A 57,671-nucleotide genomic window follows, 5' to 3' on the forward strand; every position below is an offset into this window, starting at 1 on the left:
TGAAGCAGCTGGTATTAAAAAGTGGGCACTGGCTGAAAAATCAGGAATTAGTCATACAGAAATTCATAGAATTGAAAATGGTGATAGAGCTAACCCATCAATCAAGAATATTAAGGCAATATGTAAAGCATTAAATATTCCCGTGGAGGAAGCTTTAAAAGCAGGAGGATATATTAGTGCTGCCACTGATATGGATTCTTATCTTGAAGAACTATTTAATGAATCTAATCCTAAAACCATTGCAGAAAAAATAAGATCTTTAAGAAAATCCAAAGGACTCAGTATTTCAGAATTAGCAAATTTATCCAATCTATCACCTCAAATAATTGAATCCATGGAGTCTGGCGATAACCTTTGTGATTATAATGATTTTGCTTCCATTACTAGAGTTTTTGGTATCCCCGCTCTACGGGTATTATCAGAAACAGAGTCTGCGGAAGATCTAGTAAATTCTACTAAGAGTAGTGGAGATGAATTGCTTGAAGGCTTATCTAAGTCTGAAGAATTAGTAAAAACACTATTTAGAGCAAAAGATGCTCCAAAAGAAACAATGGATAAAATGGCCGAATTCATTAATATCGTTTTAAAGCAAAGCGGAATATCTGATGACAACAAATAACAAAAGGAGGTGAACGTGTTGGCAGCTAAACGCATTCCAAATAAGCCCAGATATGATTACGTAAAACGCACAGCACGTAAAATTTTATTGTCAAACAATATAAATTCACTTCCGACTGATATTGATTTGATTTTTAAAGCTAACAATATCATTTTATTTTCTGAATCTGAAGCTGAACAAATTGCTATGAGCGATTTACCCCATGAATTTAAGAACAACAAAGATATTCAAGCTATTACACAAAAGAGAATTATTCAAGGAAAATCAATATATATATCTATTGTAAAAGATCGTAATAGGGTTCCGGGTAATGTTCGTTTTTCCAAAGCACATGAATTAGGACATATATTCTTGAAACACTTTGAGGAGTTCGATCTTCCGTCCTCGCTAAACATTAGTAATTCTCACGAATATTGGGTTCTAGAGCGTGAAGCTGAAATGTTTGCTGCAGAATTACTTGCCCCTACAGCAATTCTCCGCGCATGCAATTGCTTTGACAAAGAAAGTATAAAATCACTTTGTAATTTATCTGAAGAAGCTTCAGAATATGTAATATGTGATATTAGACGCGATTATCATCTCATGGAGCGTGAAAAAGCTGCACTTGAATGCCAGTTTGATGACTTCATTAGAAATAAAAAATACTTACTTCTCACATCACCTGCATTTTGTGGCAATTGTGGAGCACCATTAAAACCTGCAGATCGATACTGCATAATGTGTGGATTTAAAACGACCAATAACGTAAACATAGATAAGGTATTTTTATACCCAACAACTATTCCGTTAAAAAGCACTGGACGTGTCTACTATTGCTTGAGATGTGGAGAAATTGACTTACCCTTATCTTCAAAAATATGTAATGTCTGTTCGGCTCCATTATACAATCTTTGTACAAACTGTAACAGTAAACTATCTGGAAATGATAGATTCTGCGGTTCTTGTGGAGGGGTATCATCTTTTTTCCAAAGCCGCTTACTGGAGAGTTGGGCTGAAGTACAAAATAGTTTGAATAGCGTACACAAGAATCAAATACTCAACTATAGAAAAATTAATTTTTGGGATTATATCATAGAAAAACTATTAGACAAAAATAAACTTGATGTCCATAGGGCTTTATTTGGGTCATGTGGTTATGATGATTGCGGTAAATTGATTATTGCATTTGAATCAGAAAGTAATAATTTGATTGATAAGGATGTTATTCTTGATGAAATAAATGCTATTTGTTTGCCATATTTTGATACTACATATGACGATATAGATATTATACTTACTTAAACAGCTCAATAATAAAATTTCTGATAGGACAAGGTAGCTCCTTGTCTCTATCTCGTAGGAGGAGGGTTTTTATGATTTTTAATAGTATATTTTCTAAAAAGTATACTTCGTGGGTGGAGTTAGAGGCTGCAATTGAATCAATTGAAATTCCTAAAGAGAAAGGTACTGCTTTTGAACAGTTTGTCTTTGCCTATTTCACATATTTTAAGGATTTGTATCTTATCTCAGAGCTATATATGGAAAACTCAATTCCAATTGAATTGAGAAAAAAAGTAAAACTAGAGAAACGAGATAGTGGTGTAGACGGCTTAATAGTTAAAGAAGATGGAAAAACTGTAGCCTACCAGGCGAAATTCAGAAGCGGCCAATTATCCCCTTCTTATGATGAACTAACTTCATTTTGGGCTGAGTCTGAGCATGCCGATGAGCGATGCATTTTTGCAAACTGCTATGAGCTTCCCCAACAAGCTTACAAAAAGAAAGATCAATTTTTTGTATTAAGAAATGAATTAAGTAGCCTAGAACCAGATTTCTTCGAATGGTTGTACTCTTATGCGACAACTGGTGTAAGCGAAACACGTATTCAAAGGTATACACCTATGCCTCACCAAGTTAAAATGATATCCGATGTTCTTGAGGGATTCGCAACAGAAGAAAGAGGGAAAATGCTTGCCGCTTGTGGCACTGGTAAGACCCTTACTGCATTATGGATAAAAGAAGGTTTATTGGCAAAAAATGTACTATTTGTTGCTCCGAACCTTGCTCTCATAAAACAAACTCTTGAAGCTTGGATGCCACAGGCAAAAGCTCCATTCACCTACCTTTGTGTATGTAGTGATGCGACAGTAGCCGAGAATGCAAAACATCTAGAAAATGATGATTTCCAGGCAGATGCTTCATATATCGGTGTTCCGGTTACTACCGATCCAGAGAAAATCCTTAATTTTATAAAATTCGAATCACCGAAAGACAAGGTTATATTTTCAACATACCAATCGTTAGATGCCATAGTTGGAGCATTAGAAAAAATTGATAGATTTACTTTTGATATTGCCTTCTTCGATGAGGCTCATAGGACTGCCGGTAATAAAGATACTCAAATGTTCATTATGGGTATGAATGATGCTTTTATCCCTTCCGAAAAACGGTTATTCATGACAGCTACAGAAAGATTTGTTAATCCTCGTATAGTAGGGAGAGCACGTGAATATAATTATGAAGTCTTTTCTATGGATAACTATGAACAGTATGGCCCGACATTTACCTCACTTCCTTTCAGATCTGCTATTGAACAAGGAATAATCAGCGATTACAAAATAGTTCTTTGTTGCATGAAAGAAGGAGAACTAAAAAGTATAATTGATAATAATCTTGTTCTAAACATTGGCGATAGGGAAGTGGATTCGCAGAATCTATTCAAACAAGTTCTTCTCGCAAAAACCATGAATGATATTGGAATTAGTAAAGCTATTTCCTATCATCGCGATATTGAATCTGCAAAACGCTTTATTTCATCTGCAAATGGGACTAACTTAAACGAAGTAGTATCTGGTATTTCTGGAGATATAGTCGTTTCAGATGTATATTGTGACCATATAAATGGAAGCATGTCTGCTGGAGCTAGAAAAGCAATTTTTGACGATTTTATAACATCTCCATTTGGTGTAATTTCTAATGCTAGATGTCTCACAGAAGGTGTTGATGTACCGATAATTGATGCTGTATACTTTGCTGACCCCAAAAACTCAGTTATCGATATTATTCAAGCTGTGGGGCGTTCATTAAGAAAAGTAAAAGATAACCCAGACAAAATTTCGTATATAATAATTCCGGTTATTATCGCTGATGAGGTTTCTAGTTTTGAAGATATTGATCCCGAGAATTTCAGCACACTGCATACTGTTGTACAAGCATTAAGAGACCAAGATCGAATTCTTGCAGACTATATTGACAAACTAAATCTAAAACTAGCAACAGGCGAGAGGCCTAGGGGTGAAGACGATGGCGACTCCCCAATAATCATAGAGGCAACAGAGCAACTAGGAATTGACGATATAGCTGGGAAAATTCTCTTACGAGTTGCTGAAGTAAATAGAGACCCAGCAAATATATCCCGGGAATTTATTTTTGAACCTAAGTCTCGTACATCAGGAGTAGAAAGAGGAGATTTTACTACTATCGGAGACTATAATCTTGAATCATATTGGAAATCATGTGTAATAGCTACTTTGCAAAAATATGAATCTTTTGATGTAGGGCTTCCACGTACTGCTATAGCGATTGATCATAACAATGTTTCACATGCTGTGAAGATCGGTGCTATAATCGAAAAAGAACGTAAATTCTATGTAACTGATATTGGCCGTAAGTTATTTGCATGTTCTTCTTTTGAAGAAGCTGCACCGATATTTGAAGAACAATTATTAAAGTTTAACAAATTAGCGGCAATCACTAGGTTTCCACATTTTCCGTACCGTTATGCTTTAAGGGTATTAGCACAAGTAGGTAAAATATCGAAATTTGAATTTGCCTATGCATTATTTATAGCTAAAAATATTGGAGTGCGCGGGGTTAGTGAAGCCTGTGAAAGGATATCATACCTTAGAGATACTTATCCTCGTATTGAAAGTTTAAGTGAAGCTAACAAAGAAATAGTTTTGGCTGCTCTTAACGAAAAGTTCGATACAACACTTAAGCTCATTGACATTTGGTCATCTAGAACAACCCTTTACAACCAGTTTAATTACCTTAAGAAGCACCTTGCAATATGGCCCGGAGTAACTATCTCAGGAACTCCAGAAATAACGCTTGCCCCTAATGGAGCGGATAAAATTAAAGAGCTTCTGGAAAAAACAAACGAGATAGAAACATGCCCTATGGATAAGCTTATAACGAACTTTATTACTTTCAAAAGTTGGCTTTAAACAAACTGCCGCAGATGATTTTCTCACCTGCGGCAGTTTGTTATTCTTTCACCAATTCTACTATGCTCTCCCTTAATACATTTTTTAAATAAGGAAAACGCTGCAATTGTTGAGCCGATGTTCGGCACTTTCTGCATTCTATGATACTTTCCACTCGAAATCCAACTTGCTCAGATAAATAAGCTAACAACAAATCCGTTGGAACTATAACACCAACATAAGCAGATTGATCAATAACTATATATGTTTTTTTGCCTTTTTCAAGGCAAAGACCGCACTGCCTAATTATTTCCTGCATGTCAGAAAAATACCCCTTAATCATATTAGGAACCTTTCTGGTTCGCGAGTCCCTTTTTCCAGTCTCTGCTTCTTTTATAGGAATCGCCTTTTCAATTTCTTCTGCGATAATATTTATATATTTATCTGACTCTTTTTGCTCTTTTACACCAACAAATGACCTTACCGCTTGCTTTCTAAAATCGTTAATCCCTTGAATATTAGTAGCAAAATCGCCAAAAACAAGTTCTAATTTATATGATTCGAAATAATCAAATGAATTCGGGTATGGTGGTGAAAAAATAATTGTCCCGGCCTTTAAATTCTTTGATTCGTAATTCTGTTTAAATATTTGATATAAGTTTTTAGCACTATCAGCAATACATTCTCCTTTGCCTTTTAAATTACTTGATGTAGATTCTAAATCGTTCAGAATTTCAATTGCTTTATTAATAAAAACATCTCTTACATCTGAGACCTTTGTGTTAACTGTTTTTAAACCATTACCATCTCTCCGACGGTTAGAAGAACTCTCAATAATACAAAGGAAAGCAGTTTTCAAAATCAATTGCACTCTCGTGTCACCTATGTTGTCTATATAATCTTTCAAACTGCAAAGCGTCTCAAAATTTCTTTGAGTGAAATACTTTTTTATGTCATCATATTTATTTGTCCTAGATGTTTTAAATTCTGGTAAATCCCTCACTAAACTTTTACATAATTGCAACTCATTTTGCGTGTATTGCTGCATTTTAACATTAGCTATAAACGCTGATAATGGATTTACGTCTATGCCAAATCCATAGTATCCATTAAGAACAGCAACCACAGGAGTTGTTCCAGATCCACTGAATGGATCAATTATTACTTCACCTTTAGCAGCACCAGAATCTCTAATTAACTCCTTTATTAAATTACCTGAAAACCCTTCTCGATAGCGAAACCATTGATGAAATGGTACGTCAGCGTTCTCGGAAAAATTTACAGAATTACTATATTTATATGATAAGTCTTTAATTTCATATCGACACTCTAATTGTAAAATAAACTGCTGTAATTCTTTACTTTCATATATCTGCCTTTCATTAAGAAGTTCTTTCATAGCATTACTGCTCCTTTTTGACCCATTTTTCATTAATGTAATTTAGCTTTTTCTTTAACAAATTATCTACATAGTCATCGGAATATGTTTCAACTTTAAGCATTTCCTCCTCGTTGTCAATATGTTCTACAATATATGCCATAAGCACGCAGACAAGCTTGGAGAATATTTTTTGATACAGCTCAGTGGTAGAATACCTTTTGCGTTTCTTATATAGCTGTTCAATCTGCATATCAATATTTTTCTCAATTACCTGCTGCAACGTATACCCATTAAGAACTGAAATTGCAGGGTTCTTTCCTTTAACAAACGAATATATGAAATCACCATGGATATTTCCTGCGTATCTTAAATGCGCAGTATTTTTATAAGATTTAATAAAATCTTGGAAGATTACTCCATCATCCGGAAGATAAAAGCCAGCCCTTGCAACAGCCTTCATCATTGCAATCCAAACCTTAATATTCTTATTGTTGAATGTAAAGACCATATAACCGCCGTCTTTCAAAACTCTATTACACTCTGCGTAGATTTTATATAGTAACTCCTCATAATCCGTTTCAGTCTTGGCCCCTGATACTTTTACCTTTCTATTGACAACTGCTTCTTCATCCTTAAAAATATAAGCATTTAATCCACTAAAGGATTCGTACCATGCATTCCAAACAGCTGATAATTCAGCATATTGTACGTTACTCCCATAAGGCGGGTCTGTTATTACTACATCGATAGATTTATCGGGTATTGGAAGATCACTTGAACTTCTGTTTAATACTAGATAGCCACCTTTTTTTCGTAATTCATCGAAAGAATGCGCCTCTTTACACCCTTCAGGTAAATTCTGCTTTGAATATTTAACTCCAGCAAGTATACTTTTTGCTCTTTTGAAAATGATATCTACAACGTTGGTTTCTACATATTGATTCGGAAGCCAATATGCGTGTTTGTCCATTGAAGTAGGGTTACCGTTTTCCCAATTATCTGTAACCCTTGTCATATTATTTGTATACCTCAATGCTGAGCTAAATAGAAAATATAGCATCTCAAATATATCCTTTGGTAATTCTGATTTTTTAGAAATAATATCGTTAAAAATAGAACAGTTTATAGCATAGTTTCTATCTGTAAAAAGATCCTTATATTCAGTAACACCTCGTTCTTTTAGCTTATCTTCATGTTGTCTATCCCAATCCATGGGTATCTCAAAATTAGGACTATATTTTAGCTTATTTACTGTATCTAATAACTCGTTATAATTGCAAATTTGCGTTTTTGAATCTATTGCCCTTGTTTTGATTTCATTGGTTGCATTCGATCTATAGCGCACACGTATCGGAAGACTACCATTTGGTATACCTTCAATCCTTCTAACTCCACTGTGACCCTCGCAAGATTTATTCGAACACTGATAAATGCCATTCTTTATTTTATTATCTTCTGTTAGAACTATTTCTTGACCACAATGAGGGCAAAGAACAATATACACCCATTCAGTCCATTCACAAATGCCACTATCATCACCAAAGTCAACAAAATACCATCTTTCATATTTCTCCCGAATCTGGCTACAGAAGTCTTCGTAAACTTTCTTTAATAGATCAATATCCCCATTGAACATCTGCATCCTTGTGATAAAAGTTGCTAATGGATTTATATCTACACCTATTACTTTTCTCTCTAAAGACGCCCCTTCAAAAACTGTTACTCCACCACCACAAAAGCAATCCAATATAATATCATTCTTATTTGAATAATGTCTAATTAAATTATTAAAAACATTATAAGGTCTTCTGGCAAAGTATTTATGCATTCTATATTGAGGAGTATGTCCTTTAGCTTCAATTGATTTCTTTATTGGTTTTACCTTTTTCATGATGTTCTTCCTTTCCCTCGTCCATTTTCTTTGCCCGAATTTCTTCTAATAAATCTTCCCTTTCCAGTAAGTAATCATATATGTCGACTGGAATTTCCCTCCGCTCACTAGCAGCTAAGTCAAAAAACTCAACCTTTTCTTCTTCACTTAACTGCAGTGCTTCTGCCAACGCATATTGAGTTTTCTTATCTGGAGGATTCTTTTTCTTTTTTATAATTTCACCAAGATAAACAGCCGAAATATTAGCTAAAGAAGCAAGCTTACTGTTAGTAAGATTTATAGCATCTCGTTTACTTACTAAAAATGAACTGAATGATTTATATTTCACCGATTAACCCCCATTCTATAATCTTTATGCTTTATGCTTTATGCATTTAGCTAATTGCTTATTATAACATTTTTTCTGCAAAAACGCAATGAGTTTCTTCGATTCCTGATATCTATCCTGTCTCCTCAACCCCTACAAAAATAAGCGTTATCTAACCTGTCAACTCAACCCTATCACTTTCAGGGCAGTGGATATGTTACCGCAAACAATAAAAATAAGGGTTTCCTGACATTATCACCTCTGGCAAAGTAGCCGAGAGAAAAGCTCAATGTCTGGAAACCCTTTATTTACAGGCATTTGCAATTCTTCTATTTCTCAACCCTTGACATCAATACCACACACTCAACGTGCACCGTATGAGGAAACATATCAACTGGCTGACATTCCAATACCTTGAATCCATTTTCACTTAGCATTTTTAAATCTCTAGCCAGTGTTGATGGATTGCAGGATATGTATATCACTTTTTCTGGTTTCATTTTAGTAATTGTTTCAATGACTTTAGGTTCACATCCTTTTCTTGGAGGATCTACCACTACTACATCTGCTTTTATTCCTTTCTCATATAGCTTAGGAAATATGTCCTCAGCATTACCACAGTGAAATTCTACGTTCCCTATTCCATTGATTCTTGCATTTTCTTTTGCATCCTTGACAGCTTGACTTACTGACTCAATTCCATATACTTTTTTGGCTTTCTTAGCTAAGAAAAGGGATATGGTTCCTATTCCACAATATATATCAAAAACTACTTCGTCTCCTTTTAAGTCTGCATATTCTAATGCTTTGTTATACAGTACTTCCGTCTGAATAGGGTTTACTTGAAAAAAAGATTCTGCTGATATATTAAACTTCAACTCTCCTATATAATCTACTATCTTATCTTTTCCATAAATCACATATGACTTGGTTCCCATGACTAGATTCGTTTTTTTAGTGTTTATGTTTTGTATTACACTTCTAAGCTCTGGTATCTTATTCTTTAACATTTTAACCAGTTCACTTGAATAGGGTAGTATGTTTCCATTAGTAACTAGAACAACCATAGTATCTCTTGTTTTAAAGGAATTCTTCACTATTATATGTCTTAAAAGGCCGTTGCCAGCTCTGTTATCATATGGTTCTATTTTAAACTCATCAATGTATTCTCTTATGACTTCTATTACTTTATCTACTACATCATGCTGAATATTGCAGGTATGCAAGTTTACAATATTATGGCTTCCCTTTTTATAAAAACCAATAATTGCTTCACCATTCTCTATGCCTACTGGTATTTGAACCTTATTTCTATATCTATTTGGATTATCCATTCCTATGATATGATGAATAACTACATCATCTAGCCCACCTATTTTCCTTAAATCATTCTTTACTTTGTTTGTCTTGAATTCTAATTGCATCTTATAGTCTAAGCCTTGAAGTGGGCATCCACCACAATACTCGGAAATGTCACACTTGCTATCCACTCTATATTTAGAAGGCACTATTATTTTAATGGTTTTTCCCAGGGAATATTTCTTTTTTATTTCTGTAATTTTAACAGCTACCTTATCTCCTATTAATCCACCTTCGGTAAATATTGTATATCCTTCAAGCTTAATTACGCCTTTGCCTTCATGGCTTATATCTATTATTTCTCCTTCAATTATATCATTCTTGTTAACTGGAATCTCCATTTAATCTCTCCTTAAATAATATATACATCTGTAAGTCTTCCATCAAAAACACTGTCTTATTTTATTCCTAATATATAAATATTAAGGGAATATATTATATTTTGCAACATTTTGACTTGTTTTATATGTTTATATATACCTAATTTTAGTATAAAATGATATTATAGACATAGAACATGAACGAGGGGAGGAAATATTGTGTTAAAGGCTATTGGCAATCTACTCTTAATACTGCTTATATGCGTTGGGGCTTCTGGCATTTCCATATTTTATAGTCCTGTTTTAGAACAAAGTATATCATTAGATGATAATAGCGAAGAATTAGTTTTAATGGCTTCAAGTGATGTAGATGAAGCACTTTTAAATCCAAGTAGTATTTATATAAAATACAAAACAAATAAAAATGTACTATTAAACTTTAATGAAGACTTTCAGTTCATTGCAAAAATTTATAAGGGAAATAAGATATATAAAACTCACGACATTCATCATAATGGACCAGCTCAAATAGAATTTACCAAGGATACCCCCTACACTGTAGAAATTGATATTTCCAAGAGCAATTTAGATTTACCTAATGGAGAGTATAAAATTGAAATCATACCTAATGTATTAGACAACTCTCTTAACGTAGAATCTCTTACATTAGATGTAAAGTATCTAAGCGACGTTCCCTACATACCTGCCATAAGCACCATTCCTGATGGAAAAATGGCTCTAAACCTATACTTTATAGATAATAATAGTTCTGTTAGGCAGCTAATTGGCGTTACAAGGTTTATTGATAGTAATAGTAGACCATTAGTTTCTATTGTAGACGAACTAAGAAAAGGACCAACTTTTGAATCAGGTCTTAATATGAACCCAATTGTTGGAAAATATAATTATGTAACTATTAAGGGTACTACGGCATATGTCGACTTGCCATCAAAAGAAAGCATCTATACAGAAGAAAGTGTAAGAAGTGAGGCTGCTATGAATGCTTTCATAAAATCTCTTGGCAGTTATCCTGGAGTTGACAACATTAGATTTCTAGTAGATTATAATAGAGCTAGTACTTTTTTTAATAATCAGGATGTAACTATATCTTATTCTATAAGCAGTGTAAATAAAGCATTTCTAGCTTTTGATTCTCCTAACAGGTACTTCTTAGTTGAATGTGATGTAGATGATATCACTGAAGAAACACCAATTAAAGATAAAGTAGATATGATTTTTAAATCCTTGCAAAATAGCAAATTTGATTATCTATCATCTACAATACCATCAGAAGTAGAACTTTTAAACTCAAGATTGGAAAATGATGTTTTAACTGTCAATTTCAACTCAAAGTTTTTAGATGCATATAATGACAACAATAATCTAAATAGAATGATGCTTGATTCTATTTTGTTCTCACTAACCAGCCTAAAAGAAGTCAATAAGATTAAAATTCAAGTAGATGGAGAGTCAATAAATAGCTTTGCTGGGGTTGATTTGTCTTCTGAAATAGTAAGACCCCTATTCTTAAACCCAGAAAATTAATGGGCAGTGGATAATTAAAGCTACTAGTTTATGATTCTAGTAGCTTTTTTTCCTTCCTATTTTACTACTGCTCTGACTTGGTTTACTAAATCTCTAACTCTATTTTCAATGATTTCTAAGTCCTTATCTCTTGGATTTCCTTTAAACTCTACTGGCTCTAAGAAGTCCCATTTCATACAGTACTTACACATAATTTCATCCAGCTCTTTTTGTGCTCCACCTGACCAGCCGTAGGAGCCTAGCCTAAAGGCTTTCCTGCCTAACACCTTCTTCTTCCCTAACTCTTCTAGAATTGCAGCCATTGGAGGGAACATCTTATATTCATAGGTAGGCATAGCAAGAATTATTCCTGTTGAAGTCCAAGCAGATGCTAGAATTGTTCCCCATGATGTCTCTGGAACACGGTGTACATGGAACTCTATTTTCTCCTGTTCTAACACTTTAATCACATGTTGTATTGCCTTTTCCGTCATTCCATACATTGAACCCCATATTATCGTTATTTCTTCTTTTGCTGGTCCTTTCTGATATGAAGAATATCTTAAATAGTCTTCAACTATTTTTTTAGGATTCTTTCTCCATACTATTCCATGTCCAGGTGCTATAATTTTAATAGGCAAGACTGAACACTTTTCAATTGCCTTTTTAACTGGCAATGAGAATGCAGCAACAATATTTGAGTAGTATCTTACAGCTTCTTTTTCATAAAAATCAATCTCATCATCTGTAAGCATATCATCATAATTTGAATCCGTAGCTTTTCCAAAGGAACCAAAGGCATCACAGGAAAATAAAGTTCCTGTTAAAGTATCAAAGGTTACAATTGTGTCAGGCCAATGTACATTAGGTATTTCATAAAACTCTAGGATATGGTTTTCCCCTAAATCTAGAGTATCACCATCCTTGACACATATAACATTTTCAGAATGCTCATAAAATGCTTCTAAAAGTTCTGCTGATTTCTGGCTACACAATACCTTAAAATTTGGATTTATTTTCTTAAAATCTTCTATCCATCCTGAATGATCTGGTTCCATGTGGTTTATTATAAGGTATTCTATAGATTCAGGCGCAATATCTAGCTTATCTAGCAAAGCAAATAAGCTTTCTGGTACACCATCCCAACCACAAACTCCATCAACAATCGCTGTCTTTTCTCCTTTAATTATATAAGAGTTAAGTGCAACTCCATTTGGTATTTCCCATAATCCCTCAAATAATATATTGTCTACATTTACTGAAAGCTGATAGATACCCTCAGCAACTCTTGTAACATTCAAATTTCCCCCTCCTAACATCAATACGCTTATTATAGATGCTAACATAATTACTTTAAATTTAACTAAGTAATTATTTCTATCTATAATTATATATTACTCAATATCTTAATAATAACAATATTTTCACAAATTCTCTAGTACATTTTTCTTTTACCCCTGATGTGCTTTATTAATCATAAATAGTTAGCAAGTAGACCATATATATACTTGAATCGGTACGCTTCGCATACCGATTCAAATATCTGATTAATAACTTTCTAAACTTATTTTCTTAATTATTTATTGTCCAATATAATATTCTAGATTTAATAAGATCAAATAAATACAATATAATTACGAGAACCATAGCCATAAATAAAAAGCCTACAGCAACTAAATCAAAACGTCCAAAATCCGAATAATACTGTATGAAATACCCCATACCTGAAGTGGCTCCAAACATTTCAGCTACAGCAAGTAACGTAAATGAAAACTTAAGAGCTATAGTGCAGCCTGCTAAAATAGAAGGTGAGGCTGCAGGCAGAATAATTCTAAATAGCCTTTCAGCTTTAGTTATCTCAAGAGTTGAAGCATTTTCAAGGTACCTCTTATCAATTGTCATAACTGCAGATATTGTAGTCCCTAAAATAATCCAAAAACAACCTAAAAATATGATAAACATTGATGCTGCCCTAAAAGAAGGTAAAATATTTATTGCATATGGTGTAAGTAGAGTTACAGGAATAGCACTAAAAGCATTAATAAATGGAGTTAAATTTTTTCGTGCAAGATTCCTAGTGCCTAAAAATGCTCCAAGGGATATCCCTACAACAAGTGCCAATAAAAAAGAAATAACTAATAAGGACATTGAACTTTTAAATCCCTCTATGAGCTGTGGTAAATATTCTTTGAAAAGTGGTGGTATAGTTGTTATGCTTTTAAATAGAAAAGGATCTAAAACTCCAAACACATCCGTAAGCAATACATATGTTATAATAATTCCAATAAAAATAATTATAATACCAAGTCTCTTTTTAATAAAATTGATTATCTTCATTTTACAAAACTCCTTACTATAACTGTTTTTGTATTAACTTAAGGTAAGATACTTTTATAATTTTACATTATAGATTATGGAGATGGTCTGTTATATTATAATTTACTACGTTTAGGAAACCCTAGTTATTTGCTTTAAACTGCTCCATCTTATCTTTAAAAAATTGGCTATCAGGATAATCTTTTATAAGGGATTCTAGAGCTCTTTTATAGATTTCAGTATTCAAATGATTATCTAAGTCAATTTCTCCCACTTTTAAATATCCAAAATTGGCCATTTTGTTCCACATTATCTTAACACTATTTGAGTATGGGTCAGTATCATATTTCATATGTGGGCTTAATACAAAACTATCAGCAGTTTCTTTTTCAATATCTAGATTTTCAACTACTAAATCTGAAACCTCTTGCATATTATCTTGCATATATTCTTCTGCTCTCAAATATGAACGCAATAGTCTGTAAAGAGTTTCTTCATTCTCAGCAACGTAAGAATTTGTTGCAAGCATACGGCAACATGAATGATCATTCCATAGTTCATCTGGCCACATTTTAACTTCAAGTCCTAATTCTCTTGCCTGAATCTGATACCCAGTTGCTGTTGCCCCAAAATCAACTTCACCTTTTGATATAGCTTGTAATACATCTGTGTTTTTCTTATATTCTATAAACTCTATCATATCAGGATCATCTGGCTCTCCTATAACTGTTGTGCCTCCATAGGTAAACGAATATCCAGCATCATATAAAATCCCCTTTAATACTATGTCAGGTGTTCCTCCTCTAGTAATACCTATTCTCTTGCCTTTAAAACTAGATAAATCTTTGTATTCCATTTCTGGTTTCCCGTATACAGGTGTTTCCCCTATTATCATATAGCCTGCAAACATGTTAAAATCTTGTCCATTTGCAATCTGAGTCAAAGGTCCCCCTGTACCGTATGTTGATAGAACATCTACTTGACCAGCTGTAAGTGCTGAAGCAGCATCAGAAAGATTTGAAAGCCAAACCATCTCTACCTCTATACCTTCTTCAGCATTAAAACCATGTTTTTCAGCTATAAATTGAAATACTTGTCCAGAAGTAGGCTGTGCTGCTACTCGAACTTTTAAGACATCAGTGTTATTAGATGCAGGAGAATTATTAGAAGTATTATTAGGCGCAGTACCAGTGGTATTGTTGCTACCACATGCAGTAAGAACCAAAATTAAAGAAAAAGCAAGTATCATCATACGTATTGTTTTAGCAAATTTCATAATAGATTCCTCCAATATTTTAAATTAATAATACAACATATTTATAACCACCATATAAAATGGTATATCAAATTTCCCTGATATATTTGTTCATAGCATTTTTATTAAGTTATTCCTTTGTAGCCCTTATTTCAGCATCCTCATGTATGAGCTTGATAAGATAGTTTCTTAAATCTATAATTTCAGGTTCACGGTGCAAATTACTCCTTGTTGGCTTAATCTTGCCTTCGAAGGAATGTGAATACATAATGTTTGCTGGTGATTGACTTAAAACTGATATATGTGTAGCTAGTAGAAGCGCCTCATCAACTTCATGAGTTACAAAAAATATAGTTTTCCTATTTTCTTTCTCTTGCTGCCATAGACGCAAAATCAAATCCTGAAGCTTAGCTTTCGTAACAGCATCTAGTGAACCGAAAGGTTCATCCATTAAAAGTATGGGAGGGTCAATTGCGAATGCTCTAGCTATACCACAGCGCTGTTTTTGACCACCAGAAAGCTCTCCAGGCAACTTATTATATAAGGATTCATCCATATCAACATTTTTCATCCAATATAAAGCTCTTTCTTTTTGTTCAGCCTTATTCATTTCAGGGAAACGATGTTTAATAGCAATTGTAATATTTTCTCCTGTAGTCATCCACGGAAAAAGACCATAATCTTGAAATACAACACCTCTTTGAAGACTTGGACCTTGTATGGGGCTTCCATCAATAAGTATTTGTCCTCTAGTAGGCTTTTCGAGACCCGCCAACAACCTTAATAGTGTACTTTTCCCACATCCTGATTGTCCTAAGAGACAAACAAAATCACCTTTTTTAACTTCCATATTAATATCACCTAAAACCATCCCTTGTTTGTCATTATAGGAAAAGCCTAGGTTTTTTATTGATACATCTAGCATCCAAATTATCCTTTCTATTTTTTTAATTTTAATCATCCAATTTTAAATAATCAAAGTCTGTGAAACATATTTAATAATATTCTCCACAATATTTATTTTTCAGAAACACATAGTCCTTTAGGAAGCTCACCTATTTTGGCATCTCTACCATATTTCCTTGCTGCATAAATAAAGGCATCTAAATTTTCTTTTGGTGTTCCTATTGGTACTTGGCATCCAGTAGCTAATATATAACCTTTTGGTGAAGTAGCCCCCTTCCTAATGCAATCTTTTACACTCTCTATTACATCATCAATGGTGCCTTGTCTCAAAACTTCTACTGGCGGAACATTTCCAAGTATAGGGAATGTGTCTCCTAATACTTCACATACTTCTCCAAGATCTTCACAATCATCTACACTAAATGATGAAATTTCAAGTTCTTTTAAATCTTCCCAGATTCCTTTCGTATGACCGCAAATATGTAAAGAAGGTTTTAATCCTGTAATTTCCTTAAGTCCTTTTACAAGTCTCTTTAGCTCTGGAAATGCAAATTCTTCAAATTGACTTCTGCTTATTATATCTGTGCATGCAACAGGGTCTGATATAGAAGCAGTTGCTGCTCCAAATTCCTTTGTGAATACTTCAACCCATCTTAAAGAATTATCTACACCTAGAGCAATTAACTCTTTTAACTTCTCTGGATTTTTTCTCGTATCTCTAAGAACTTTTTCAATCGGTCTAATTGCAATTGCAGTAGACAAGGGACCTACTACACCTGTACTCAATTGCATATCAGGAAACCTCTTCCTAAGCTTATCTGCTTGTTCCAACATTGGAGTTAAAATTTTATTATTATATGGATCTGGATCTATCATTTTGTCCCAATCTTCATAATCCTGTAGTATAAACTCTTCAATATTATCAATCCCATGCTCCGGATAGTGAAGAGTTGAACCCATAGCTGCACCCATAGATCTTAAACTCAATCTTACATTAACTCCTTCAATACCAAGCTCCTCCCTAGCTCTTTCAATTATCTCTGCATATATATCAAAATCTGCATTCATCTGACTAGTCGTATATCCATGGATTTCAGCTAAAGCAAAATAAACTAAATGTAAACTGTAGGGCATATGGTCTACTCTTTCTCCTGCAAAGTACTTTTTGACTCTTTCCCCTGGACTCATTTCAGACTTTATATTTTTCATTTCTTCTTTTAATTCCTTATAATCCATATTATCTCTCCTCGCTTATCTCCATTTTACGCGCCGAAGTTAATCCTTTCCTTTGCAAAGTACTACTAAAGAAATAAAGTTATGTATTGATATATTAGCCTTGTTTCCTATTTTTGGGATTTCCCTTCTTTAAATCTAACAAAATCGATGGAATTTGATAATAAATTATCATTGACAGCCAGGTTAATTATATATTCATCCCTTTTTATTGTCTAATTAAATTTTCCAATAGTTAATAAATTATTATTGAAAAAGTTTATGAAAACGTTTTCATGAGTAAGGTTTTGCTTTAAGTTTAGATTCAAATAATAAGTTCTACTGTATTAAATTGATATAGAAAATTTTCGGTTTAAAGTTATTTCAGTCTCTTCTTCATTGAATCTACTTTCATATAAAATTGTATATAGCTTGTTATATTATTTGTATTAGTGACACATACATATGAATTAGTTTCTCTAAAGATCTAAGGCTATATAAAATAAAAGTCTCCATTGAGCAAAATAAATAAAGCTTTTCTTGAAACTCATTGACAAAAAATTTTTGATTATAGAAATTATGAGGTGATTTTTTATTAGATGCAAAAAAAAGACACGCCTTTAGCGTGCCAAGACTAGAACCAGTATACCCCATATTATTTTAATCATAGTATTTATTATTAACACTTATATACTAATTTATACATAATTATCCTAAAATATTCACAACTTTCTTCAACATCTTCCTTATTGGTAAATCATAAGGACACCTAGTCTCACATTGACCACATTCTATACAGTCACTTGCTTTATTAGTAAAGCTTGTGTACCTTTCCTTTGCCCAGTCCTTGAGATTATATCTTGAATAGTATCCTTCCATTAAAAATTGAACAGGTATATCAATTCCCTGTGGACATGGCGCACAGTAGCCGCATCTTCTACAGAACTCTGTCCCTAAGTCTTTAGCTTCTGCTAAAATAATTTCTCTTTCAGCATCACTTAGTCTTTTGTACTCATTCCCAACTTTAGCATTTTCTTTAATTTGCTCTATACTATCCATTCCTGGTATTGCAGAAGATATATTTGAATTTTCCAGTACAAATCTTAATGAAAGCGCTGCATTAATAATTGCTCCTCCTGCTAAAGGCTTCATCACTATTACGCCCATTCCTAATTTATTTGCTCTTTCAAATAACTCTTCTGCTTGTCTTTCTACTGGATTGTAAGGAAATTGAATAGTTTCAAAATAACCTGATTCAATTGCTTTTTCAAGTATATTTAAATCATGACTAGTTATACCTATATGCTTTATCTTACCCTCAGCTTTTGACTCTTCAAGTGCCTTTAATGCCCCATCTTCACCTATTATGTTATCATACTCTGCTTCTGTTCTGACATTGTGTAATTGGTACAGGTCTATGCATTTAGTTTTCAGGTTATTTAAACTTGTTTCAATTTCATTTTTCATACCTTCATAGTCTCTAGCCATTGACTTAGTTGCTAATACAAACTTATCTCTTCCAACTTTCTCCAATCCATATCCAATTAATTCTTCACTTACTGTATAGCCTCTAGCTGTATCTATAAAATTGATTCCTTGAATACTTAATTCCTTTATTAAATCTATAGCTTTTTCTTTATCTAATTTTTGTATAGGAATACCTCCAAAGCCAATTACTGATACTTCTAAACCTGTTTTTCCTAAAAATCTTTTTTCCACTGTTTCTCCCCCTTAGAAATATACGAATTTTATTCAATACTTTGATTTAATAAATTCCATACCTGTGGCATTTTCTTTTTAAAATTCACAGGCTTAAGTTCCTTATTAACAAAGGCATGCTTTGTATACCCTTCAGCTAGTAAAACATTGTCAGATTTTCTTATTATTTCGTATCTGAATTCAAGTCTAACACCTTTTAAGGAAGTGAGTCTGGTTTGAATAATTAGCTCATCATCATATTTTGCTGATTGCATGTATTTACAACCAACATCTATTACTGGAAGTAAAATATTCTCTGCTTCCAAATCTTTATAGTCCATATTAAGCTGCCTGAAAAATTCTGTTCTTCCAATTTCAAACCAAGTAAAATAATTTGCGTGATATATGACTCCCATTTGGTCAGTCTCTGCGTATCTTGTTCGAATAATTGTTTTACCAATCATATTATTTTTCCTCCAAAGTTTGATTCAATTCCTTAGAATATTATATCAATTCAACCCAAAAAATAAAAGTCAGGCGTCCTTGAACGCCCTTAAAATACTTGCTTTATACTATAATACTGTTGTTTCTCCTCTATATACTAATCCTCTTATACTATCTACTGTAATAACTTCCCCATCCTTTAATATTTTTGTTGCATCAGTTGCTCCTACAATTACTGGCTTCCCAATATTTAACCCTACTATTGCAGCATGTGAAGTAAGTCCTCCATGCTCTGTAATAATAGCACTAGCTCTCTCCATATAGGAAACCATGTCTCTATCTGTGCCAATTGATACAATTATATTGCCATCGACAAATTTATTTTCTAAATCCTTTAAATTATTTGCTATACATACCTGACCTGTTGCTGAACTGTTTCCTATTCCTGTTCCCTTCACTAGAATCTCCCCTACTATATGAACTTTTATTAAGTTAGTACTACCAGCTACTCCAACTGGTATTCCAGCAGTGATTACTATTAAATCTCCTTGTTTTATATAGCCTTTTTTTATAGCACTTTTTACTGAAGAATCAATCAATTCATCTGTTGAATCTACTCCCTTAGCATATATTGCATATACTCCCCATACAAGCATAAGCTTCCTCATAACATCTTTTCTTGGAGTCACAGCTACAATAGGTGAACAAGGTCTAAACTTAGAGACTGCCCTGGCAGTATATCCTGATGAAGTAGCTGTTACAATTGCTGCTGCGCCTAAATCTTCAGCAGTAGCACAAGTAGCATGACTAATTGCATTAGTAACTGTTATATTCTTTCCTATTGACTTATTACGTAGCAATTCATTATAATCTAGAGAATGCTCTGTTCTAAGTGCTATATTAGCCATGGTCTTCACAGCTTCAACAGGATATTTTCCTGCTGCTGTTTCTCCTGAAAGCATAATAGCATCTGTACCATCAAAAATTGCATTTGCAACATCAGTGACCTCAGCCCTTGTAGGTCTTGGATTTCTCATCATAGAATCAAGCATCTGGGTAGCTGTTATAACTGGTTTTCCTGCTTCATTACATTTATTAATTATGCTTTTCTGAACAAGGGGTATATCTTCAGTAGGAATCTCAACTCCAAGGTCCCCTCTTGCAACCATAATCCCATCTGAAACCTGAATGATTTCTTCAATATTATCTACGCCTTCTTGGTTCTCTATTTTTGATATTATTTGGATATCATTAGCTCTATGTTCCTCAAGAATTTTTCTTATTTCTATAACATCTGATGCTTTTCTAATAAAAGATGCAGCAATAAAATCTATGTCATTTTCTATACCAAATAAAATATCTTCTATATCTTTCTGTGTTATTGCTGGTAGATTTATTTTAATTCCTGGTACGTTCACACCTTTGTGATTCTTCACTGGTCCTGGATTGATTACTGTACATTTTATATCAGTTTCATTAGTTATTTCTAATACCTTAAGTTCAATAAGTCCATCATCTATTAATATACTATCTCCAACATTAACATCCTTAGGTAAACCCCTATATGTAACACTACAAATACTACTATTTCCCAAAATATCTCTAGTAGTAATAATAAATTCTTGACCTTCAACAAGCTCAGCTATACCATTTTCAAAGTTTCCTGTTCTAATTTCAGGTCCTTTAGTGTCTAGCATAATGGCTACTGGTACATCTAACCTTTCTCTAACTGCCTTAATAGTATCAATTCGTTTTTTGTGCTCCTCATGTGTACCGTGAGAAAAATTCAATCTAGCTACATTTAGACCATTTAGAACTAATTTTTCAAATACTTGTTCGTTCTCAGAAGCGGGTCCTATTGTACATACAATTTTTGTTTTTTTCATGTAATCTTCACCCCTATATGGATAGAATTTTTGTCAAATTATAAGTCTCTGAATCAAAATCTCTTTTTACTGAAAGAGCATCATCTATATCCATATCAAATATTTGATTGCCCTTAATTCCTAGAACTCTTGAAGTCTTACCCTCTATAAGAAGCTGAACTGCCCTTGCTCCCATTTTACTTGCAATTATTCTGTCAAATGCTGTAGGACTTCCTCCTCTTTGTAGATGTCCTAGTATAGTAACCCTAGTATCTATGCCAGTGTATTTCTGAATTTCATCTCCTAATTCATATGCATTACCTACACCCTCTGCAAGTAAAATTATGCTATGTAATTTTCCTCTGTTTTTTCCTTGTATAAGTCTTTTACAAACATCCTCTATATCAAATCCTTCCTCAGGGACTATTATACTCTCAGCGCCTCCTGCTAATCCTGCATTTAATGCTATATTTCCAGAATGTCTACCCATTACTTCGATAATATTTGCCCTACCATGAGAAGTAGATGTGTCTCTAATTTTACTTATAGCATCTATTACAGTATTTATGGCAGTATCAAAACCTATAGTAAAATCTGTATATCCTAAGTCATTATCAATAGTTCCTGGTATGCCTATAGTGGGAAATCCTAGTTTATTAAGCTCTCTAGCTCCTTTTATTGAACCATCGCCGCCTATGACTATTAATCCATCTATTTTAAATACCTTCAAAACAGTCATAGCCTTCTCTCTTCCTGCCTCAGTAGTAAACTCTTCGCTTCTTGCAGTTCTAAGCATAGTTCCACCTCTATGGATAATATCTGCTACTGAAGAAAGATTCATTTCATATATATCTCCATTTATTAGTCCATTATACCCTTGTTTGACTCCCATAATCTTTATATTATTGTAAATACCTGCTCTAACAACTGCCCTAATAGCAGCATTCATACCAGGTGCATCTCCTCCGCTTGTTAGTACACCAATAGTTTTCATAAAAATCCTCCTTTAAGCCACTATGGTCATTAAATGTCCCAGGCTATTTAAAAATTTATTGTTTTTAATTAAATACGAGTTTTAAAATTGCCTTAGTATCCTAAACCTAAATCTATTAGAACAGTCTGAGCATCGTCTGCCTCAAACTCTGGGACTAGGATTTTGTAAACTATATTGTCTCCCTCTTTCGCAAATGGCTTTACCTTAACTAGAAACCCTTCAGCTTTAAGTTTCTCTCCTAATTCTTTAGCTGCTTCAGCACCTTCTACCATGTATATTGCTGTCCACATATTTGACCTCCAAAGCTTCTATTTCTATAGTTATTTGATGAATATTATTATAAATGGATACTATAAGCATATTATACCATAAATTAATAATTTTCCACTATAGTTTATAATTTTATAGATTAGCAAACTTTTACACAATCTTTCCCTAGCAAGCTTTCAAGTTTATTTAAAAGTTCACTATTTTCAACATCTACCCATAAATCTCTATCTGCCATAAAAGTACTTTTATTCTTTTCAATATATACATAAACAGGCACTGCTCCATTATACTGAGATAATACCATTTTTATATCCTCAAGAAAATTAATAGGTTTTGAACTAGGTATTTTTATATACATCTTTTCTTTTTTAGTCTTAACAAGAGGTTTAATAGTTTCAACTATTATCTTAGGGTCCTCTTCCTCATTAATGCTTAACCTTCCGTCTACTATTACAATACTGTCTTCATATATAAACTTATTGTATTTTTCAAAAGTTGCAGGGAATATAATAAGCTCTACTGTACCATATAAATCTTCTAAGGTTGCAAATGCCATCATATTATTATTTTTAGTAATTTTATTCTGTTTTTTTACTATTATTCCTCCTATGATAACTTTGTTTCCGTCACCTACTGAGCCTGTACTTAAACCTATATTATCTACTGCTTCACTTATATCAAAGGTTGTCACATTTGAAATTCTTTTTAGTTCTTCTGTGAAGGATGAAAGGGGATGTCCGCTAATGTATACTCCTATCATTTCCTTTTCCATTGATAATAAAGTCCTTTCAGGAAATTCTTTAATATTTGGCAATATATCTAGACTTATATCTGGATTATCTTCAGGGCTTATAACTTCAAATAATGAAAACTGCCCCTCCACATTTCTTTTCCTGTCTTGATTCATGCCTTCTAATATTCTTTCATATATGGCTAAAAGCTGTGCTCTATTAGCTCCTAGAGAATCAAAGGTTCCGCATTTAATCATGCTCTCAATCATTCTTTTATTTATTACATTTAAATCCACTCTCTGGCAAAAGTCTACAAAGCTAAGAAACTTCCCGCCTCTTTTTCTTGTTTTTACTATGGAATCGATTGCAGAAGCACCTACATTTTTAATAGCTGCTAAGCCAAATCTAATAGCTCCATCTTTTACTGTGAATTTTGAATAGCTCTCATTAATATCAGGAGGAAGTATTTTTATACCAAGTCTTTTACACTCTTGGATGTAGAGTGAAACTTGGTTTGTATTTCCCATAATACTTGTGATTAACGCAGCCATAAATTCAACAGGATAATAATACTTCAGCCAAGCTGTTTCATATGCTACCACTGCATATGCAGCAGAGTGAGATTTGTTAAATGCATAGTTTGCAAAATCTATCATCAAGTCATATATTTTATTAGCAGTCTCTTCATCTACTCCATTTCTTATGGCTCCAGGTATCTCTATTTCCCCTTTATCATTGACTTTACCATAAATAAAGTGTTTCCTCTCTTGTTCCATTACATCCATCTTTTTCTTTCCCATTGCTCTTCGTACTAAGTCTGAGCGTCCCATAGAAAAGCCGCCTATATCTCTTACTATTTGCATTACCTGTTCCTGATATACCATACAACCGTAAGTGACATTAAGGATAGGTTCTAGCTTAGGATGTAAATATTCAATAGACTCAGGATTGTTTTTATTTTCTATATATCTAGGTATCTGATTCATAGGCCCAGGTCTATATAATGAGTTTGCAGCTACTATATTCTCAAAGCCAGTTGGCTTAAGTTCTTTTAAAAATTGTCTCATTCCTGAGCTTTCAAATTGGAATATACCTAGAGTTTCTCCCTTAGCAAACATATTATAAATATTTGGGTCATTATAGTTAGAATTTGAGAAATCTACTTTTACCCCGTGATTTTCCTCTATAAGTCTTACTGCATCTCTTATAACAGTAAGTGTTCTAAGACCTAAGAAATCCATTTTTAGTAGACCTAGTTCTTCAAGCTCAGTCATTGTAAATTGTGTAATTATACTGTCATTATTTCTTGCCAGTGGAACATACTCTGTAATAGGAAGCTTGGAGATAACTACTCCCGCAGCATGGGTGGAAGTATGTCTAGGTAAGCCTTCAACAGCCTTTGCTAGGTCTATAAGTTCTTTTACAGAGTCATTATCTTCATATAATTCATACAACTTTTTATTTATTTCTAATGCTTTATCTATCGTCATCCCAATTGCCATTGGTATTTGCTTGGCTATAAAATCCACTTCGCCGTAAGGCATATTAATTGCTCTACCTACGTCTCTTATGGCACCTCTTGCAGCCATAGTACCAAAGGTTGCAATTTGCGCCACCTTATCAGCCCCATATTTAGATATTACATAATCTATTACTTCTTCTCTTCTTTCATAGCAAAAATCAATATCTATATCTGGCATAGATATTCTTTCTGGATTTAAAAATCTTTCAAATATTAAACCGTGCTTTATTGGGTCAATGTCTATAATTCCTAATGTATAGGAGACTAGGCTTCCTGCTGCAGAACCACGACCTGGCCCTACCATAATTCCATTATCCTTTGCATATTTTATGAAATCCCAGACAATAAGGAAATAGTCCACATAGCCCATATTTTCAATAGTCTCTATTTCATACTCAAGTCTGTCTATTAACTCTTGAGTTATATTCTTATATCTCATCTTTAAGCCATCATAGCAAAGTTTTCTTAGATACTCTTGATTTGTTAACCCTTCAGGTGCACTAAAGCCTGGTAAATGTAGGGTATCAAAGTCTAACTTCACATTGCATCTTTCTGCTATCTTTACTGTATTTGATATAGCATCATCAAAGCTGCCAAACAATGCATACATTTCTTCATATGATTTTAAATAGAATTCAGAAGAAGGAAACTTCATTCTATCTTCATCGTCTAATGTCTTTCCAGTTTGTATGCATAGAAGTACATCATGAAATTTTGAATCTTCCTTATTTATATAGTGGACATCATTTGTAGCTACTAGTGGAATATTTTCTTCTCTACTAAGTCTTAATAGCTGTTGATTAATTAACTTTTGCTCCCTTATGCCATGGTCCTGAAGCTCTAGAAAAAAATTGTTTTGCCCAAAAATATCATTATATATTAAGGCAGTTTGCTTTGCTTTATCATAATTTCCATCGTTAATATATTGCTGTACTTCTCCTGCTAAACATGAACTTAACGCAATTATTCCCTTGCTATATTTTCTAAGTACTCCATAATCTACTCTTGGTTTATAGTAAAATCCATTAACAAAACCTTCTGATACTATTTTAATTAAGTTAGAATATCCCTCCATATCTTCAGCAAGAAGAACAAGGTGATACTGACTTTTATCCCTATTAGGATCCTTTTCAGTATATTTCCCCTTTGATATGTATACCTCACAGCCTAATATAGGCTTGATCCCTTTCTTAACAGCAGTTTTATAAAAGTCTACTATTCCGTACATTACCCCATGGTCTGTTATGGCTATGCTATCCATTCCTAATTCTTTGACTCTATCTATGAGCTTATTTGTCCTAGAAGCACCATCTAAAAGACTATATTGGGTATGGACATGAAGATGTACAAATTTGCTTTTTAGATTATTACTCATATTCTCACTTCCTTTGGAAATAAAGCTTTTGACATAAGTAGTGAAGCATTCATAAAATCGGGTTAGGTCATTTTCCTCAGTCTCGCTACACAAATTTATTTGTTCGCTGATGCTCACATAAATTTGGTGCTCATTGCGTTTGACCTACCATCGATTTTCTGAAAAAGACATTCAGAAAATCGGGTTAGGTCATAAAAAAAGATAGTGTATTCCACTACCTTCATTATATCAAAACACATATTTAGTTACAATTTTGTATATTTAAAATAATTCAATATCATCTACAACTCCAGCTACTTTAATAGAATCTTCTGACTCAAATAAATCTATTAAGTATAGAGCCTTTAACTTCTCTCCTATATTATTATATAGCATTCTCACTGTAGGTCTTGATATATAGTTCTTTTTATTGGAAGCTACATATCCTTTAAAGCCCCTATTCAGTATCATACCCAATCTACTGGATGTCTGACAATATTGCTTATGAAATTCTCAACAATTTTATCATCAAACTGACTTCCTGATACAGAAGCAATGTAATCTAAAGCTTCATCCGCACTTATTTTATTTCTATATACTCTGTTGCTAGTTAAAGCATCATACACATCAGCAATTGAAACTATTCTAGCAAATTCATGAATATCATCACCTTTTATGTTGTGAGGATATCCATTACCATCATATCTTTCATGATGAGACAATGCAATTATTTTCGAATCAAAGCTTAAATTCTTAACACTATCTAGAATCTCATATCCAAGTATAGTATGTTTTTTTATATGTTCAAATTCACTTTTAGTAAGACTAGAAGGCTTGTTTAGTATATCTAAACAAAGCTTAGTTTTCCCTATATCATGAAGCAATGCTCCTATACCTAAGTCTATCAGTTTTTCCTTATCATATCCTAAATTTAAAGCTGTTATCATAGATAATATAGACACATTTACACTATGTCCATATGTATAGTTATCTATTGCCCTTATTTCGCAAAGATTTACTAAAACATCTTCTATTTCTAGTAAAATATCGACTATGCCAGTAATGATACCTCTTATCCTCTCTACTTCACTTTCGTCAAAGCAGCAAATATTATTCATTATTCTATTTATGACCGAGTAAGAGTCCATCCTTAGCTCTTTTCTAACAGTATCATGAATTATCTCTTTATCACCTAAATCGTCCCTTACGTATATGCAATTTATTCCTAACTCTAAAAGCTTATCCAAATAGTTTTTTTTGATTACAACACCTTCATCAAGTAATATAAAATCTCTACTCGTATATATAGGCCGAGCATTTATCATTCCTTCTTTAATCATGTTTAATGGCAAAAATATCATAGTTTAGTGTCTCCCCTTAAAAATTAGATCTCTTAATTTAACATTATACATGATTATATACAATAAATCGACTTTTTCACGTCAATTCCTGCCAAATTAGGAATATTAGCCTATAAATTGTTACTTTTCTGTCAAATATTAAGGAATTCTCCTGTTATTGTTGATCTAATCTGTTTTCAATTAAGTCCATTATATCTTTTATAGCTGCCTCTTCGTCAACTCCATCTACTATTATCTTTATCTCTTCATTAGGGTATACACCTAACGCCATTATGCCCATAATACTCTTTGCATTAACCTTTTTCCCGTCTTTTTCTACGAAAATATCACTTCTATATTTAGTACAAGTTCTTACAAATAATGCTGCAGGTCTTGCATGAAGTCCTACGCTATTTTTGATTTTTGCTATTTTTGTAATCATTTATAGTTTCCTCCTCTCTCTTAATTGCTCTGCGATTTCTTCAAGTTTTCTTAGTCTATGATTCACCCCAGATTTCCCGATACTTGGAGTGAGCATCATTCCCAGTTCTTTTAGACTGGCATCACGGTGTGAAAGCCTTAACCGTGCTATATCAACTAAGTTTTCAGGTAGGTTCTCTATTCCTATTGTTTTATCTATATATTCAATGTTGTGTATCTGTCTTAGGGATGCATTTATAGTTTTTTCTAAATTAGCAGTTTCACAGTTCACTAACCTATTTACATTATTTCTCACTTCTTTGAGTATTCTTATATCTTCAAGCTTAAGTAGAGCAGAATGTGCTTCCATAATATTTAAAAGATCCACAATCTGTTCCCCTTCTTTAAGATACACTACATAACACTCTTTACGCAATACTATTTTTGAGTTAAGGTTAAATGTATTTATTAACTTAGATAAGTCCTTGCTGTGCTGCTCATTATGAGTAACAAATTCAAGATGATAAGTCTTTTCAGGATTGCTAATAGATCCTCCTCCTAAAAAAGCTCCTCTTATATATGACCTTTTGCAACATCTATTCTCTACTAATTTCTTAGGTATACCATAGTTTATAACATATTGTTTCTTGTTATCTTTTTTTAATACTCCTGAATCTAAAAGAATTTTTTCTACATCATTTGAGTTGCTTACAATTATTAAGTAACTATTATTCTTTTTTAATTGTTTATTCTTTCTTACCATCACTTCAGTGTTCACACTATATAATGACTTAAGTAAAGAAAATATTCTCCTAGCAATAGCTGCATTTTCTGTTGTAAATTTAAGACTTACTTTGCTTAAGCCACTAACTTGAACTGAACCACTCATTCTAATAAGTGCAGCTAATTCTGCCAATATACAGCAGTTGTTTTCTGTTTGTATCCTAGATAATTCGTTTTTAGTTTTTGATGAAAAAGACATATGCCACACCTACCATTAAAGAATTCTATTACATACTTTGTATAGCCTTGATAATTATTTTTTTCTCGTCTTCATACTTTGCTATTTGACTTGCTCTATTAATGTGAACAAATAATGCATCTACAAAGCCTTCTTGTCTTTGTGGAATGCATTCCATACTTCTTGCCTCCATTAGAAACCAGTGTACTGTCTTACTGACTATCTCAGCTTCTTCTCTTGTATTCCTAAAGGTATAGTGTATTTTTCCTAAATACTTTATAATGTTGGCTTTTACTCCTCCCTCTTCTAGTACCTCTCTAATGGCTGTTTCTGCAATATCTTCATTAATTTCTACTTTCCCTTTAGGTAAAACCCAGTCTCCATTATATTTTCTTAGCAATAATATAGCATTACCAAAGACTACAACCCCTCCTGCGCTTATTTCATTTCTCATGTGAAACACCCCTATGCTAAAAATCCGTATCTAATATTTAAATATATATACAATTAAATTATCACATAAGTCAAAATCTTTCAACCATCCAAGAGTCATTAAATATTGTCTTATTTACTATTCAAATTATTTGATGTAGAATTAAATTAGATTAGATTATATATAATATTTTCCAAGGAGGTTTAGCAAATGGTTGATATGCAATATTGTATTAATAAGCTCGTTAAGATTCTAAAGACTCCAAGCCCTACAGGCAATACTAGGACAGTTATGGATGTTGTAGAGAATGAATTTAAGGAGCTTAGCATTGATACATATAGAACTAAAAAAGGAGCCTTGATAGCTACTATAAAGGGTGAAAATGATAATATCCATAGAACTTTATCTGGTCATATTGATACCCTAGGAGCAATGGTAAAGGAAATTAAGGGCAATGGTAGGCTTAAGATAACACAAATCGGTGGCTATTCATGGAATACTATAGAAGGGGAGTACTGTGTAGTAGAAACTTCAGATGGTAAAGAATATTCTGGAACTATTTTAACAACTAAGGCTTCTACTCATGTTCACGGTGGAGAAACAAGTAAGATTGAAAGAAACGAAAATAGTATAGAAATTAGGCTTGATGAAAAAGTTAAGTCTGCAGAAGATGTTAGTAAGCTTGGGATTTCTGTTGGAGATTTTGTATTCCTTGACCCAAGAACTACAGTAACTGAAAGCGGATTCATTAAATCTAGACATTTAGATGATAAGGCAGGAGTAGCAGCTATACTTGCAGTGGCAAAGTATTTTAAAGACAATAATTTAACACCAAAATATACAACTCATTTCTTTATAAGCAATTATGAAGAAGTAGGTCATGGTGCTTCTGCTTCTATACCAGAAAAAACTGCTGAGTTCATTGCCATCGACATGGCTGCTCCTGGAGATGGTCAGACATCTGATGAGTTCAGTGTCACTATTTGTGCTAAAGATTCAAGTGGTCCTTATGATTTAGAATTAAAAAACAAATTAGTAAAAATCGCAAAGCAAAATAATATTAATTATAAAATAGACATATATCCATACTATGGTTCAGATGCAAGTGCTGCATTAAGAGCTGGATGGGAGTTTAAACATGGCTTAATTGGACCTGGAGTAGATGCTTCACACTCTCATGAAAGAACTCATAAGGATGCTATTGAGAATACTATTAAGCTAGCTATCAATTATTTATTGGCAGAATAACATAGGGTTTAGGGGATAACCTATGAATATCTTTGGTAAGCTAGGAATTCTTAATATAATCTTTATTTTAGGAGTTTGGACTCTTTCTTTTTATTGCTTAGTTTTGTTAATAAGATTAGTCCAAAAAGGAATTAAAGCTTTAGATATTTATATTAAAAAAATAGTAATAACTACTAAATACGACTCTTCCGGGTCGTATTTTTTATCCAACAATTGCATTCCTTTACTTTATTAAGATGTTTAATTACATATAAAAGTAGCAAAATAAAATAAAAAGGTGATTTTATGTCGATTAATGAAAAATTTATTATAAATCTTCAAGGAAAGTCATTTGTAACATATGAGGGTCTTTTGGATTTAGCACATCAGAAAAATTTAAAATCAATACATGTAGAGCTGGTACAGGCACCAACAAAAGAGAATAACATGACTGCTATCTGTAAGGCTACGGTAGTTACTGACAAGGGAACTTTTATTGACTATGGTGATGCAAGTCCAGCCTCTGTGAATTCCAAAATTCAGCCTCATATTATTAGAATGGCATCTACTCGGGCTAAAGCACGAGCCTTAAGAGATTTGACTAATGTTGGCATGACTGCAATAGAAGAAATTAATTTAGATTCAGAAGAAGCTTTGAGTAGCTCCTATGAATCTTCTACCTATATTCCTAATGATTTTTTTAATGAACCTCCTACCAAAAGACAGGTAGATACTATTTTAAAGCTATCTAGTGATTTGAAAAAGGAAATTGATTTATCTACTCTAGATAAAAAAAGTGCAGGAATTTTGATATCTAGTTTATTGGAGGAAAAATATAAAAAGCATTAAAAAGTATTACTCTAAACGTCACCATAAGGCACTCTTAATTAATGTCCTGACTGACAAGAACTAGGGTTAGGGAAGACTATATATATCCTTCACTAACCCCCATAATGACAGTTTAACTTTTTTAGAACATCTTTATTCCACAGGCTTCAGTCTAGCTATAAAGTGTCTTAGTACCTTTGGTTCATAAGTAAACTCATAGCCCTTAAGCTCATCTTTTCTCTTAGCAATATTGATTAAAGCTTCTGCTACTACATCCATGTGATTGTTTGTATATACTCTTCTAGGTATAGTAAGTCTAAGTAGCTCTAGTGGAGATTCTAGCTGCTCTCCTGTATCAGGATCTCTTCCCAATAAAAATGAGCCAACTTCGACTCCTCTAACTCCAGCTTCAATATATAACTCTACACATAGTGCTTGAGCTGGGAATTGATAATATGGTATATGTGGCAATAGCTTTTTAGCATCTACGAATACTGCATGACCTCCAGCAGGTTTTTGAATCGGTATTCCTGCATCATCTAGTCTCTTAGCAAGGTATTCAATTTGACCTATTCTAGTTTGAAGATAAGGCTCTTCAATTGCTTCTCTAATACCTCTAGCTAAGGCCTCCATATCTCTACCTGTTAATCCTCCATAGGTTGGGAAGCCTTCCATAGGAATTACCATCTGTCTTACCCCATCAAATAGAGCTTCATCCTCTTTAATAGCTACCATACCACCCATGTTTACTATGCCATCTTTCTTAGCACTCATAGTAAGGCCTTCACCATAGGAGAACATCTCTCTTACTATCTCTTTAATACTTTTATCCCTATATCCTTCTTCTCTTTGCTTTATAAAGAAAGCGTTTTCAGCAAACCTAGCAGAGTCAAAAAATACCCTTAGACCATATTTATCAGCTATATTTTTTACAGCTTTTATATTTTCTATAGAAACAGGTTGCCCTCCTGCACTATTACATGTAACCGTAATCAATATAAAAGCACAGTTTTCTACACCCTTTTCATTAATGAAGGCTTCAAGCTTTTCTAGATCAAAGTTCCCTTTAAATGGATGTTCTTTCTGAGTATCATATGCTTCTTCTATTACGAAATTTGCTGCTCTTCCTCCCTTAAGCTCTATATGAGCCTTAGTAGTATCAAAGTGCATGTTTCCTAGAACATATTGACCTGGTTTGATTAATAATGGAAATAGAATGTTTTCTGCACCTCTACCTTGATGTGTAGGCACAAAGTATTTGTATCCTATTATTTCTTGAACAGTATCTTGTAAGTTATAGAAGTTTCTGCTGCCGGCATATGCTTCGTCGCCTAGCATTAGCCCAGACCATTGATTATCACTCATAGCGCCAGTTCCACTATCAGAGAGTAAGTCTATGAATACATCCTCTGATTTTAATGCAAATTGATTGTAGCCAGCTTCTTGTATCTTCTTTATTCTTTCTTCTTTTGGTATTAATCTTATGTTTTCAACCATTTTAATCTTAAATGGCTCTGCCATTTTTGCATAGATTTCACTCATAAAAATCCCCCTTTACTTTATCGATTTAAACCACTAAAATTGTTTAAAGCCTTCAAAATTTCTACATATAACTTATTCTATAAAGAAATTTTATTTCCTTTATATTTCTATTTTTTAATAATATTCTGAACACCTTCATAGCATGTGCATAACTATATAAGCTCTTTACTATTAAATAAATTCTAATAGATTTTTTATCATCGTGATGCTATAATTAAATTACTTCAATGGAGCACATTATATTTTATTATGGGAGATGAGTATGGAAAATAGAAAAATACCTGTAATCTCAAGTTATTTGAAAAGAAACATTATTTATGTGCCTGAGGTAATCGATAAGGCATCTGGAATAAGAGTTAATGGAAAATTGATTCGTTCACTAGTATTTTCTACTGATGTAGCAATATTAAAAAATATAAATGCTGATGCTATAATGGCTGTATATCCTTTCACTCCACAACCTGTCATAACTCAAGCTATAATGACTGCTGCTTCTGTACCTGTATTCTGTGGTGTTGGAGGTGGCATTACCACTGGCAAGAGGTCTGTTAACCTTGCATTACATGCTGAATTTCAGGGTGCAATAGGCGTAGTAGTAAATGCACCTACTACAAACGATGTAGTGCGAGAGTTAGCAGATACTATTGACATCCCAGTGGTAGTTACAGTCACTACAATTAATACGGATATTCTTGAAAGAATTAAAGCTGGAGCAACTATATTAAATGTATCTGGAGCTAACAAAACTCCTGAAATTGTTGCTTCCATAAGACAGGACTTTCCTGATATACCTATTATCGCTACTGGTGGTCCTACCGATGAAAGCATATTAAAGACTATAGAAGCAGGAGCCAATGCAATAACTTATACTCCACCAACTTCTCCTGAATTGTTCTCTGAGCTAATGAACAAATATAGGGGAGAACTCTAAAAGAACTGAGGACAAACCCCTCAGTTCTTTTTCTTTTTCGAAACTAAATCTATAATTATTTCACTAAGACTAACAGCATCATGTCTGATGTAATTCTTTTTAATATCTATAAGATGATTCTTAATAACTTCAATATTCATTTCTTGAAGCTTTTTCTCTTCTTCTTCTGTAATAATTACTGGTCTTGCTCCATCTTTAATATATTTGCTTAGGGTATCTTCTGGTATTTCTTCAATATTTGCTATGACATAATCTATTATATCCGTTTTAGAATGCTTAATAATAGCTTTTATGTGATCTAAAACGCCATAATTATCAGTCTCACCTGGTTGAGTCATGACATTAGATATATATATCTTAATCCCAGGAGATTTGTCTATTTCCTCTACGATACCTTCAACTAGAAGATTTGGAATCACACTTGTATATAAACTTCCAGGGCCTAATACTATACAATCTGCTTCCCTAATGGCTTCTAAGGCGTCATCTACAGGTTTAGCCTTTTCTGGTCTAATATACACATGATCTATTTTGCTTTTATACTCGCCATTTTTTACTGGTATACTTGATTCACCTTCTATAATATGTTGATCTTCTAGCTTAGCATAAAGCTTAACATCTTCCAATGTCATAGGAAGAACCTTACCTGTGACAGCTAGTACACTGCTCATCTCTTTAATAGCAGTCTCAAAGTTCCCATATATTTCATTCATTGCGGCTATGAATAAATTCCCAAAGCTCTGACCTTTAAGCATTCCTTCTTTAAATCTATGTTGTAAAAGTTTCTCCATAGCTGGCTCAGTATTAGCAAGAGCAAGTAAACAGCTTCTAATATCTCCTGGAGGTAACATACCTAAATCCTCTCTAAGAATTCCAGAGCCCCCACCATCATCAGCCACTGTCACAATAGCAGTAATATTAGAAGTGAATTCTTTTAATCCTCTAAGCAAAACTGAAAGACCAGTTCCACCTCCTATAACTACTACACTTGGGGCAAGTGCTAGCTTTTTCTTTTTAAAATATGTTTTATTAGTTAATTTCATACTATTTCCCCTTTATGTTTTTTCACAATCTCTATGATTCATAATAACCCTATATCCTTTTTCCTTCAAGTCCTCATATAGTACATTGGCTATAGTAACTGAACGATGCTTTCCACCAGTACATCCAATAGCTATAACTAACTGACTTTTACCTTCTTTTATATAATAAGGAATTAAAAAGTCTACCATATCTATTAGCTTATCAATAAATGTATTAGTCTGTTCCCATTTCATTACATAGTTTCTCACATTCTCGTCGTTTCCAGTAAAGTCCTTAAGTTCAGGAATATAGAAAGGATTTGGTAAAAATCTGACGTCAAATACAAGGTCTGCATCTAATGGAATTCCTTTTTTAAATCCAAAGGATACTATTGATACAGTTAAATTTTTTGCTTCCTTACCTTCTACAAAAATGCTCTTTATTTCTTCTTTCAGCATAGCAGATGTTAGATTTGAAGTGTCTATAATATAGTTAGATTTCATTTTAACTTCATTTAATTTTTCCCTCTCTCTTTCAATACCATCTATTATCCTACCTTCGGTACTTAGAGGGTGGGGTCTTCTTTGCTCCTTAAATCTCTTTATAAGCACTTCATCTGATGCATCTAAAAACAATATCTTATATTCAAATCCTGATTCTTCCAAATCATAAAGGCTTTTAAACAAGTCATTAAAAAACTTGCCTCCTCTTATGTCTACAACTACTGCAACCTGCTCGATATTTCTTTTAGAGTATAGACATAAGTCTGCAAAGTCAGGTAATAATGCAGGTGGCAGGTTGTCCATACAATAGTATCCTATATCTTCAAGCACTCTAACTGCTTGGCTCTTTCCTGCGCCAGAAAGACCAGTTATTATAATAAACTTCATTATAAAGCACCTCTCTCAATTAATTAACAGCGTTTATTATTCTATCTACACTTAGGTTCGCCTCTAGTGCCCTTTTTATTCCTTTCTCTACCTTTCCTACATCCTCAGGTTTATGGGCATCACTATTTATCATAAATTTTACACCCTCTTGAGCTGCAATTTTAATATATTCAACAGTTAAAAAGCCATGACTAGCATTTATTTCTAAAGCAGTTCCTCTTTTAAATGCAGCCTTTGCTAATTCCTTAGTATCAATATCCACTTTAGCCCCTGGGTGGGTAATTAAATCAATATCGTATCTATTTATTGCCTTGATTAATGCTTGAGTATTTAGCTTTCTAGCCTTATCTGCAATACTTTTAGAGTGTTTACCTAGATAATTTAATACAAACATTTTATAGGCATCACCCATAGACCTTGGAACTGCTCCAAAATGGAAGCCAACCAAGAGTATATCTATCAGATTGATTATCTCTTCATCTACATCTATTTCTCCATCATAACCTACAATATTTGCCTCTACTCCCAGTAGAATATTTATGTCTTTATATTCCTTGTTTAAATCATCTATCTCATTTCTCATTTTTTGAAAGTTTCTTCTCTTAACTCCAAAGCCTGCATGCCTTGGTCCATGATCGCATATGGCTATTTCCTTAAGCCCCTTTTTTATTGCACTCTCAACATTTTCTCTAATAGTACCTTTTCCATGACTATATATAGTATGCGTATGGTAGTCCCCTGTAATTCTCATTAGTAGCCTCCTTCAACTTTTCATATTTTGCATATATCAATAAAATACTAAAAAATACTAAGCAAACTTCAAACCTAATACCATAGTTTCCCTTACTCTTCTCCCATAATCTTAACCTCTGTTTCAAGTTCTACTCCAAACTTATCTGATACAGTCTTTTGAACTACTTTAATAAGGTTAACTACATCATCACTTGTTGCATTTCCCACATTTACAATGAAGCCACTATGCTTTTCAGAAACCTGTGCATCTCCTAATCTAAGCCCTTTTAACCCTGCATCTTCGATTAATTTTCCTGCAAAATGACCTTCAGGTCTTCTAAATACACTTCCTGCGCTCGGAAGATTTAGTGGCTGTTTTGATGTCCTCTTTTCAGTAAGTTCATCCATATGAGCCTTTATATTTTCGTATTTACCTTCCTTCAGCTCCATTTCCACTTGTACAACTATTAAGTTCTCACTTTGAACCCTACTTTGTCTATATCCAAAATTCATATCTTTATTTTCATATTCTATGAAGATTCCATCAGTATCTAAGCATAAAACCTTTGTCACTACGTCCTTCATTTCTCCACCATAGGCACCTGCATTCATAGCTATTGCTCCACCTAAAGAACCAGGTATCCCACTTGCAAATTCAAGTCCTGACAGTGAGTTTCTAAGTGCTACCTTTGACACTACCGATAATAGAGCACCTGCTTCTGCAGTTATTCTTGTACCTTCCACTTTTATATTGCTCATTTTTTCTGAAATTTTTATAACAACTCCACGCAATCCCTTATCTCTAATAACTAGGTTACTTCCATTTCCCATAACAAAATATTTTAGTCCTTCATTTTTACATAGTTTAATTGATCTAGCTAACTCTTCTATTGTTCCGGGCATAACAAAAACATCTACAGGACCTCCAATTTTAAAAGATGTGTGCTTGCTCATAGATTCATCTGTTAAAACAGTTCCTTTTTCAATTATGCTCCTAAACATTCTATAAACATGGTTTTTATCCAACATCATCAACTCCCATACAAGCAATATCATATATTTTAGTATATCTTTTTTTATTATAATTAACAACTAACAACGTTGTATATATATAAATCCATGAAAATAATCAAAGTATTAGAGACCAAATAAGTTTTAATAGCCAACTACTAGCTAAAAGCTTATAATATTATCTTCATTATTTATCCTTACGGCTTAATTGCATTACCTGCCTTCTTGCTTCCTCAATGGCCTCTTCAGCAGTTTTTTCTCCTATAATAGCTAATCTAATTTGATTCTGCAATATCCTATCTATTTCATTCCACTCCCTATGCTTAGGTAATGGAATAGTATATGATAGACAGTCCTCAATTTTTCTCATATTATGGTCGTCAATATATATATCATTAATGGCACTTTTAACAGGAAATACTCCTAACCGTTCTAATTCTTTTTGATAATTATCCCTAGTAATGAACTTTAGAAACTTAACACACATATCTAGCTTGCCCTTGTCTTCTTGCTTAAGGATCCCATATGCACTAACACTATTATTCAAGGATATAGGCAGTCTTCTATAACCTATAGGATAGTTTGCTACTACATACTCAAAGCCTTCACCTGATTGGTATTTATCAGCAAGAATTTTTGCAGCCCATGAGTCGGTAGGGTAAACTGCTACTTTTCTCTGATTAAAGAACAGGTTCCATGATTCATTTTCATCATATAGTCCGAAATCTTCAGGAGTAACATTATACTTGTACTTCAAATCAACAGCCTTCTGGAGCCCACTTATGGCTTTTTCACCATAAAAGGTATATTCTCCTCTTTCATTAACTATTTCGGCGCCATCACTTAATATTATACCCCATAAATTATAAAAATCAGGTTTAATTGGCGATACAAAACCAAAATAATCCAGGTCACCATCTCCATTATCATCCCATGTCAAAGCCTTCATTTTTTCAACAAATTCTTCATATGTCCAGTTGCCATCTAGGGGTAGGTCTACTCCTCTTTCCCTAAATAAATCAGCATTTAAAAACATAGAATATGTAGTCATCATAAAAGGTACTCCCCACATTTTTTCGTCCTTTGTAACTGCATTTATAGCTAAAAATTTAAATTCTTTAAGTTCATCCTTTGTAAAATATGCATCTAAGGGCTCTAAAATAGATTCATTCATGTATATATATTCTGTAGCTATAGGTGCTATATCAGGTAAATTTCCTGTTTTAAGGGCTACTTCAAGTTTATTGGGGCCCTTTTTCCAATCTAATGGCACTAATTCAATGAATACTCCAGGGTTTTGTCTCTCAAATTTTCTGATTTTATCTTGTATCCATCCATATCTGCTCCCTGTTTTTGAATCAACCCTTGGAAAATCCCAAAGCTGAATCACGCCCTTCCATTCCTCTGACTTTTTATTATTCATTTCTTCTATCTTTGCTGGTTTGTATATGAAAACATATATAGGCCACATAATAATAAAAACTATCAAAATCACAGCTATTGCAATCTTACATATCTTCTTCATGTTATCACTCCTTAGAATATAAATATTCTAAGGATATGTCCATTATGTAATTATAATTAAATTCAAAAGGGGCAGTTCTACAGTGTCGCTGTATTGACAACATTATAGAACTGCCTCCTAAGCTCAATCAACTATTTAATTATAAGCTTTCATCATTTCCTTAAGCATTTCAATAAATCTTTTTCTATCTAGACCTAGGGCTACTTCTACATTAGGCTTGTTCCCAGTAGTCTTCTTCATATCTATTACAGCCGCTACTGCCAATGCATCGTGAATAATAGCTCCATCCAAACCCTCACTTTTTTTACGAAAATCAGCATTGAATTCTAAAAGCTCTTTCACTGCATCAGAGATTCTACTATTTATAGAATATATCTCCTTAATTTCATTTTCATATACTACAGAGTTATTTGTAGCATCTAAAGGTACCATTCTAATAGGTATTCCTGATTTAATGCTGCCTCTGCATCTGCGTATATGTTAAACTCTGCTGATGGAGTTGTGTTGCCTAGGTAAGATGAACCACCCATCAGTGTTATTTTTTCAATTTTATCTTTTATATCTGGATATACAGTTAATGTAATAGCTATATTTGTAAGTGGTCCAAGACATATTAACTGAAGCTTGCCTTCACATGCTAGCGCTTCTTCGTAAATAGTATCCCAAGCCTTTTTATCATAAATTGGTTCATTATTTTCAGGCAATACCAAAGTGCCGAGGCCTGTCTTTCCATGTACCCATTCAGCAGTTTCAAGTGTCCTTATTAGTTGTCTCTCTGCTCCTTTTGAAACTTTTGTCTCCTTACCTATATAACCCACTAGGTCTAGTGCATTTCTTGTAGTTCTTTTAATAGGAATATTTCCTGCTACTGTAGTTAGTGCTTTTATATCCAGTCTGTCTGATGAAAAAGCTAGAAATATAGCAATCGCATCATCCATCCCTTTGCTTACCCTTGCTTCCTCCCGTTTGATTCTTCATTTTGACTTAAGTTTATTAAGTACACTTATAAACCCCTTCTGTTAAAATAAAATAAGTCCAGACATAAATGCGAGAATCAAGGTTACAGTCAATTGCACCCAATTTATATATTAGGAAAGATTTAAACAAAAACATATCTTTAGTTAGCAATAAAACTTCTTGTTTTTATATACACCAATTACCAAAAATACAACTGATAGCAATAGTACTACTAAGTATTTTGTTATAATTACATGAATTGTCACTCTATTTCCATTTTCAAATATGCTTATATAAGTAGTAAACTCAGATCTTATAAAAATTGCAAATAGTTCGTAGATAAGCAAGAACATAAAGCTAATAATAGTTGATTTTAGCGTATATATTAGCATATATGCTAATGATGTGAAAAAAAAGCATTGAATAGCTGTTTTTAAAAATTCAAAAAAAACATTATCCCAAAATATACTGTAAACTAGAAACAATATGCTTATATGTATAATATACAAAAGGTATATTATAAGTATTTCAAAAACCTTTACTTTACCATGACTGTCAATACAGTACAAGACTTCATTTCCGTCTTCTGAAATATATTCTTTAAATATAAAAGTAGTCCACCATATAGACATAATGGGTATATATTTTTCGGCTTCTCTAAATATCAACAAATAAGAGCTTTCTAAATCCTTGGACATAGCTACCATGCCAATATTCAAAACTGGGAGAAAAATATATAAGACAACCAAGGGAATAAAATAATAAAGTTTCAAATTTTTAAAGGAAAGATATATTAGTTGAATATTCATAAGCTATATACCTTTTATTATGCACATATACCCATCTTCTATAGTAGGGTGTAAAGGCTTATATCCTAATTTTTTATTTGAAAGCACCCGTAAAAATTTCTCCCCATTTTTTAAAAAGGATTTTTGAATATAGCAATCAGGGTCAATATAATTGCCTTCTTTTACCTCAAAAACTTTTTCCTCTGCCATAGAAATAATATCTTGGCAGCTGCCTGATTTTAACACCCTTCCATCATTCATAATTATCAATTTATTGCAGCATGCTTCAACGTCCTCCACAATGTGAGTAGAGATTATAATTATTCTATTTTTCTTAATAGAGGATAGTATATTTTTAAATCTTAATCTTTCTTCTGGGTCAAGTCCAGCAGTTGGCTCATCAAAGATTATTATTTCGGGCTCCCCAAGTATTGCTTGCGCAATTCCCAGTCTCCTAATCATACCACCGGATAAGGTTGATACTCTATCATTGACTTTATCATCTAGATTTACTATTTTGAGAATCTCTTTAATACAAACATCTATAGAGTTTTTAGGTATTTTTTTTAATACACTGAAATATTGAAGATTGTCATATACAGTCAATTCTTTGAACAATCCAAATTTTTGGGGAAGATAGCCAATGCTTTCTGCAAAAGAACCATTATTCTTTATTTCAATACCTTGGAATTTTATACTCCCTTTGTTGATATTATAAAGACTAACTATACATCTTATTAATGTTGTTTTACCTGATCCATTTGGGCCTAGTAATCCATATACTCCAGGTTCAAGACTTATTGATATATTTTTTAACACTTCTTTTTTCTTAAATGATTTATCTAAATCCAAAATTTCTAACACTCTAAAGGCCTCCTTTTGTTAAGCTTCTAATAAAGCTAATTGGATCTCTTCTATCATCTTTATCGCATAAAAAATCATAAATACTCTTAATAACATAGTCTTCACCTAATTCCTCTACTTTTTCAAAAAACAACCTACGCAATTCAAAAGCTTTATCATCTCCGAACTGTACTTTAGGTATGTTAAAAGTTCTATCTTCATATATTAAATATTCAAAAAACATATTTTTTATTTCCATCTTCTGAGAATCTTGAGGAATAGTAGACTGTAAAAAGCCATATGTTAGATTTTCTTCATCTAAACTACGCACAAAAATATGGTCATCATAGCTAACTATTCCGCTTCCTAATACATTGTAAGAAAATGTGTCTGGTGCTTGAAAAATCTTTTTATCCATAATATTAAGTCTCTCCATATGTGGAAATATACTGATATAAGGTTTTAAAAAATTGTCAATTTCCAATAATATAGTAATATCTTCCTCTTCTAGTACTAAACCATAAAAGGTAATATCACCTAATTTCCTTTCCTCTACAAACCCTCCAACTAAAGTCATTACTTGTGCTTGACCTGAAAAATTATTCCCATTTTTATTTAAATTAGAATAAATATCTAGCTTAGATTTTATTGTCACATCGAAATTAACATCATAATCTCTTGTTATTGGAACAAATACTGATTGTTGTTTTACATATATCTTATAATATCCTTCTATTGGATAATAGGGGAAGCTACCTGGAAGTAAAACACCCTGTGAGTTACTATAGAATACTGGACTGTATCCACTATAAGTAATTCTTATTTCTTCTAGTTTATCAGAAGTAGGGTTTAATATTTCTAAATAGTCTCCATCCCTTTTAAATTCCAATACTTTATTATCTTTATCAAGTATTTTCTTAACCTTATAATTCCTATATAATGTGAATTTGTAGCTATCTAAAGGCTTCTTTTCATTTAAAGAAATTTTTATATCACTATATAATTGCCTATCTATAATTAATTCCATGTTGTAAGCCGATATACTAAAGTCTGCGTTTTCTTCTTTTTGTACATCATGTCTATAATATAATTCATCAAAAGCAACATATCCTTTAGGATTATAATCCTTCTTTACTATACTACCTGAGTTTGTATATAAATAAAAATTGAAAGCCGAAAATAATAGTAAAGACATAATTATTAAATTTAGTAGTTTTGATTTTTTAATTCTTAGCTTTAGTAGAATAAAAGAACTTAAAAGGCATGTCCAAAATAATTGCAGATTCCATCTATAAGGTTCTATGGATAAACCATAAAGTTTCTCTTCAAACCAATCTAAATTTGGTGGCAAAATATTAAATATATCTCTAAGAGGATATATATCTATCCCAAACCCCTTGAAGAAAACATAGGGCACAAATTCAAAAATAGGACTTACTAAAATTCCCAAAAATATCATTAGAAGATATGCCGAAAACTTTTTCAGATATAGAGAAATTAAAATTCCAATACAACAACCTAAAAATGATACTAAGAAAATATTTAAGAGGCTATTTAAAAATATATGATATGCAAAAGATATTGATTTTATATTCATTGTAAAGTATGCAATATAATTATATACCATTATATTTAAAGTCATCATAAATATAATTATTACTAAGACTATAAACTTAGAAAAATATACTTTTAGTATTCCTCGCTCCATAGCTAAAAAACATTCTAACATATGATCATTTTTACTTTTCATTAAATATTCATAGGATACAAATAGAAAGAAAATGAAATATACTATGCTCAATTTTTGACTAATTTGAAGATAATATAAAGCATCTTTATGAATTGACAGCTTATATATGCCTTCAATTAAATATGAATTTATTATAATAAAAAATACAATAAAGCCTAATAATAAGTATCTGTTTTTTAAAAAAAGCTTAATATTATTTTTTACTAAAAATAACATTGTAATTTCTCCTTTGGATAGTACTTGTAGATATTATTTAGATGGTGAAAAATTCACCATCTAAATAATTTAGTTTAGTAAGTAAAAAAATTTTAGCAACTAATATTTTATTTCTCCTACAGCTTCGCACCCTATAAATCCCCATCCCCAAGGATTTAGCTGTAACTTCCAACTAGCCTCTTCTTTTTCACTTAATCTTCCAGAAGAACTAGTACCAGCATCCATAAGAGATTCTTTTACTTTATACCAGCCTTTTCCTGGGAAAGAGCGATGTACAATAGCATAAACATCAAATAAAGAATTAGGTGAGTTAGCTGCATAATAGTCTACACTTTTACTTAAACCTATAACTCCTGAAATAGCTGATGACTGATCAGCTCTTAAATAAACAGTAGCACTTTCAGCACTTACAGTAATTGATAGACATACTAAAATAATACATACCACTAAGAACTTAGTAAGCTTATTTTTTTTCATTTTTAAACCCCCTTACAATTATTGTTTTATACTAAATAGCGCACCATTTAGTTTTATTTTATATATGCATATATAATCATTAATAATGAACCTAACTCTATATCCTCAGTGCAAAGAACAGAGGATTAGATAGTTTTCGATATTACATTTGCTGGTATCTCTATCAACCTTGCAATCTAGTTGTTAGAACTCCAGTGTTTTATTAAATCGCTAAGCATTTCTTTATTTCTATTTTTGATTTATCTGATAGCATAATTACTTTCATTTTAAAATTTTCATCAATATTTCAATTAACTTATATTGCCTTCATTATCTAATTTTTTCTAAATTAAAAGTACCACTGTTCTATTCTTAATGCAAGCCTTTTGGCATAAATGGTCGTTTTAAAGGCATAAAAGACATGACTCTAGAATTTTTCATGCAAGCACAGGCACAAGCACAGGGGCACAAGCACAGGACAAGCACAGGGACGGGACAAGCACAGGGACGGAGTTATTGCTTGGGAAAGCAAAGGGACGGGGTTGTTGCTTCGGGAAAGCAAAGGGACGGGGTTGTTGCTTCAAGGAAAAAGCAAAGAGATGAGGTTGTTGTTTAAAGATAGAAGCAAGGAGGAATACATAAGGGCCAATTCTACTTTGTAATTTTTCTAACAACATAGTAGAACTGCCCCACTGTATTTGCCAACTTAATTCTAAATTGTAGAACTTAGTTATTTTCTTAAACATCTCAATGGGTCTTTCGTTACCTAAAGCTGGCAATATATCTATATTGGCATTACTATTAGTATCCATTTTCTTATCTAAAACTATTCTGGTTTATCGTCAATACCTATTAAACTGATTGAGTAAGCTTATATGCTTATATAAGTTTTTATAAATGTAACTCCTAGTTCTTCTCATAATAGAACCATATAAAACTAATTGCTCCTATAAGTCTTTTATGAATCTACGGAATTCTATAATAAATTTGCACATAAATCCTCGATAGTTCTATTTGAAATATACCTTAAAGGTATATCAAATACAGTCTTTACTCCATTGTGCCCTTCCTCATTTAAGCGATATACAGCTCTTGCATAAGCTACCAGTACGCTGGCTGTATACTCAGCATTATTATCTAGTTTCAGGGAAAACTCTGATATGTGATTATTTGTACAATCATTATCTGTCCACCCACTTCTGATAACAAAACCACTATGAATCATCTTTGAATGTTTCTCCTTTATTTCTTCTTCTGTAACGAAATTTACAGTAGTATCATATCCAGAAAAGTAATTAGCCATCGAAGTAATTTTCTCAATAATTTCTTCCTTGTTTACACCTTCTTCTACTGCCACGAAACACTGTCTTGTATGTCTATCTTCATTTTTTAAAGCTGGTGTTTCTCCATTCCTTATTCTTTTGACAACATTTTTCTTAGGAATTGTATACTGAACTGCATTTTTAACTCCTGGTATCCTTCTTATAGCATCTGAATGACCTTGGCTAATACCTGGGCCCCAAAATGTATAGGTTGCTCCATATGGTAGAACAGATTCAAATAGAATTCTATTCATAGAAAATAGACCCGGATCCCATCCTATACAAACTGCACTAGTCTTATTGCTTGTCATAGAAGCCTCATTCATAGCTCTTATATATTCTGGAATTTTTCCATGATTATCATATCCGTCTACGGTATTAAACATACTTGCAAAATGAGGACCTTGAACTGGAAGATCCGTTGCAGAACCACCACATAAAATCATGACATCAATATCTTTCATATAGTCACATGCTTGATTTACATCCACAATCTTTAAATTCCCATTATATTTCTTTATAGACTCCGTAGCCCTTCTAGTAAATACAGCTATCAGTTCCATATCTTCATTTTTGCTAACAGCCAACTCTACTCCTCTGCCCAGATTTCCATATCCTACAATTCCAATTTTAATTTTATTTTCCATATCACTGTCCTCCCTAAGTACTAATATATACTTAAACTATTAGAAGACTTGATGATTTATGCATACTTACTTGTTGGAAACAAAAATATCATCCATTGAATAAAGCCCTCTTTCAACTGTAATTATAAAGCGTGCTGCTCTTATGGCTCCTAAAGCAAAATTTCTCTTAGATAAAGCCGTATGCTTTATTTCTATAATTTCATCAGTACCAGCAAAAATCACTGTATGTTCTCCTGGTATAGTTCCGCCACGAACAGCATGGATTCCGATCTCATTTGCTTCTCTTTTTGCATCTTTACCATATCTGCTGTAAATAAATTTTTTGCTATTACCTAAAGATTCATTAATCACATTAGCTAATAAATATGCTGTACCACTAGGTGCATCAAGTTTTCTACTATGATGCTTCTCAATAATTTCTATATCAAAATCTTCACTTAACATCTGACTTATTTCTCTCAAGGCTCTAGTTAGTACATTAATACCTAAAGAATAATTTGAAGAATAAAAAATAGGGATTTTCATAGATGCTTTTTTTATCTTTTCTACCTGCTCATCAGAATATCCAGTTGTAGCAATAACCAAGGGTATTTTTCTATCTAGAGAGAAATCCAACATTTGCTCTAAACAAGATGGATGAGAAAAGTCAATAATTACATCTACTTCTCCATTATAATCATAAGGATTACTATATACAGGATACAGCCCAGTATTGTTATTAACATTTTTATCTATTCCAGCTACAATCTTCATATCAATTTCTTTTATTAGCTGTTCACTTAGTACCTGACACATTTTCCCACTAGAACCATATATGATAACTTTAATAATTGGAAGCACCCCCAATTTCAAACCCCATTTTCAGCAAGCTTTGTACCAATATTTCCTTATTTTTTGGTTCCATATCTGTTAATGGTAATCTGAGTTCTCCAGCTTCCATTCCTAACAAGTTCATAGCTGTTTTAATTGGTATTGGGTTGGTTTCTATAAATAGTGAGTTTACTAATCCATTTATTCCAAGCTGTTTTTTTCTTGCCTCATCAATTCTACCTCCCAAGAAACTAAATATTAAATCATGGGTCTCTTTTGGTAAAATATTGGCTACCACAGAAATGGCACCCTTTCCTCCAAGAGATAAAATAGGTACTATCTGATCATCATTCCCTGAATAGATTCTAAAGTTATCTGAACATAACCTTGCTATCTCTGCCACTTGACTTATATCCCCACTAGCTTCTTTAATTCCTTGTATTCTTGGGTGGATTTCAAGCTCGGCAACTGTCATAGGTAGTAAATTGACTCCTGTCCTCCCAGGAACATTGTATAATATAATGGGAATATTCACTTGGTCAGCAATAGCCATAAAATGTTGTAATAAGCCTTTTTGACTTGTCTTATTATAATATGGTGTTACTATTAAAAGTCCATCCACTCCTGCAGCTTCTGCAGATTTACTCATTTCTATAGCATCAGCTGTATTATTGCTACCTGTCCCTGCTATTACAGGAATCCTGCCATCAACCTTATCTACTGTAAAGCTTATTACTTTCTTTTTTTCTTCTTTTGTAAGAGTAGCCGCTTCTCCAGTTGTTCCACAGCTTATTATTGCATCTGTTCTATTTTCAATATGCCAGTCAATTAACTTCCCAAGTATTTCATAGTTGACTTGATTGTTCTTAATAGGTGTCACAAGAGCTACACCAGACCCTTCGAAAAGTATCATTTTCATCACTCCCTTAACAACAGTTCTGCAATTTGAACAGTATTTGTAGCAGCACCTTTTCTAATATTATCAGCTACTACCCACATATTGAGCCCATTATCAATACTAAAGTCTCTTCGTATTCTACCAACATATATATCATCCCTTCCCTCTACATAAATCGGCATAGGATAAATATTCTCCTTTGTGTTATCCTGTACAATAATTCCTTTGGCTTTACTCAAGAGATTATAAACCTCTTCAATATCAAATTGCTTTTCAAACTCTATATTAATAGATATACTATGTCCATTTCTAACTGGCACTCTTACTGTTGTTGCTGTTATTTTCAGGTCTAATCTGCCAAGTATTTTTTTCGTTTCTTCAATCATCTTAATTTCTTCCTTTGTATACCCATTCTCCATAAAAGCATCAATATGTGGTAAACAATTAAAGGCTATTGGATGTGGATACTTAGTATGTTCTAATCCCTTCATTCCATTTTCTAAATCATTAATACCTCCAACACCTGAACCAGATACTGCTTGATAAGTAGAATATACAATTCTTTTAATTCTAAACCTATCATCTAGAACCTTTAAAGGTACCACTGCTTGAATAGTACTACAGTTTGGATTAGCAATAATCCCTTTATGCCATCTAACATCTTCAGGATTTACTTCTGGTACAACTAAAGGTACCTCTTCGTTCATTCTCCAAGTACTACTATTATCTACAACTATAACCCCTTTATCTCTAGCAATAGGTGCAAACTTCTTACTTATGTCCCCACCTGCTGAAAATAATGCTATATCTATTTCTCTTTCAAAGGTTGATTCATTAAGCTCTTCTACCATGTAGCCTTTATTTCTAAATCTAATTGATTGCCCTTTTGACTTAGATGAAGCAAAAAAATATATTTGATTAATCGGGAAATTTCTTTCCTCTAAAACCTTAATAATTGTTCTACCTACCATGCCTGTAGCTCCAATAATAGCTAAATTCACCTTTGCCATTTTATCCTCTCCCCCTTAGTCATAAATACTACAGATTAAAAGCTTTGCATAAGACATTTATAGCTTTTTGCTTATCTGATGCATCAATAGTATAGGAAATACTAATCTCAGAAGTAGTGACTTGCTTGAAGTTAATAGAGTTATCTGCGAAAAGATGAAAAACCTTTGATGCAACACCTGGTTCATTTCTCATTCCCATTCCAATCACTGATATTTTGGTTATATTATTGTCTTTTTTCACCTCCATTGTAAAAATCTCATTTTTCAACTCCTCCATTACCCTATTAACTGTTGGTTCATCTTCCTTATTTGCAGTAAAAGATATATTAACATACCCTCCTTGTGGTGATGTTTGGCTAATCATATCAATGTTCACTTCTTGACTTGCTAGTTTACCGAAGATTTTTGAAATATTCTCTGGTGAATAAGGAATCCTGCTTATAGTAACCATCAAAACATTATCACTTACACTTAATCCAGTTATACTTTTTTGTTCCATATCTTTGTCAATCTCCTTTATATATGTTCCTTTAGTCCTCTTGTGACTAGAAGCCACATAAATTGGTATTTTATATTTACATGCTATCTCTACTGACCTAGATTCCATAACCTTGGCTCCTAGACTAGACATTTCCATCATTTCCTCATAGCTAATATAATCTAGTTTTTTTGCTTCAGGAAAAAGTCTTGGATCTACGCTATAAATTCCTTCAACATCAGTATATATCTCACAAGTACATTGTAACTTAGCTGCTAATGCAACTGCTGTTGTATCTGACCCTCCTCGACCTAGTGTAGTTATATCTCCAAACTCATTGATTCCTTGAAATCCAGCTACAACTACTATTTTCCCTTCTTCTAGATATCTCTTAACCCTACCAATATCTATCTCTACGATTCTACTTCGTGTATGAATCCCTTCTGTCCTGATACCTGCCTGAGCTCCTATTAAAGAAATAGCGTCATACCCTTTTTCATTAAATATCATAGATAGTAGAGAAATAGACACTTGTTCTCCTGTTGCCATGAGCATGTCAAGATCTCTTTTACAAGGATTATTAGAAATCGACTTAGCCATTTCTATGAGATTATCAGTCGTTTTTCCCATAGCAGAAACTACTATAACAATATTGTATCCCTCTTGCTTTTTTCGAATTACCTCATCTGCTATTCTCTGCATATTCTCAACGGTCCCTACTGCTGTTCCTCCATACTTTTGTACTATTGTGCTCATAATGCTCCCCCCTGAATTTAGAAACATACATCATTTCTTATAATATCTTCATAGGTTTCTCTCTTAACAACACATCTAGATTTTCCGTTCTTTACAAAAACTACTGGTGGTCTTGGAAGCCTGTTGTAGTTACTAGACATACTATAGTTGTATGCACCTGTACTTGATACTGCAATAATATCTTCATTCTTTGGATTTGGTAAGGCAATATTTCTTACAATTATATCGCCTGATTCACAACACCTACCAGTGATGGTGTATATATCATCTGCTTCTTCATTCATCCTATTAGCTATAGCTGCTTCATATTGTGCCCCATAGAGAGATGTCCTAAGATTATCATTCATACTGCCATCGACAAAGATATAGTTTCTTCCACCATATGTTCTCTTGACACTGCCTACCCTATATAATGTAGTTCCTGCATTAGCTACTATAGCCCTTCCTGGCTCTATCATCACCTTAGGATAGCTTATTCCAAATTCCTTAGCTTTTTCTTTAACTCTATTCAACATATTGCAAAGAAGATTATTTAGGTCAACTGGAATATCTCCTTTTGAGTAGTATGTTCCGAAGCCTCCCCCTAAGTTTAACTCTCTGATAACTACTCCACATCTTTCACTAACATTATTAGCAAAATCCATCATTACGTTAATATGTTCATAAAAGGATTCTTCTTGGAAGATCTGAGAGCCTATGTGGCTATGAAATCCTTTGAAGTCCATATATTCGCTACTGTTAAGCCTATTAATAATATTAAATGTATCATCACTAAAAATGCTTTCTCCAAACTTCGAATTATTATTGGTAGTCTTAATATACTCATGGGTGTGAGCTTCAATGCCTGGATTTACCCTTAATAAAACCTTAATCTTTTTTTTAATTGATTTGCATATATTTTCAATCAAATCTACCTCATATCTATTATCAATGATTATCCTGCCTACTTCAGATTTTATTGCCATACTCAATTCTTCTATAGTTTTGTTATTTCCATGCATATAGATTCTATGAGCTGGAAAACCAGCCTTTAGGGCTGTGTACAGTTCCCCACCAGAAACTACATCTAGTGACAATCCCTCCTCTTTTATTAACTTGCACATAGCTAAGGTAAGAAAGGCCTTAGAGGCATAAATAACATCAGTCTCAATATCATCATCTCTAAAGCTTGTTTTGAAAAGATTACATCTTTCTCTAATTAACTCTTCATCCATAACATATAAAGGAGTTCCATAATCTCTGGCTAAGTCAACTGAATCACATTTTCCGATTTCTAGGTGTCCTTTTTCGTTAATCTTCATTGTCCCAAAAAGCTTCATTAAATCACCACTTTCTTCTGATATCATTAGTACAAGCTAAATAAATCACAGCTTTGTGCGAACAAAAACAAAAACAGCTATGAGCAAAAGGACTCATAACTGTTCTATAATCGCCTTTCGCCCCAATGTGTTAAGCGCTCCATTAGAAAATTGGGCAATTTTCTAATGACAGTACTATACTTATTCAGCATAGTCCCAATACAGGTATCCTGTATTTCGGCGACTGTTCCTTTCCTACAGTTTATTTTACTGTAGTACTATTAACAAATCGCGGCCTCTTAATCACATTGCTATACTAAAACAATTGTATTTAATTTCATCCAGTTGTATATAATTACATCTAACTGTAATGGATTTTAACATAAATAGAATTCAATGTCAACCATAAACTTCAAAATTAATTAATCCAAGGAAATAGAATTAGGTCAAGCTCACTTATTTATAAGAGTTCATCATCTCTTTAAGCATTTCAATGAATCTTTCCCTATCTAGACCTAATGTCACTTCTGCATTAGGCTTATTTCCAGTAACCTTTTTCATATCTATTACAGTTCTGCCATAAGTAAGTTTTCCTTCAGTTTCTATGGCTACATAATAGTTTTCTTTTTGGATTATTGTAGGCTCTATGACAGCTGCTACTGCCAATGCATCGTGTACAATAGCACCTTTAAAACCTTCACTTTTTATACGAAACTCGGCATTAGAATCTAGAAGCTCCTTTACTGCATCAGATATTTTACTCTCAATTGACCAAATTTCTTTCATTTCATTTTCATGAATTACTGACTTATTTGTAGCGTCTAGAGGTACCATTGTAATAGGTATTCCTGATTTAAATACTATATCTGCTGCCTCTGCATCCGCATATATATTATACTCTGCTGATGGAGTTGTGTTACCTAAGTAAGAGGAACCACCCATTAGTGTTATTCTTTCAATTTTATCTTTAATATCTGGATATATAGTTAATGTAATAGCTATGTTTGTAAGTGGTCCAAGACATATTAGCTGTAGCTTACCTTCACATGCTTGCGCTTCTTCGTAAATAGTATCCCAAGCCTTTTTACTATAAATTTCTGCATTGCTTTTAGGCAATACTAGTGTGCCAAGTCCTGCCTCTCCATGTACATACTCAGCTGTCTCTAATGTCCTTATTAAAGGTCTCTCTGCTCCTCTTGACACTTTTGTTTCTTTGTCTATATATCCTACTAAATCTAAAGCATTTCTTGTTGTTCTTTCTATAGAGATATTTCCAGCTACAGTAGTTAAGGCTCTTATATCAAGATTTTTTGCTGAAAAGGCTAAAAGTATGGCAACCGCATCATCCATACCTGGATCTGTATCAATAATTACTGGTACTTTCATAAAATCTCTCCTCATCTAAGTGTTCTATTATAGCAAATATATCTATTATTCGATTTATTATTTAGAAATCCTTTAAAGCAATCTTAATTAGTTATGCCTTAAAATTAGAAAAGGATAGCGATAATGCTATCCTTATTTCAGCTAATATATATTATTATTCATTTAAAACAATATAATTATTGTTAATATAAATTTGCATCCCATCATAGGCTTTTAACTTCAAAATATTCTTATTCTCCTGTGTATAAATTGCTCCATTTTCATATAAGGTTCTTATCTTGCTTCTGGAGACTTGTAGTTTCTCAGAAAGTAATTTATCTGCTCTTAATTGAAGTGGATACTTGCATCTGATAATATATTGCTGTTCATCTTCTCTTTCATTTGTTTGACTCATTTCTCTTGTGATAATATTATACCTGACACTTTCCCATATGGCTTCTACTTTATTTTTTTTGTGAATATTTATATCTAATCCATAATGCAAAGCTAAATCTCTATCATTTGATTGAAATTTTTCGTACTGTATCTTTGAAATTGCATTTGGTTTTATTCTCTCATGGATAGTCATGTTCCAAGTTGAACTGCATTTTTCACATTGATAAATTAACCATATATCGATAAGGGAACCATTAGCATTTACTCGAAACTTTTCACTATTTATATAATGCTTCTTATCTCCACATTTAGGACAATTTCTTTTTACCTGTGGTGTAGTATCAGGAATGATTTCCCATTCAATTATATTTAAATAGCTCATTTGCATCTCCCTCTTATTTAATTTCTGGGATAAGCAAAAGCTATTTCACTATATTCTATTATAAGTATAATGCAATAGCCTTTGCTATGCATTAATAACATATCTTCTCATATACACATAACCCTCCTATCTTTTTGTATTCATATATATTTTATACGTTTTAATACATATTAAGTACCTTAAACTCATTTCAGAAACAAAAATAAGCCAATGCAAATTGTGCATTGACTTATTCCTTATTATTCTTCTTTTTTTCCTGTAATATAATTCTTTGAATACTCTTTGATGATAAATAATACTTCTCTGCTAGAGTACTCACCTTGATTCCTAATAGATAATCTCTATAGATGTTGGAGTTTCTCAAATCCAATTGTTTTCTTCCAGAAGTTAGAGTTCCCCATTCTTTTCTGTTCTCTTCTTTTCTAGGAATATATATATATTCACCATCAACATACGTTTGTATTAGTTCTACCAATTCCATAGGTAAAATACTAGTCGCCTTTTTATAACTCATATTGCCTTATTGCCCTCCCAAACATTAATTCTGTTAGGATTAGCAAAGGCTATTTTTTTACTTATTTTTTGCAATAGCCTTTGCTATGCAAAAATAACGTATCTTCTCATAAACTGCCCTCCTTAATATATATAAATAGTAACTTCTTACAGTCATAACATAATCTCTTATAATAATTTTTATATTTCTCTTCTCTATAGATGCTACTTGGAAAGACTTCTAAACTTACTATATTTTATCACGTTCCTCATGGCGATTCAATAACCCTCCTTACATTCTATACATATCTTTAGAACTACATGCTCAAGCACAGGCAAGCAGCAAGCACAGGCAGCAGCAAGCACAGGGACGGAGTTATTGCTTCAAGCACAGGGACGGAGTTATTGCTTCACAGTCTCTATTTTCACTTTTTGCTCTTGCTTTTCTTGGCGCAAACACCACCCTTTTCTGGTATAACATGGGGTTGTTGTAAATCTATCCTACACCCTCTTGCCCCTACTTGTTTATATATTGGTTTAAAATAAAAAAGGGTATGACTTTCCGGTTAATAATAATTTATGAAATCACTTACAATGAAAAGTTAAAAATGAAGCAATAACCCCGTCCCCTTGTTTCCACGTCCCCTTGTTTCCGCCAAAAAAACTCAAATATTATTATGGGACAAGTATACTTTTTTGTGCAGTCTGCCCTTCCCTTGCTTTATACACAGTAATTAATAGTCATAAGTCCTAACTTTGTTCCTTCTGTGTCTAATTCCACCAATTATAGTTCTAATAATAATTTACTTTCTAACGCTTTTGTAATCTTTCATTTAAATCACATACTTATATTGTGAATTTATAAATCGGCTGTAAATATTAACATTAGATTTTATCAACATTATGAATTCAAATCTATTTTCATAATTTCACCATTAATCAAATTTATCCTATATAGAGATTTTTCAAGAATATTATTGGGATTATCTGAAACTAAAAAAAACAGCCAATCACCTTGGATACCAAATTGATCAACCCAATACTCATCATACACCACTTCATAGCCTTTTTTAGTAATCTTCAATAACTCTCTTGTTGTCGAAAACTGGTCTCTTTTATTTCCTATAGCATATATTGCATCGTTATAATATTTTATTGTATCAATAACATATTCATCTAAATCAATCTTAATCAAATCCTCAGAACTACCTGTTTCCAAATTAAATATTTTAAAATCTAATCCATTAAAAGTTAAAATAGCCTCATCAGTAATAGAATAAAGGTTACCTGAATCTTTTAATACGAGTTCTATATCGTCATTTTCAACGGACATCTTATAAACTGAATTATCATTTTCATATAAATTAAAAAATATATACCCGTCCTTATAGATTAGATTGGAACAACCCCCATGGGGTTTTGTAATAGGTATCAAAACAGTATAGTCTGTACCATCAAGTCGCATTTTGCTCATTTGGGAAACATATTCTTTCTCTGAGGCTTCGGTAAAATATATCCATCCATCAACTATAATATACTCCCATATTCCTTTATTGGGACTTACTAAAGTAGTTGAAAAATCAATTAACGAAAGTGCATACAATCGTTGCTCATCATTTAGGTACCACACATTATCTCCATTGGCTTCTTCCAAAACTTTCCTAACATCCATCTCATTATGTTCTATTAAATACCTAAAGTCATCTAAATAGTACAAATAGTCTTTATCTATTACTAAGCCCGAAATACTCACATCTTCTAAAACTTTTTCTATTTTAGTTCCATCACTTTTCATCCTATATAAGGTACCAAAGTTATCGTGTTTATTTGTAGAATTTTTCTGTGAAAAATATATCCATTCTGAATTTTCAGTTGTTACAAAGTTATAACTTTGCTTAATCATTGATATGATCTTGTAATCCAGCCACGAATCAGTAGATTTTTCATAAATCCTGAAAAGTACAAAAAAAATAAATAATGCGGAAAGAAATACAATAGATAATAATATTTTCCTATTATTTGTTTTCAAAGACTATACCCCCTTGCACAAATATATTTGGTGCATAATATGTACATATGGTATTTTTAGTTAATATCATTAGTATATGTCGGCAATGAAACATAAGTATTTAATTAGAGCACAGGCGTAAAGCACAGGGACGGGTAAAGCACAGGGACGGAGTTATTGCTTCATAATCTCCATATTACATTAGGTGATACCCCTGTCACTCTAGCAAGCTGTCTTGTTGATATCCCCTTGATTTTCAATAGTTCTCTTAGAATTCTTTCCTTTTCTTCTTTAGGTTTATTTTGTATCATAATTGACTTCACTTTAAACTTTTGTTCAATTATTTTCATAAGCTCTTCATCAGATAATCTTATTGCTTTTTCTTCAATTTCTAGACACTCATCATCATTATTCTCTTCAGTATATTTAACAAACTCTTTTATAGCTTTGCTTTTGTCCTCGCTAAACATTTTTAAGACAAATTCCCTATCTGTCAAGCCCTTATCCTCTATATATTCTATATAACTACTCCATTTATAATTTTTTATATCTTTTGCTATACCTGCTTTTATCGGATTTTGATGTATGTATCTTAATACAGTGATGAAGTACTTATCATCTTCTACGGGCTCACTTTTAAAACGATCTTGAAAAAGATTACCTATTCGATGATATTTCCTATTGTACCAATATACATAGCTTCCACAAATACGTCTCATAATCTGTTCAAGTGGATCTGTTCCTACTTTAAGCAATAGATGAAAATGATTATTCATAAGACAAAAAGCGTATAACTGATATTCACATATTTCTTTATAATGTGCAAGTGTTTCAATTAATTTATGTCTATCTTCATCATCTAGGAATATAACCTGATGATTTATCCCTCGTAATATTATATGATATATACCACTTTCACTTTTTACTCTTGCTTTTCTTGGCACAAACACCACCCTTTTCTAGTATAACATGGGAATTGTTGTAAATCAATCCCACACCCTCTTGCCTCTACTTGTTTATATATTGGTTTAAAATAAAAAAAGGTTATAATTTTCCAGTTAATAATAACTTATGAAGTTACTAACAATAAAAAATTAAAAATAAAAATGAAGCAGTAACCCCGTCCCCTTGCTTCACCCTTGCTTCTTACCGTGTTATCTTGATTTGAATAAATAAAACCTGTTTTTACTATCCTTAGTATTGATTAATACTCCTAAATCATCTGAAAAACAAAAATTATTTATTCCACTAGAAACATCACTGAACAATACTAATTGTTCTTTTTCAGTGTCATAAATATATGGTTTTTCATCATAATAATTTACCCATGCAACAAATCTATTATTTGACCTAAGATTCGCAATAGATGAATATGTCGATAAAACTGGTTTGTTTTTAATCATATCTGTAATTTGAAAAAGTGTTGTTTTTGTTGTATGATTTGTTTCTTTGTTTTCAATACAATAAAATCCGTTTTCATTTGCTACAATGTCCTTAAGATCTCTAGTATTGATCAGTACTATATTATCATTAGAAACAATATCTTTGAACTTACCCTCGCTGTTTTTTCTGAAAGATGCAACATTTCCATTATAAAGCATGGGGTTTTGAGCATCTTCGAACAAAGTTATTAATTTCTGTTCTTCTATTGTATATTCATATAGATTTACTCTTATCTTCCCGTTTGTATCCATGTAAAAGTCATCAAAATAAACTTTATCATCAATTAACAAAATGTTGTTTTCGCTTTGAAAATATAAAGCATTTGTATTTGTATCTACAGT

General features: G+C 32.7%; 52 protein-coding genes and 1 riboswitch (1 of these 53 running past the window's edge). Of the genes, 8 read left to right on the plus strand and 44 right to left on the minus strand.

The genetic code is table 11. From position 1 onward, the window contains the following. The 3 genes from DW1_RS11200 to DW1_RS11210 all read left to right on the plus strand — a co-directional run. Nucleotides 1-619, plus strand: a 619-nt coding sequence (locus DW1_RS11200; RefSeq protein WP_074350715.1) for a helix-turn-helix transcriptional regulator, incomplete at its 5' end; no start/stop codon positions are given. Between the two features lie 18 nt (nt 620-637). Continuing rightward, nucleotides 638-1,900, plus strand: coding sequence for a double zinc ribbon domain-containing protein (locus DW1_RS11205; RefSeq protein ID WP_039652065.1), 1,263 nt, complete (start codon nt 638-640; stop codon nt 1,898-1,900). Nucleotides 1,901-1,971: 71 nt separating this feature from the next. Beyond that, nucleotides 1,972-4,824, plus strand: coding sequence for a DEAD/DEAH box helicase family protein (locus tag DW1_RS11210; protein WP_024400920.1), 2,853 nt, complete (start codon nt 1,972-1,974; stop codon nt 4,822-4,824). Nucleotides 4,825-4,864: 40 nt separating this feature from the next. Here DW1_RS11210 and DW1_RS11215 read toward each other — a convergent pair whose 3' ends face one another. The 4 genes from DW1_RS11215 to rlmD form a co-directional block, all read right to left on the minus strand. Continuing rightward, nucleotides 4,865-6,202, minus strand: coding sequence for a DNA methyltransferase (locus tag DW1_RS11215; RefSeq protein WP_024400921.1), 1,338 nt, complete (start codon nt 6,200-6,202; stop codon nt 4,865-4,867). Nucleotides 6,203-6,206: 4 nt separating this feature from the next. After that, nucleotides 6,207-8,075 (minus strand): DNA methyltransferase, encoded by a 1,869-nt coding sequence (locus tag DW1_RS11220; protein ID WP_024400922.1) that lies wholly within the window; start codon nt 8,073-8,075, stop codon nt 6,207-6,209. Then, nucleotides 8,041-8,403 carry a helix-turn-helix domain-containing protein gene (locus DW1_RS11225; protein ID WP_024400923.1) on the minus strand — a complete coding sequence of 121 codons (363 nt, stop codon included), beginning with the start codon at nt 8,401-8,403 and terminating at the stop codon, nt 8,041-8,043. The genes DW1_RS11220 and DW1_RS11225 overlap by 35 nt, the downstream gene beginning before the upstream one ends. A gap of 308 nt (nt 8,404-8,711) precedes the next feature. Beyond that, nucleotides 8,712-10,082: a 23S rRNA (uracil(1939)-C(5))-methyltransferase RlmD gene (gene rlmD, locus DW1_RS11230; protein ID WP_074350716.1), complete on the minus strand. Its 1,371-nt coding sequence runs from the start codon at nt 10,080-10,082 to the stop codon at nt 8,712-8,714. A gap of 198 nt (nt 10,083-10,280) precedes the next feature. Between rlmD and DW1_RS11235 the strand changes: the two genes are divergently transcribed. Beyond that, on the plus strand, nt 10,281-11,606 hold the full coding sequence (locus DW1_RS11235; RefSeq protein WP_074350717.1) for a GerMN domain-containing protein: 1,326 nt from the start codon (nt 10,281-10,283) through the stop codon (nt 11,604-11,606). A gap of 56 nt (nt 11,607-11,662) precedes the next feature. Here the strand turns inward: DW1_RS11235 and DW1_RS11240 are convergent, their stop codons facing one another. From DW1_RS11240 to DW1_RS11315, 16 genes are all read right to left on the minus strand, one after another. Beyond that, a complete protein-coding gene (locus DW1_RS11240; protein WP_143474413.1) occupies nt 11,663-12,886 on the minus strand; it encodes an FprA family A-type flavoprotein in 1,224 nt (407 codons plus the stop codon). A gap of 271 nt (nt 12,887-13,157) precedes the next feature. Next, nucleotides 13,158-13,922, minus strand: a complete 765-nt coding sequence (locus tag DW1_RS11245) for an ABC transporter permease (protein WP_347499727.1) — start codon at nt 13,920-13,922, stop codon at nt 13,158-13,160. Nucleotides 13,923-14,043: 121 nt separating this feature from the next. Further along, nucleotides 14,044-15,177: an ABC transporter substrate-binding protein gene (locus tag DW1_RS11250; RefSeq protein WP_074350718.1), complete on the minus strand. Its 1,134-nt coding sequence runs from the start codon at nt 15,175-15,177 to the stop codon at nt 14,044-14,046. Nucleotides 15,178-15,286: 109 nt separating this feature from the next. Next, entirely contained in the window at nt 15,287-16,117 is an 831-nt protein-coding gene (locus DW1_RS11255) for an ABC transporter ATP-binding protein (protein WP_242942485.1), read from the minus strand. 56 nt (nt 16,118-16,173) lie between these two features. Next, on the minus strand, nt 16,174-17,298 hold the full coding sequence (locus DW1_RS11260; protein WP_083605655.1) for a uroporphyrinogen decarboxylase family protein: 1,125 nt from the start codon (nt 17,296-17,298) through the stop codon (nt 16,174-16,176). Nucleotides 17,299-17,982: 684 nt separating this feature from the next. Beyond that, entirely contained in the window at nt 17,983-18,993 is a 1,011-nt protein-coding gene (locus DW1_RS11265) for an aldo/keto reductase (RefSeq protein ID WP_074350720.1), read from the minus strand. A 29-nt stretch (nt 18,994-19,022) separates the two neighbouring features. Then, nucleotides 19,023-19,436: an acyl-CoA thioesterase gene (locus DW1_RS11270; RefSeq protein WP_074350721.1), complete on the minus strand. Its 414-nt coding sequence runs from the start codon at nt 19,434-19,436 to the stop codon at nt 19,023-19,025. Nucleotides 19,437-19,544: 108 nt separating this feature from the next. Then, nucleotides 19,545-21,302: a pyruvate kinase gene (pyk, locus tag DW1_RS11275; RefSeq protein WP_074350722.1), complete on the minus strand. Its 1,758-nt coding sequence runs from the start codon at nt 21,300-21,302 to the stop codon at nt 19,545-19,547. Between the two features lie 13 nt (nt 21,303-21,315). Next, nucleotides 21,316-22,275: a 6-phosphofructokinase gene (pfkA, locus tag DW1_RS11280; RefSeq protein WP_074350723.1), complete on the minus strand. Its 960-nt coding sequence runs from the start codon at nt 22,273-22,275 to the stop codon at nt 21,316-21,318. A gap of 92 nt (nt 22,276-22,367) precedes the next feature. Next, on the minus strand, nt 22,368-22,565 hold the full coding sequence (locus tag DW1_RS11285; protein ID WP_074350724.1) for a hypothetical protein: 198 nt from the start codon (nt 22,563-22,565) through the stop codon (nt 22,368-22,370). 119 nt (nt 22,566-22,684) lie between these two features. Beyond that, a complete protein-coding gene (locus tag DW1_RS11290; protein ID WP_074350725.1) occupies nt 22,685-26,173 on the minus strand; it encodes a DNA polymerase III subunit alpha in 3,489 nt (1,162 codons plus the stop codon). A gap of 261 nt (nt 26,174-26,434) precedes the next feature. After that, nucleotides 26,435-26,623: a hypothetical protein gene (locus DW1_RS11295; RefSeq protein WP_074350726.1), complete on the minus strand. Its 189-nt coding sequence runs from the start codon at nt 26,621-26,623 to the stop codon at nt 26,435-26,437. Then, on the minus strand, nt 26,620-27,513 hold the full coding sequence (locus DW1_RS11300; RefSeq protein WP_074350727.1) for an HD-GYP domain-containing protein: 894 nt from the start codon (nt 27,511-27,513) through the stop codon (nt 26,620-26,622). The genes DW1_RS11295 and DW1_RS11300 overlap by 4 nt, the downstream gene beginning before the upstream one ends. 154 nt (nt 27,514-27,667) lie before the next feature. Beyond that, entirely contained in the window at nt 27,668-27,934 is a 267-nt protein-coding gene (locus tag DW1_RS11305) for an HPr family phosphocarrier protein (protein ID WP_074350728.1), read from the minus strand. Further along, entirely contained in the window at nt 27,935-28,894 is a 960-nt protein-coding gene (gene whiA / locus DW1_RS11310) for a DNA-binding protein WhiA (protein WP_074350729.1), read from the minus strand. Between the two features lie 28 nt (nt 28,895-28,922). Further along, nucleotides 28,923-29,327 (minus strand): NUDIX hydrolase, encoded by a 405-nt coding sequence (locus tag DW1_RS11315; protein ID WP_074350730.1) that lies wholly within the window; start codon nt 29,325-29,327, stop codon nt 28,923-28,925. Between the two features lie 189 nt (nt 29,328-29,516). On the opposite strand from DW1_RS11315, the gene DW1_RS11320 reads away from it, so the two are divergent. Both DW1_RS11320 and DW1_RS11330 read left to right on the plus strand, forming a co-directional pair. After that, on the plus strand, nt 29,517-30,554 hold the full coding sequence (locus tag DW1_RS11320) for a M42 family metallopeptidase (RefSeq protein ID WP_074350731.1): 1,038 nt from the start codon (nt 29,517-29,519) through the stop codon (nt 30,552-30,554). A gap of 285 nt (nt 30,555-30,839) precedes the next feature. Further along, nucleotides 30,840-31,382 carry a hypothetical protein gene (locus DW1_RS11330; protein WP_074350733.1) on the plus strand — a complete coding sequence of 181 codons (543 nt, stop codon included), beginning with the start codon at nt 30,840-30,842 and terminating at the stop codon, nt 31,380-31,382. 132 nt (nt 31,383-31,514) lie between these two features. On the opposite strand, the gene DW1_RS11335 is transcribed toward DW1_RS11330, so the two are convergent. Further along, nucleotides 31,515-32,903: a tryptophanase gene (locus DW1_RS11335; protein WP_074350734.1), complete on the minus strand. Its 1,389-nt coding sequence runs from the start codon at nt 32,901-32,903 to the stop codon at nt 31,515-31,517. Nucleotides 32,904-33,165: 262 nt separating this feature from the next. On the opposite strand from DW1_RS11335, the gene DW1_RS11340 reads away from it, so the two are divergent. Next, nucleotides 33,166-33,834, plus strand: a complete 669-nt coding sequence (locus DW1_RS11340; RefSeq protein ID WP_074350735.1) for a beta/alpha barrel domain-containing protein — start codon at nt 33,166-33,168, stop codon at nt 33,832-33,834. 20 nt (nt 33,835-33,854) lie between these two features. Here the strand turns inward: DW1_RS11340 and DW1_RS11345 are convergent, their stop codons facing one another. The 11 genes from DW1_RS11345 to DW1_RS11395 all read right to left on the minus strand — a co-directional run bounded on the left by DW1_RS11345 (nt 33,855) and on the right by DW1_RS11395 (nt 44,046). After that, nucleotides 33,855-34,877, minus strand: coding sequence for a gluconeogenesis factor YvcK family protein (locus tag DW1_RS11345; protein ID WP_074350736.1), 1,023 nt, complete (start codon nt 34,875-34,877; stop codon nt 33,855-33,857). 12 nt (nt 34,878-34,889) lie between these two features. Beyond that, nucleotides 34,890-35,747: an RNase adapter RapZ gene (gene rapZ / locus DW1_RS11350; protein ID WP_074350737.1), complete on the minus strand. Its 858-nt coding sequence runs from the start codon at nt 35,745-35,747 to the stop codon at nt 34,890-34,892. A gap of 19 nt (nt 35,748-35,766) precedes the next feature. Next, entirely contained in the window at nt 35,767-36,498 is a 732-nt protein-coding gene (locus DW1_RS11355) for a PHP domain-containing protein (RefSeq protein WP_074350738.1), read from the minus strand. A gap of 92 nt (nt 36,499-36,590) precedes the next feature. Beyond that, the gene (gene murB / locus DW1_RS11360) at nt 36,591-37,481 is read right to left on the minus strand and encodes a UDP-N-acetylmuramate dehydrogenase (RefSeq protein ID WP_143474417.1); all 891 of its coding nucleotides are present in this window, start codon (nt 37,479-37,481) and stop codon (nt 36,591-36,593) included. A 196-nt stretch (nt 37,482-37,677) separates the two neighbouring features. Next, nucleotides 37,678-39,015 carry an ABC transporter substrate-binding protein gene (locus DW1_RS11365; RefSeq protein WP_074350740.1) on the minus strand — a complete coding sequence of 446 codons (1,338 nt, stop codon included), beginning with the start codon at nt 39,013-39,015 and terminating at the stop codon, nt 37,678-37,680. A gap of 135 nt (nt 39,016-39,150) precedes the next feature. Next, nucleotides 39,151-39,447 carry a nucleoside hydrolase gene (locus tag DW1_RS15930; RefSeq protein WP_074350741.1) on the minus strand — a complete coding sequence of 99 codons (297 nt, stop codon included), beginning with the start codon at nt 39,445-39,447 and terminating at the stop codon, nt 39,151-39,153. Beyond that, entirely contained in the window at nt 39,435-39,953 is a 519-nt protein-coding gene (locus tag DW1_RS15935) for a nucleoside hydrolase (protein WP_074350742.1), read from the minus strand. The genes DW1_RS15930 and DW1_RS15935 overlap by 13 nt, the downstream gene beginning before the upstream one ends. A 183-nt stretch (nt 39,954-40,136) precedes the next feature. After that, nucleotides 40,137-40,670: an ABC transporter permease gene (locus DW1_RS11380; RefSeq protein ID WP_242942486.1), complete on the minus strand. Its 534-nt coding sequence runs from the start codon at nt 40,668-40,670 to the stop codon at nt 40,137-40,139. A gap of 114 nt (nt 40,671-40,784) precedes the next feature. Beyond that, the gene (locus tag DW1_RS11385) at nt 40,785-41,624 is read right to left on the minus strand and encodes an ATP-binding cassette domain-containing protein (RefSeq protein ID WP_074350744.1); all 840 of its coding nucleotides are present in this window, start codon (nt 41,622-41,624) and stop codon (nt 40,785-40,787) included. A gap of 1 nt (nt 41,625) precedes the next feature. Beyond that, nucleotides 41,626-43,569 carry an ABC transporter permease gene (locus tag DW1_RS11390; RefSeq protein WP_074350745.1) on the minus strand — a complete coding sequence of 648 codons (1,944 nt, stop codon included), beginning with the start codon at nt 43,567-43,569 and terminating at the stop codon, nt 41,626-41,628. A gap of 99 nt (nt 43,570-43,668) precedes the next feature. Continuing rightward, a complete protein-coding gene (locus DW1_RS11395) occupies nt 43,669-44,046 on the minus strand; it encodes a hypothetical protein (RefSeq protein WP_074350746.1) in 378 nt (125 codons plus the stop codon). 400 nt (nt 44,047-44,446) lie between these two features. Here DW1_RS11395 and DW1_RS11400 point away from each other — a divergent pair, with 400 nt between their 5' ends. Beyond that, entirely contained in the window at nt 44,447-44,641 is a 195-nt protein-coding gene (locus DW1_RS11400; protein ID WP_074350747.1) for a hypothetical protein, read from the plus strand. A gap of 360 nt (nt 44,642-45,001) precedes the next feature. Here the strand turns inward: DW1_RS11400 and DW1_RS11405 are convergent, their stop codons facing one another. The 12 genes from DW1_RS11405 to DW1_RS11460 all read right to left on the minus strand — a co-directional run. Beyond that, nucleotides 45,002-45,994 carry a diaminopimelate dehydrogenase gene (locus DW1_RS11405; RefSeq protein WP_074350748.1) on the minus strand — a complete coding sequence of 331 codons (993 nt, stop codon included), beginning with the start codon at nt 45,992-45,994 and terminating at the stop codon, nt 45,002-45,004. Nucleotides 45,995-46,060: 66 nt separating this feature from the next. Beyond that, the gene (gene dapB, locus DW1_RS11410; protein ID WP_347499743.1) at nt 46,061-46,834 is read right to left on the minus strand and encodes a 4-hydroxy-tetrahydrodipicolinate reductase; all 774 of its coding nucleotides are present in this window, start codon (nt 46,832-46,834) and stop codon (nt 46,061-46,063) included. Then, nucleotides 46,818-47,717: a 4-hydroxy-tetrahydrodipicolinate synthase gene (gene dapA / locus DW1_RS11415; protein WP_074350749.1), complete on the minus strand. Its 900-nt coding sequence runs from the start codon at nt 47,715-47,717 to the stop codon at nt 46,818-46,820. The genes dapB and dapA overlap by 17 nt, the downstream gene beginning before the upstream one ends. Before the next feature lie 5 nt (nt 47,718-47,722). Then, nucleotides 47,723-48,712 (minus strand): aspartate-semialdehyde dehydrogenase, encoded by a 990-nt coding sequence (locus DW1_RS11420; protein WP_074350750.1) that lies wholly within the window; start codon nt 48,710-48,712, stop codon nt 47,723-47,725. Between the two features lie 28 nt (nt 48,713-48,740). Then, a complete protein-coding gene (locus tag DW1_RS11425; RefSeq protein WP_074350751.1) occupies nt 48,741-49,946 on the minus strand; it encodes an aspartate kinase in 1,206 nt (401 codons plus the stop codon). A 17-nt stretch (nt 49,947-49,963) separates the two neighbouring features. Continuing rightward, on the minus strand, nt 49,964-51,292 hold the full coding sequence (gene lysA, locus DW1_RS11430) for a diaminopimelate decarboxylase (protein WP_347499728.1): 1,329 nt from the start codon (nt 51,290-51,292) through the stop codon (nt 49,964-49,966). Nucleotides 51,293-51,389: 97 nt separating this feature from the next. After that, nucleotides 51,390-51,553: riboswitch (Lysine riboswitch) on the minus strand. A gap of 147 nt (nt 51,554-51,700) precedes the next feature. Then, nucleotides 51,701-52,630: a nucleoside hydrolase gene (locus tag DW1_RS11435; protein ID WP_074350753.1), complete on the minus strand. Its 930-nt coding sequence runs from the start codon at nt 52,628-52,630 to the stop codon at nt 51,701-51,703. Nucleotides 52,631-52,784: 154 nt separating this feature from the next. After that, on the minus strand, nt 52,785-53,387 hold the full coding sequence (locus DW1_RS11440; RefSeq protein WP_074350754.1) for a DUF1062 domain-containing protein: 603 nt from the start codon (nt 53,385-53,387) through the stop codon (nt 52,785-52,787). 229 nt (nt 53,388-53,616) lie between these two features. Continuing rightward, nucleotides 53,617-53,901 (minus strand): CD3324 family protein, encoded by a 285-nt coding sequence (locus DW1_RS11445; protein ID WP_074350755.1) that lies wholly within the window; start codon nt 53,899-53,901, stop codon nt 53,617-53,619. Between the two features lie 879 nt (nt 53,902-54,780). Further along, complete coding sequence (locus tag DW1_RS11450) at nt 54,781-55,908, minus strand: DUF5050 domain-containing protein (RefSeq protein ID WP_074350756.1); 1,128 nt, start codon at nt 55,906-55,908, stop codon at nt 54,781-54,783. A 161-nt stretch (nt 55,909-56,069) separates the two neighbouring features. Beyond that, nucleotides 56,070-56,831, minus strand: a complete 762-nt coding sequence (locus DW1_RS11455; protein WP_074350757.1) for a transposase — start codon at nt 56,829-56,831, stop codon at nt 56,070-56,072. Between the two features lie 210 nt (nt 56,832-57,041). Continuing rightward, nucleotides 57,042-57,671, minus strand: partial view of a hypothetical protein gene (locus DW1_RS11460; protein WP_074350758.1) — the 3' portion only. 498 nt of this gene lie beyond the right edge of the window; only the last 630 of its 1,128 coding nucleotides appear in the window; its start codon lies beyond the right edge, outside the window; it ends in the stop codon at nt 57,042-57,044.

The sequence above is a fragment of the Proteiniborus sp. DW1 genome, from assembly GCF_900095305.1.
Classification (GTDB): Bacteria; Bacillota; Clostridia; order Tissierellales; family Proteiniboraceae; genus Proteiniborus.

Bases quoted from the DNA above. Each gene is read 5' to 3' on its own strand.
- DW1_RS11210 (WP_024400920.1), top strand. From the start codon at position 1,972: ATGATTTTTAATAGTATATTTTCTAAAAAGTATACTTCGTGGGTGGAG.
- DW1_RS11215 (WP_024400921.1), bottom strand. From the start codon at position 6,202: ATGAAAGAACTTCTTAATGAAAGGCAGATATATGAAAGTAAAGAATTA.
- DW1_RS11220 (WP_024400922.1), bottom strand. From the start codon at position 8,075: ATGAAAAAGGTAAAACCAATAAAGAAATCAATTGAAGCTAAAGGACAT.
- rlmD (WP_074350716.1), bottom strand. From the start codon at position 10,082: ATGGAGATTCCAGTTAACAAGAATGATATAATTGAAGGAGAAATAATA.
- DW1_RS11245 (WP_347499727.1), bottom strand. From the start codon at position 13,922: ATGAAGATAATCAATTTTATTAAAAAGAGACTTGGTATTATAATTATT.
- DW1_RS11250 (WP_074350718.1), bottom strand. From the start codon at position 15,177: ATGAAATTTGCTAAAACAATACGTATGATGATACTTGCTTTTTCTTTA.
- DW1_RS11255 (WP_242942485.1), bottom strand. From the start codon at position 16,117: ATGATTAAAATTAAAAAAATAGAAAGGATAATTTGGATGCTAGATGTA.
- DW1_RS11260 (WP_083605655.1), bottom strand. From the start codon at position 17,298: ATGGATTATAAGGAATTAAAAGAAGAAATGAAAAATATAAAGTCTGAA.
- DW1_RS11270 (WP_074350721.1), bottom strand. From the start codon at position 19,436: ATGATTGGTAAAACAATTATTCGAACAAGATACGCAGAGACTGACCAA.
- pyk (WP_074350722.1), bottom strand. From the start codon at position 21,302: ATGAAAAAAACAAAAATTGTATGTACAATAGGACCCGCTTCTGAGAAC.
- pfkA (WP_074350723.1), bottom strand. From the start codon at position 22,275: ATGAAAACTATTGGTGTACTAACAAGCGGAGGAGATGCACCTGGTATG.
- DW1_RS11285 (WP_074350724.1), bottom strand. From the start codon at position 22,565: ATGTGGACAGCAATATACATGGTAGAAGGTGCTGAAGCAGCTAAAGAA.
- DW1_RS11290 (WP_074350725.1), bottom strand. From the start codon at position 26,173: ATGAGTAATAATCTAAAAAGCAAATTTGTACATCTTCATGTCCATACC.
- DW1_RS11295 (WP_074350726.1), bottom strand. From the start codon at position 26,623: ATGATACTGAATAGGGGCTTTAAAGGATATGTAGCTTCCAATAAAAAG.
- DW1_RS11300 (WP_074350727.1), bottom strand. From the start codon at position 27,513: ATGATATTTTTGCCATTAAACATGATTAAAGAAGGAATGATAAATGCT.
- DW1_RS11305 (WP_074350728.1), bottom strand. From the start codon at position 27,934: ATGATTACAAAAATAGCAAAAATCAAAAATAGCGTAGGACTTCATGCA.
- whiA (WP_074350729.1), bottom strand. From the start codon at position 28,894: ATGTCTTTTTCATCAAAAACTAAAAACGAATTATCTAGGATACAAACA.
- DW1_RS11315 (WP_074350730.1), bottom strand. From the start codon at position 29,327: ATGAGAAATGAAATAAGCGCAGGAGGGGTTGTAGTCTTTGGTAATGCT.
- DW1_RS11320 (WP_074350731.1), top strand. From the start codon at position 29,517: ATGGTTGATATGCAATATTGTATTAATAAGCTCGTTAAGATTCTAAAG.
- DW1_RS11330 (WP_074350733.1), top strand. From the start codon at position 30,840: ATGTCGATTAATGAAAAATTTATTATAAATCTTCAAGGAAAGTCATTT.
- DW1_RS11335 (WP_074350734.1), bottom strand. From the start codon at position 32,903: ATGAGTGAAATCTATGCAAAAATGGCAGAGCCATTTAAGATTAAAATG.
- DW1_RS11340 (WP_074350735.1), top strand. From the start codon at position 33,166: ATGGAAAATAGAAAAATACCTGTAATCTCAAGTTATTTGAAAAGAAAC.
- DW1_RS11345 (WP_074350736.1), bottom strand. From the start codon at position 34,877: ATGAAATTAACTAATAAAACATATTTTAAAAAGAAAAAGCTAGCACTT.
- rapZ (WP_074350737.1), bottom strand. From the start codon at position 35,747: ATGAAGTTTATTATAATAACTGGTCTTTCTGGCGCAGGAAAGAGCCAA.
- DW1_RS11355 (WP_074350738.1), bottom strand. From the start codon at position 36,498: ATGAGAATTACAGGGGACTACCATACGCATACTATATATAGTCATGGA.
- murB (WP_143474417.1), bottom strand. From the start codon at position 37,481: ATGTTTAGGAGCATAATTGAAAAAGGAACTGTTTTAACAGATGAATCT.
- DW1_RS11365 (WP_074350740.1), bottom strand. From the start codon at position 39,015: ATGAAGAAGATATGTAAGATTGCAATAGCTGTGATTTTGATAGTTTTT.
- DW1_RS15930 (WP_074350741.1), bottom strand. From the start codon at position 39,447: ATGGTACCTTTAGATGCTACAAATAACTCTGTAGTATATGAAAATGAA.
- DW1_RS15935 (WP_074350742.1), bottom strand. From the start codon at position 39,953: ATGGATGATGCGATTGCTATATTTCTAGCTTTTTCATCAGACAGACTG.
- DW1_RS11380 (WP_242942486.1), bottom strand. From the start codon at position 40,670: ATGTCCAAGGATTTAGAAAGCTCTTATTTGTTGATATTTAGAGAAGCC.
- DW1_RS11390 (WP_074350745.1), bottom strand. From the start codon at position 43,569: ATGTTATTTTTAGTAAAAAATAATATTAAGCTTTTTTTAAAAAACAGA.
- DW1_RS11395 (WP_074350746.1), bottom strand. From the start codon at position 44,046: ATGAAAAAAAATAAGCTTACTAAGTTCTTAGTGGTATGTATTATTTTA.
- DW1_RS11400 (WP_074350747.1), top strand. From the start codon at position 44,447: ATGACTCTAGAATTTTTCATGCAAGCACAGGCACAAGCACAGGGGCAC.
- DW1_RS11405 (WP_074350748.1), bottom strand. From the start codon at position 45,994: ATGGAAAATAAAATTAAAATTGGAATTGTAGGATATGGAAATCTGGGC.
- dapA (WP_074350749.1), bottom strand. From the start codon at position 47,717: ATGATACTTTTCGAAGGGTCTGGTGTAGCTCTTGTGACACCTATTAAG.
- DW1_RS11420 (WP_074350750.1), bottom strand. From the start codon at position 48,712: ATGGCAAAGGTGAATTTAGCTATTATTGGAGCTACAGGCATGGTAGGT.
- DW1_RS11425 (WP_074350751.1), bottom strand. From the start codon at position 49,946: ATGAGCACAATAGTACAAAAGTATGGAGGAACAGCAGTAGGGACCGTT.
- lysA (WP_347499728.1), bottom strand. From the start codon at position 51,292: ATGATATCAGAAGAAAGTGGTGATTTAATGAAGCTTTTTGGGACAATG.
- DW1_RS11435 (WP_074350753.1), bottom strand. From the start codon at position 52,630: ATGAAAGTACCAGTAATTATTGATACAGATCCAGGTATGGATGATGCG.
- DW1_RS11440 (WP_074350754.1), bottom strand. From the start codon at position 53,387: ATGAGCTATTTAAATATAATTGAATGGGAAATCATTCCTGATACTACA.
- DW1_RS11445 (WP_074350755.1), bottom strand. From the start codon at position 53,901: ATGAGTTATAAAAAGGCGACTAGTATTTTACCTATGGAATTGGTAGAA.